The 42,688-nt window shown below is 66.3% G+C and carries 44 protein-coding genes and 1 tRNA gene; 14 read left to right on the top strand and 31 right to left on the bottom strand.

Going from position 1 to position 42,688, the window contains the following annotated elements; genetic code table 11:
- Window positions 1-131: 131 nt before the first annotated feature.
- The 12 genes from DA1_RS27030 to DA1_RS30735 all read right to left on the bottom strand — a co-directional run bounded on the left by DA1_RS27030 (window position 132) and on the right by DA1_RS30735 (window position 9,947).
- A complete protein-coding gene (locus DA1_RS27030; protein WP_034391700.1) occupies window positions 132-1,061 on the bottom strand; it encodes a hypothetical protein in 930 nt (309 codons plus the stop codon).
- A gap of 25 nt (window positions 1,062-1,086) precedes the next feature.
- Window positions 1,087-1,608, bottom strand: coding sequence for a hypothetical protein (locus DA1_RS27025; RefSeq protein ID WP_080736826.1), 522 nt, complete (start codon window positions 1,606-1,608; stop codon window positions 1,087-1,089).
- Window positions 1,605-2,249, bottom strand: coding sequence for a lysozyme (locus DA1_RS27020; protein WP_230590743.1), 645 nt, complete (start codon window positions 2,247-2,249; stop codon window positions 1,605-1,607). The genes DA1_RS27025 and DA1_RS27020 overlap by 4 nt, the downstream gene beginning before the upstream one ends.
- Window positions 2,250-2,322: 73 nt before the next feature.
- Entirely contained in the window at window positions 2,323-2,646 is a 324-nt protein-coding gene (locus DA1_RS27015) for a holin (protein ID WP_051940599.1), read from the bottom strand.
- Window positions 2,636-4,975 carry a portal protein gene (locus DA1_RS27010; protein WP_034391696.1) on the bottom strand — a complete coding sequence of 780 codons (2,340 nt, stop codon included), beginning with the start codon at window positions 4,973-4,975 and terminating at the stop codon, window positions 2,636-2,638. The genes DA1_RS27015 and DA1_RS27010 overlap by 11 nt, the downstream gene beginning before the upstream one ends.
- On the bottom strand, window positions 4,962-5,384 hold the full coding sequence (locus DA1_RS27005) for a hypothetical protein (RefSeq protein ID WP_034391694.1): 423 nt from the start codon (window positions 5,382-5,384) through the stop codon (window positions 4,962-4,964). Before DA1_RS27005 ends, DA1_RS27010 begins: the two co-directional genes overlap by 14 nt.
- Before the next feature lie 29 nt (window positions 5,385-5,413).
- Window positions 5,414-6,769 carry a PBSX family phage terminase large subunit gene (locus DA1_RS27000; RefSeq protein WP_080736825.1) on the bottom strand — a complete coding sequence of 452 codons (1,356 nt, stop codon included), beginning with the start codon at window positions 6,767-6,769 and terminating at the stop codon, window positions 5,414-5,416.
- A complete protein-coding gene (locus tag DA1_RS26995) occupies window positions 6,766-7,542 on the bottom strand; it encodes a terminase small subunit (RefSeq protein WP_034398306.1) in 777 nt (258 codons plus the stop codon). The genes DA1_RS27000 and DA1_RS26995 overlap by 4 nt, the downstream gene beginning before the upstream one ends.
- A 13-nt stretch (window positions 7,543-7,555) precedes the next feature.
- Entirely contained in the window at window positions 7,556-7,921 is a 366-nt protein-coding gene (locus tag DA1_RS26990; RefSeq protein WP_034391692.1) for a hypothetical protein, read from the bottom strand.
- Window positions 7,922-8,200: 279 nt separating this feature from the next.
- A complete protein-coding gene (locus tag DA1_RS26985; protein WP_034391690.1) occupies window positions 8,201-8,728 on the bottom strand; it encodes a hypothetical protein in 528 nt (175 codons plus the stop codon).
- 2 nt (window positions 8,729-8,730) lie between these two features.
- The gene (locus DA1_RS26980; protein WP_034391688.1) at window positions 8,731-9,702 is read right to left on the bottom strand and encodes a DUF1376 domain-containing protein; all 972 of its coding nucleotides are present in this window, start codon (window positions 9,700-9,702) and stop codon (window positions 8,731-8,733) included.
- On the bottom strand, window positions 9,699-9,947 hold the full coding sequence (locus DA1_RS30735; RefSeq protein WP_141441628.1) for a hypothetical protein: 249 nt from the start codon (window positions 9,945-9,947) through the stop codon (window positions 9,699-9,701). Before DA1_RS30735 ends, DA1_RS26980 begins: the two co-directional genes overlap by 4 nt.
- Before the next feature lie 83 nt (window positions 9,948-10,030).
- Between DA1_RS30735 and DA1_RS26975 the strand changes: the two genes are divergently transcribed.
- The 3 genes from DA1_RS26975 to DA1_RS30085 all read left to right on the top strand — a co-directional run bounded on the left by DA1_RS26975 (window position 10,031) and on the right by DA1_RS30085 (window position 11,623).
- Complete coding sequence (locus DA1_RS26975; RefSeq protein WP_013803304.1) at window positions 10,031-10,750, top strand: S24 family peptidase; 720 nt, start codon at window positions 10,031-10,033, stop codon at window positions 10,748-10,750.
- 181 nt (window positions 10,751-10,931) lie between these two features.
- Window positions 10,932-11,273 carry a hypothetical protein gene (locus DA1_RS26970; protein ID WP_051940597.1) on the top strand — a complete coding sequence of 114 codons (342 nt, stop codon included), beginning with the start codon at window positions 10,932-10,934 and terminating at the stop codon, window positions 11,271-11,273.
- Between the two features lie 44 nt (window positions 11,274-11,317).
- The gene (locus DA1_RS30085) at window positions 11,318-11,623 is read left to right on the top strand and encodes an Ogr/Delta-like zinc finger protein (RefSeq protein ID WP_080736824.1); all 306 of its coding nucleotides are present in this window, start codon (window positions 11,318-11,320) and stop codon (window positions 11,621-11,623) included.
- Here DA1_RS30085 and DA1_RS26965 read toward each other — a convergent pair.
- The 5 genes from DA1_RS26965 to DA1_RS26945 all read right to left on the bottom strand — a co-directional run bounded on the left by DA1_RS26965 (window position 11,617) and on the right by DA1_RS26945 (window position 18,252).
- Window positions 11,617-12,924: a type II toxin-antitoxin system HipA family toxin gene (locus DA1_RS26965; RefSeq protein WP_034391684.1), complete on the bottom strand. Its 1,308-nt coding sequence runs from the start codon at window positions 12,922-12,924 to the stop codon at window positions 11,617-11,619. The two genes, DA1_RS30085 and DA1_RS26965, sit on opposite strands and share 7 nt — an antisense overlap.
- Complete coding sequence (locus DA1_RS26960; protein WP_034391682.1) at window positions 12,924-13,325, bottom strand: helix-turn-helix domain-containing protein; 402 nt, start codon at window positions 13,323-13,325, stop codon at window positions 12,924-12,926. Before DA1_RS26960 ends, DA1_RS26965 begins: the two co-directional genes overlap by 1 nt.
- A gap of 272 nt (window positions 13,326-13,597) precedes the next feature.
- A tRNA-Leu gene (locus DA1_RS26955) sits at window positions 13,598-13,684 on the bottom strand.
- A 120-nt stretch (window positions 13,685-13,804) separates the two neighbouring features.
- The gene (locus DA1_RS26950) at window positions 13,805-17,020 is read right to left on the bottom strand and encodes an efflux RND transporter permease subunit (RefSeq protein WP_034391680.1); all 3,216 of its coding nucleotides are present in this window, start codon (window positions 17,018-17,020) and stop codon (window positions 13,805-13,807) included.
- Entirely contained in the window at window positions 17,017-18,252 is a 1,236-nt protein-coding gene (locus DA1_RS26945) for an efflux RND transporter periplasmic adaptor subunit (protein ID WP_034391677.1), read from the bottom strand. Before DA1_RS26945 ends, DA1_RS26950 begins: the two co-directional genes overlap by 4 nt.
- A gap of 174 nt (window positions 18,253-18,426) precedes the next feature.
- Between DA1_RS26945 and hpnC the strand changes: the two genes are divergently transcribed.
- The 4 genes from hpnC (at window position 18,427) to DA1_RS26925 (ending at window position 22,737) form a co-directional block, all read left to right on the top strand.
- Window positions 18,427-19,311, top strand: a complete 885-nt coding sequence (gene hpnC, locus DA1_RS26940) for a squalene synthase HpnC (RefSeq protein WP_034391674.1) — start codon at window positions 18,427-18,429, stop codon at window positions 19,309-19,311.
- A 67-nt stretch (window positions 19,312-19,378) separates the two neighbouring features.
- Complete coding sequence (hpnD, locus tag DA1_RS26935) at window positions 19,379-20,224, top strand: presqualene diphosphate synthase HpnD (protein ID WP_013803312.1); 846 nt, start codon at window positions 19,379-19,381, stop codon at window positions 20,222-20,224.
- Window positions 20,221-21,594, top strand: coding sequence for a hydroxysqualene dehydroxylase HpnE (gene hpnE, locus DA1_RS26930; RefSeq protein WP_034398303.1), 1,374 nt, complete (start codon window positions 20,221-20,223; stop codon window positions 21,592-21,594). Before hpnD ends, hpnE begins: the two co-directional genes overlap by 4 nt.
- Before the next feature lie 123 nt (window positions 21,595-21,717).
- The gene (locus DA1_RS26925) at window positions 21,718-22,737 is read left to right on the top strand and encodes a Bug family tripartite tricarboxylate transporter substrate binding protein (RefSeq protein ID WP_034391671.1); all 1,020 of its coding nucleotides are present in this window, start codon (window positions 21,718-21,720) and stop codon (window positions 22,735-22,737) included.
- A 39-nt stretch (window positions 22,738-22,776) separates the two neighbouring features.
- Here DA1_RS26925 and DA1_RS26920 read toward each other — a convergent pair whose 3' ends face one another.
- A complete protein-coding gene (locus DA1_RS26920) occupies window positions 22,777-23,460 on the bottom strand; it encodes a GntR family transcriptional regulator (protein ID WP_034391668.1) in 684 nt (227 codons plus the stop codon).
- Between the two features lie 167 nt (window positions 23,461-23,627).
- On the opposite strand from DA1_RS26920, the gene DA1_RS26915 reads away from it, so the two are divergent.
- From DA1_RS26915 to DA1_RS26905, 3 genes are all read left to right on the top strand, one after another.
- Complete coding sequence (locus tag DA1_RS26915) at window positions 23,628-24,026, top strand: carboxymuconolactone decarboxylase family protein (RefSeq protein WP_012204485.1); 399 nt, start codon at window positions 23,628-23,630, stop codon at window positions 24,024-24,026.
- Window positions 24,027-24,036: 10 nt separating this feature from the next.
- Complete coding sequence (locus tag DA1_RS26910; protein WP_026062100.1) at window positions 24,037-24,900, top strand: NAD(P)-dependent oxidoreductase; 864 nt, start codon at window positions 24,037-24,039, stop codon at window positions 24,898-24,900.
- Between the two features lie 138 nt (window positions 24,901-25,038).
- Complete coding sequence (locus tag DA1_RS26905; protein WP_034391666.1) at window positions 25,039-26,022, top strand: tripartite tricarboxylate transporter substrate binding protein BugD; 984 nt, start codon at window positions 25,039-25,041, stop codon at window positions 26,020-26,022.
- Window positions 26,023-26,196: 174 nt separating this feature from the next.
- On the opposite strand, the gene DA1_RS26900 is transcribed toward DA1_RS26905, so the two are convergent.
- The 3 genes from DA1_RS26900 to DA1_RS26890 are packed head-to-tail and all read right to left on the bottom strand — an operon-like array spanning window position 26,197 to window position 28,100.
- On the bottom strand, window positions 26,197-26,409 hold the full coding sequence (locus tag DA1_RS26900) for a DUF2788 domain-containing protein (protein WP_012204482.1): 213 nt from the start codon (window positions 26,407-26,409) through the stop codon (window positions 26,197-26,199).
- Window positions 26,410-26,465: 56 nt separating this feature from the next.
- The gene (locus tag DA1_RS26895) at window positions 26,466-27,299 is read right to left on the bottom strand and encodes a DUF2189 domain-containing protein (RefSeq protein ID WP_034391664.1); all 834 of its coding nucleotides are present in this window, start codon (window positions 27,297-27,299) and stop codon (window positions 26,466-26,468) included.
- A gap of 30 nt (window positions 27,300-27,329) precedes the next feature.
- Window positions 27,330-28,100, bottom strand: a complete 771-nt coding sequence (locus tag DA1_RS26890) for an HAD family hydrolase (protein ID WP_034391662.1) — start codon at window positions 28,098-28,100, stop codon at window positions 27,330-27,332.
- Between the two features lie 91 nt (window positions 28,101-28,191).
- On the opposite strand from DA1_RS26890, the gene hemH reads away from it, so the two are divergent.
- From hemH to DA1_RS31085, 4 genes are all read left to right on the top strand, one after another.
- Window positions 28,192-29,289, top strand: a complete 1,098-nt coding sequence (gene hemH / locus DA1_RS26885) for a ferrochelatase (protein WP_034391660.1) — start codon at window positions 28,192-28,194, stop codon at window positions 29,287-29,289.
- A 146-nt stretch (window positions 29,290-29,435) separates the two neighbouring features.
- Window positions 29,436-30,410 carry a sulfurtransferase gene (locus tag DA1_RS26880; RefSeq protein ID WP_034391658.1) on the top strand — a complete coding sequence of 325 codons (975 nt, stop codon included), beginning with the start codon at window positions 29,436-29,438 and terminating at the stop codon, window positions 30,408-30,410.
- A 91-nt stretch (window positions 30,411-30,501) separates the two neighbouring features.
- Window positions 30,502-31,599, top strand: coding sequence for a YeeE/YedE thiosulfate transporter family protein (locus DA1_RS26875; RefSeq protein ID WP_034391656.1), 1,098 nt, complete (start codon window positions 30,502-30,504; stop codon window positions 31,597-31,599).
- A gap of 11 nt (window positions 31,600-31,610) precedes the next feature.
- Window positions 31,611-31,784, top strand: a complete 174-nt coding sequence (locus DA1_RS31085) for a hypothetical protein (RefSeq protein ID WP_012204476.1) — start codon at window positions 31,611-31,613, stop codon at window positions 31,782-31,784.
- A gap of 25 nt (window positions 31,785-31,809) precedes the next feature.
- Here DA1_RS31085 and DA1_RS26870 read toward each other — a convergent pair whose 3' ends face one another.
- The 10 genes from DA1_RS26870 to DA1_RS26825 all read right to left on the bottom strand — a co-directional run.
- Complete coding sequence (locus DA1_RS26870) at window positions 31,810-32,805, bottom strand: rhodanese-like domain-containing protein (RefSeq protein ID WP_034391653.1); 996 nt, start codon at window positions 32,803-32,805, stop codon at window positions 31,810-31,812.
- 109 nt (window positions 32,806-32,914) lie between these two features.
- Window positions 32,915-33,823 carry an alpha/beta fold hydrolase gene (locus tag DA1_RS26865; protein ID WP_034398301.1) on the bottom strand — a complete coding sequence of 303 codons (909 nt, stop codon included), beginning with the start codon at window positions 33,821-33,823 and terminating at the stop codon, window positions 32,915-32,917.
- Between the two features lie 65 nt (window positions 33,824-33,888).
- Window positions 33,889-36,093 carry a 3-hydroxybutyrate oligomer hydrolase family protein gene (locus tag DA1_RS26860; protein ID WP_034398300.1) on the bottom strand — a complete coding sequence of 735 codons (2,205 nt, stop codon included), beginning with the start codon at window positions 36,091-36,093 and terminating at the stop codon, window positions 33,889-33,891.
- A 52-nt stretch (window positions 36,094-36,145) separates the two neighbouring features.
- The gene (locus DA1_RS26855; protein ID WP_034398299.1) at window positions 36,146-37,213 is read right to left on the bottom strand and encodes a branched-chain amino acid ABC transporter permease; all 1,068 of its coding nucleotides are present in this window, start codon (window positions 37,211-37,213) and stop codon (window positions 36,146-36,148) included.
- Between the two features lie 13 nt (window positions 37,214-37,226).
- Window positions 37,227-38,219, bottom strand: coding sequence for a branched-chain amino acid ABC transporter permease (locus DA1_RS26850; protein ID WP_034391650.1), 993 nt, complete (start codon window positions 38,217-38,219; stop codon window positions 37,227-37,229).
- Entirely contained in the window at window positions 38,216-38,965 is a 750-nt protein-coding gene (locus tag DA1_RS26845; protein ID WP_016454051.1) for a branched-chain amino acid ABC transporter ATP-binding protein, read from the bottom strand. The genes DA1_RS26850 and DA1_RS26845 overlap by 4 nt, the downstream gene beginning before the upstream one ends.
- The gene (locus DA1_RS26840) at window positions 38,962-39,744 is read right to left on the bottom strand and encodes an ABC transporter ATP-binding protein (RefSeq protein ID WP_034391648.1); all 783 of its coding nucleotides are present in this window, start codon (window positions 39,742-39,744) and stop codon (window positions 38,962-38,964) included. The genes DA1_RS26845 and DA1_RS26840 overlap by 4 nt, the downstream gene beginning before the upstream one ends.
- 3 nt (window positions 39,745-39,747) lie before the next feature.
- Window positions 39,748-40,950: a substrate-binding domain-containing protein gene (locus DA1_RS26835; RefSeq protein WP_034391645.1), complete on the bottom strand. Its 1,203-nt coding sequence runs from the start codon at window positions 40,948-40,950 to the stop codon at window positions 39,748-39,750.
- Window positions 40,951-41,217: 267 nt separating this feature from the next.
- Window positions 41,218-42,243, bottom strand: coding sequence for a methionine synthase (locus tag DA1_RS26830; protein ID WP_034391642.1), 1,026 nt, complete (start codon window positions 42,241-42,243; stop codon window positions 41,218-41,220).
- Between the two features lie 104 nt (window positions 42,244-42,347).
- Window positions 42,348-42,688 (bottom strand): putative oxygenase MesX (locus tag DA1_RS26825; protein WP_155737671.1); only part of this gene is annotated, 341 nt, incomplete at its 5' end.

The following is a 42,688-nucleotide window of genomic DNA, read 5'->3' as shown; positions in this document are numbered from 1 at the left end:
CGCGGCCTGCCCCTTCTTGTACTCCAGCTGGATGCGAACGCCGCCCACCTCCAGCACATCCCCCGTGCGCAACTCGATGAAGATGCGGCGCACGCCGGGCGTCGATGCTGCAGCCTGTGCCATGGGGCCCTTCACACCGAGCGCAGGAACTGCGCACGCTTTTCTTCGGACAGGCGGCCCAGCGCGCGCTCGTAGTCCAGGCCGGTGAGCTTGTCCAGCTCGGCGAACTCGTCGCCCGCGGGGTCGGCATCGCCTGCGCCGCCGGGCACGTCGGCCAGGTTGGTGACTATGTCGGACGGATCTGCCCGGCGTCGCATGTCCACGGACTTTTTGGTGGTGGGGATCCCATGCAGGGCCAGAACACGCCTGTGCGCTTCCTCCAGAAACCAGCGAAAAGGCCTGTGCTGGTTGGCGGGAGCTGCCCCAAGTGCCTTGACGAAAGCGTCCAGGTCAGCCTGTTTTTCCAAGTCCGCGTGGTAATTCACGCGACCCAGTTCAGGCATTTTTGCAGCGTCATCCAGGAACGTGTGGATGGAGTGGGTCCATGCATCCATTTCAGACTGCTGGCGCATTTCCGCAGAGACAGTGGCACGCGTTTTCACATCGCGTAGCTGGTCACGCTCATCTTGCAGCCTGTCCAGTTCAGCCTCCATTTCCGAGTGGTCCAGATCACCGTCGTTGAACCTGCGGCGGACTTCGGCCATGGCAGATTTGTTGGCCCAGACCTGGTCCTGGTAATCCAAGGGCAGATCCACCCTGTAGCCAGATGGCAACGGCTTAGAGGATCCCCCGGCGCCGTGGCGTTCGGCATTGTGGTCTGTTTCGGGCGAATGGCTCGTTGACGCTTCCGCCCCGGCTTTCAGCGTGGATGCTGGCGCGTCATCACTGTCACGGCCATCGGCTTGCCCCATTGGCTCATCTTCGGGGCTCCCATCGAGACTGCCACGGCCCAACGCAGCAAGTGCTGCCGCATTGTCCTCGCTGGGGTCATAGTCGTCTTCCTGCAACGTGGCGCGCTCGGCTTCGGACAGAAGGCGCAGTTGGTCGTCTTGATTGGTCATGGTTGGCAGTTCCTGATGTGCGTGCTCAAGGGAGATTGGCAGGCTTGGCACGGGGCCAGGCATCACCCATCAATCGGACGTCAGCGGCATGGCCATCAGCCGCTCGCGCGATGTCTGCACCGCGCTGTGCCATTCTTGTACCTCGCTCTGCCAGACTTTCGAGTAAGGCTGTGCAGGTGCTGGCGTACTGGGCAAGAGAGGGCCGGGTAGCTGCGCTGATACGTTCTGGCAAACCGGCGAAGTCACCGCGCAAGCCTGCAGCAGCAATGTGCATGTCGCGCAGGCTGCGCTCAAGATCCTGCTGGACCAGCGCATTGCGCTGCTGGGTACGTTGGAATGTGGCAAGTGCATCGTCAAGTCCCTTGGAAAAAGCAGCCATGTCCTGCGCGGCCTGGCGCACACGGGACAGTTCGTCGCTGACAGCCTGTTGCCTCAGTTGCTCCAGGCGCACTCCGTAGCGTTGATCCTGAGTCCACCACGCGCAACCTGCACCGAGGATGAAGGCCAGTCCTGCAGCCATGGACTGGACGAAGAAGCGGGAGCTCAAGGCATGACCCTCCACTCTCGGCAGATTTCGCCATTCGCATCGCCTCGCAGTTGCAGCCCCGGCAGCACGGTGGAAACGCCCTTGACCGTGCCCCTGTTCCAGCGAGGGTTCTCGTTGCAGGCCCCTGCCAGATCACCGGCGTTGGCTTTGCGCAGTAGCGTGCTGGAAGCCAGGCTACCCACCCCCTTGTTGTGCACGAAGTCGATGAATTGCCCTTGCACGAATGGGTCATACGCCGCCCAGTCCACAAGCATTTGCCGTGCATGGCGCTCTGCAATCAGGTAGCGGCCAAGTTCCAGTGCATAGCAGTCTGAGGAGCTGTACCAGCGGCCCGCCGTGACCCCCTCTCCAGTGACGCCATTGCAGACAGTCAGTGGCTGGCCCTTGCCCAGCTTGTCGACATAGGGCATTCCCACATGGTGCCCGCTGCTCTCGTAGAACGAGCCCAGTACCATCGCAACCTTCACGCCGGGCGAGGTTTGGGTATCTGCCGCAACGGCCTGCACATAGGGATCGTTGAGTGCCGGGCCGTCAATGTGCCGGGCCACGATTGCCCCTCCACTGCCCAACCCGGCCAGCAACACCAGCGCGGCCAGCCGGCCTGCCAGCCATGCCGGCACCTTGGAAGTCTGCTCAGCCATCATGCATTCCCCTGGGCATGCACCCATGGCCCGGCAGTTCGCCCAGGCAAGGCGGCGGTCCATCGATCTTGCTTCATTGCCCACCCTCCTCGTCTGGGGCATTGCGCGTACCGCTGCGGCGCATGAGGCTCATGCGCAATTCGTGCTCGGCCTGATCACGAGCCTCTTCCGCCAACTTCAGTTGAAATTCCTTGCGGCGGTAGTACCAGCTGACCGAAAAGCCTGCGACACCCACCACTATGCCGATAGCGACACCGGCTTCGGAGGTCAAGAGCCAGCCAAAGCCACCCAGTCCGAGTCCGCTCCAGCCGACCTTGCTGCTCATGGCCGCCGCCGCCCCAGCGTTTGTTGCGTTGGCCGCAGCTTCGAGCGCGGCCTGCGTGACGTCATTGCCCATCCATCACTCCTTGTTGTTCAAACTGGGCGAGGCGACCCGACATCGAATCGAGATGCTGGCGGCTCAAGGCCTGGATTTGCGCCACGCGCTCGCGCGAATCGGCCTCGATGCACGCCACCTGCAGGCGCACGTCCTCGTCTGCCCGGATCTGCAGCGTCTTGTTGGCGAGGTCTGCATTGGCCTTGGCAAGTTGCTGGCGCATGTTGTCCAGCTCGACATCCGCATCGCGCCGCACTGAGGCGGCCGCACCCGCCATGCGCAAGGCCAGAGCCTGGTCCCCGCCGCTGGCACGCATGTGCTCGGCCTCGGCCTCCAGCTTCTCGGCACGGGCATTGACTTCACGGACCTTGGCCACCTGCTCGGCAAGCGCCTGGCGCGCGCCCTCCTGCTGCATTTGCAGGGCCTCGGCCTGGGCCTGCATCTGCTGCTGCATCTGTTGCTGCTCTTCGGGTGTAAGAGGTTTGGCGGGGTCGCGCTCACCGGTCAGCTTGCGCATCTCATCTGCGATCTGCTCTCTATTGGGCAGGTCGGAGTAGTCCATGGCGATGGTCAACAGGCGCAACGCAGCCTCGGGCGGCATGCGGCCGGCCATCTGTGAAAGCGACTCGAACATGACCTGGCGCAACGTGCCCGCATAGTCCTGCTCGGACACAATGAAATCAGCCAGGCTTGCTGTGATGTCGTTGAGGTAGCGCACGCTGCCATCCGGCTGCAGCTCGGGCAGGTTGATGCGTACCCAGTCGAGACGCCCTTTGTGGCCTGACAGACGAATGACCTTTTCCTCCGTGTACCACTGCTCGATCAGGCTCAGTTGCTTCTCGCCCTGGATCTGCACAGCCAGCCGGTGATTGTCGAATGGCTGTGTGGTCACGACCGATCCTTGCATCTGGCGCGCCTTGATCGCAATGCCGGAGCTGGCATTCGTCTGCCGGCCCAGGTTCTCGCTGCCGATGCCGGCGGACTTCTGTATCGCCTGGGTATCCAGGTTCATCATCTGCATCTGGCCGGAGGCCATCTCGCTGTCGCGGTGCACCTCGAATTTCCGTCCGGCGCGATAGATCACGACCCCATCGGGCTGATTGATTTCCTCGCGCGCCTCGTTGATATCGTCGAAGGCGCCCTTCTCGGCGAATATCTGGTTGGTGGACAACAGGAACAATGCTTTGCTGGCCCGCTTGTTCAGGTCCATTTGCAGATCGCGTACACGCCGCACCACGCCATAGGGCATGCGATCGCGGCCGCGGCGATAGCACCAGATGGGCGTGAGGCTGAAGCTGTTGTGCCGCATGGGCATGGGCCCCAGCGCAAGCAGATGGCCTTCGGTGAATACGGCCACGTGCATGCGCATGACCACCCGGTCCACGATGGCCCCGCCAGCCTGACCGATGGCTTGCATCAAAGCCTGGTCCCAGGGTTCAACGAACGCGCCCTTGAACGGCCCTTCGGTCACGACGCGAACCGAGGCCGGCATGCGGAACTGGCACTCGATCAACCGCACGCGGCGGCGCTGCTCGTCATCGGCATCGCCATAACCACTGGCCAGGCCACCCCGCGAATGCTGACTGGAGGAATGGCCCTGGTAATGGAATGCGTCCTCAGCCCACTGCTGCGCGCTGTGCTCCTGTCCCTGCTCCACTGCACGCTGCAGCACGTCGCGGCGAGCTGGATACATGGTGATGGCCACATCCTCGTCCACCCAACGGGTGCGGAAGATATAGCGCGCGTCGCTCAGATCGTTTTCCATTGCCATGGAGTCCCAGAGCACGTTGCGCCAGTCTTCGTACTTGGAGTAGATGATGTCCTTGGTTGGGTCGTTCCGTACCCCGTCGTCCAGCCAGCCGACCCCCACCTTGATGGTGTCTTCAAAAGCCCGGCTGCGGTTGAAGCCCGTGCGATTCACATCGGACACGTACTTGAGCACCTTGGTCTTGATGTCAGCCATCTGCACGCCTTCCTCGGTGCGTGGCAGCACGCTCCAGTCCACGCGCGCGCGCCGCTCCGTACCAATCAGCCAGTCGCACATCACGGCCACCTCGTTGAATACCAGGGGCACCTGGCCGCGCCCCTCCAGCGTGGCTGCGTCGGCAGGTTCCCATTGGTCGCCGTCGTAGTAGTCGGCGTCGATGGACATCTGCAGGCGGTTCTCGGCCTGGATCTCGCGTTCGCGGTAGTACCAGCTCAGGAGCTTTCGCAGCGTCTTGCGGGCCTCGGCCTGGTCCAGCGGATGCTGGGGCGCTGTGTCCACCACATCGAAAGCCGGCGGCTCATCGTTCAGGACGTGCTCGCCCACGCCTGCTCGGCGGTTGAAGCGGGGTTCAAGCAGGGACATATTCGGCCCCCACATCAGGAACGGTCAAAGCCTGCGCTGCAATTTCCTTGCCTTCCATCTTGATCACCAGGTGACCGAACTCGCGGCCCCGGCGCTCCCATGTCGGCTCGCTGGGCATGGCCACCAGATCAGGCAACCCTTCATTGATGATGGAGGCCACCCGCACCCAGTTGGCCCGGCTGGGTTCAATACCCAAAACCTCGCAAGCCTTCACGCACATGCGTGCAAGGTAAGACGGATGGTCATAGAGATAGGCGGCGCTCTCCATCACCACATACCAGGGCGCTTTGGGACGCAGACTGGGGATCAGGACCAGGGCCCTCTCTCCATTGATCCAGGTGTAGATGGCCAGCAGGTCGCCGTGCCGGCGGTGGAGGTGGGACTTGCGAAGATCGATGCATGCAGGCATGCCATGACAATGGCAGGCTTGGCACGGTCTCAACGCGCCATGCCGCCTCCGCGCCGCCGATTCCTCATCGCGCACTGGGTCGCGTTATCCATGCGCGGCAGGGCCATGGCCAGATAGCGCCACACATCTGCGCCGTGGCTGGCGTCGTCATGCAGCGGCGCGCCAGGCTCCTGGGTTCGGGGGTCTACCTGGCGTCGATACCGGCTCAGGCAATCCAGCAATTGGGCGCACCTGCCGGCATCGACATAGGCCTGGGCAAAGATGCCACGCGCCATCCGTATGCCGGCCTCCAGCCCGAATCGCTCGAGCACCTCGACCTCTCGGCCCATATCCTGCAGGATCTGCTGCGAAGTCTGCCCGGTCTTGAAATCTCCATGCGCGCCATCGTGCGGGAGGAAGTCTGTGCCCCATAGATAGGGGAGTTTTTCCATCTCCTGCACGTACCACTCCAAGGTCTTCTGGTGGCCTTGCATGAAATGAATGATCCGAAAGTCCACGGCCGTGCGCTGCACGAAAGCGATCGCCATGTCGTCGGCCCATCCCAGGTCCCAGACAGTATGCACGGGCAACCTGGGATTGCAGGGGACGGGGCAAACGCGGCCGTCGTTGTGCAGGCGCTCTACCTCCTTGGCGTAGATGGCACCAGCCAGACTGCGTCTGGGACGGCCCTCCCAGATGTTCCAATAGCTGTCTGGATCACGCTTGAAATGGCGTCCCCGTTCCTTGTCCAGCACATCGGGAAACCATGGGTTGTCGCGCCAGTTGATTTCGCAGAGCCAAGTATCACCATCCGCATGGGTGATGAAGCGGTCATAGGTTGGGTCACTGGCCAGGCCAGGATTGAGCGTCAGCCAGATCTCGGATCCTGGACGCCGAATGGTGGGCACCAGCACCTCCCAACTGCCCGCGCTGACGCCCTGCGCCTCCTCCACCCAGACGATATCGATGGCCTCGAACGACTTGATGGAGTTCACCGTATGGGCCTGCAGGCCTGCGAACAGGATCAGTGTTCCGTTGGCTCCGCGGATTTCCGTACCCAGCACCTCGTAGAACGCCCCCAACCCCAGGGCCTCGATCTGGTCCTGCAACAGGCGATGCACGGACTCGCGCATGGACTTCTGCACCTCGCGCGCACAAAGGATGCGCAAGGGGCGGTTGCTGCCCAGCACCAGCAAGGCCATGGCCACGGACCACGACTTCGCGCCTCCGCGGCCACCGTACATGACCTTGAACCGCCGCGGCTCGAAGAGCGGCCTGAGCTTGAGCGGGAACTCGACAGTGACGCGCGAGCGCTCGATCTCATAGTCGGCTGCAAAATCAGGAGGCTCGCCCGAAGGCAGGCTGTCGAGCGCGAGCATCGGCAATTCATCAGACATGGTGCTCATGCACGCTCCTCGCGAGGATCGTCACTGCGCCGGGGTGGCTCAATGAAATGCACTTCGAAGTGCCCCATGCCCATGCTTTTCTGAGCGGTGTCCCGCTGGTACAGGCCGTGATAGCGCATCAGTTTCTCTATCACATCCAACTGGCTGCGGAGGCTGATCTCCGTGCCGTACTTGCCTTCCTTTGCGCCACCGAACAGCGCCAGCGCACCCCGCCCAAGGCCGCGCGTGTCCTTGACGACCGTGCGTGGCAGACCGGCGCCAAAACACTCAGGGCACTCCGCCAGGGGGGGACGGTGGGCCTCGTAGCCCACCCCGCCGAGCTCGGGAAAGTCCTGAAATTGCTTGCCGGCATCAATCCACTTTTCACGCTTGGCGTTGTACTCGGACAGCGTGTACTGGTAGTCATGGGCAGCTCCGTAGCAATGCCGGCAGCACGATACGTGAACCTCGACCAGATCGCGCGGATCGGCCATCAGCATTTCATGGAGCCGGCGCACCACTTCCTCGGCCCGAACCTCGGCGTGCTCCGCGACGCGTTGGCTGCACTCCCTGACATAGTCCTGCACCCGTGGATCCTTCAGCAGCCTGGCGCCCTGAGATGCCGCAGAGGATGGACTGTAGCCTGCGGCGACTGCCGCCCGCGTGGCATTGAAACCCGATGCAACGTACTCCCGTGCAAAGCAACGATGCCGCTCCTGCGTGCTGCTGTGCTGACGGGAGGAGGAGACTTGCTCCCCCCCGGAAAGGACGGTGTTGGAGATTAGCGTTTTCATGCCTGCGAACCTGTCAGGCTTGGGACGCGCCATCAGGCAGGCCCGAAGAATTCGCCGGCACCTCGCGACGGTCGCAGATCAGTCGGTAGCGCAGAACAGGCTTGCGCCCGGGCAATTCGGTGAGCCTGGCTTGGACCAGGCCCCGCCCCGTCAGGTACTGCAGCGCCCAATCGATCTCTCCTTTTGAACGCCCTAGCGCCAGCACCAGTTCGCAATGGAAGAACCAGCGGTCCGGCATTTGCTGCAGATGGCGCAACAATGCGTCCGTACCACTGCCTGGGCGCACGACTCCGGCAGGGCGAGGGTTGTGATTCCTGGGCCTGCCATCCTTTCGGCCTTGCAGTTGCCCCGCCAGCCAGTTGATCGCTTCGTCTCCCATACGTTCAGACCTTTCCTGCACGGGCTTCAGCCAGGCTCAGATGTGGCAACCAACGAGCCGATCTGGCATGGATGGCGCACACCGGGCCGCGCCGTTCAGGCCACTGGAATACGTTGTTGCGAAAAAGCGTGGAATTCAAGGTTCTACCCTTTCAATGGAAGGCTGGGAAACGGGGCGGCTCTGGGCACGGCAGGGGGCGATTGGTGCCACAGCGCAGCAGGCAGTGACGTCAGGACGACGGAGATAGGCTGTGGAGGGCATTCGGACAAGTCTGGACAGTCATCGCGGCCACCCATCCATGCTCAGGGCCTGCATGGCATTGCGAAGCACTGCGCGGGTGATGGTCTGGTCACCGGCCCGGGTTCGGGCCAGGATGCGGCGCGCCCAGTCCTTGCCATCGCCTACAGGCACCAGTTGCACACGGACAGGCGAAGCACCAGGTGCTGGCAGACGAGTCCACCCCTGCAACTCGGCATGTGTGCTGCGGGGGGTGGCGGCACGGCACAGCGCTTCAAACTGAGGCAGGTGCGGCGGGAAATCCGGATGGGCCGCAGGCAGTCGGGCCACGGCAGTTTCAATCACACTGGAGTCGTATTTCGCCAGCGCTGCGCTCCAGACACGCATGGCCGCGCGGACACCGAGATCTCGCCCGCCATCATCCAGAACGCCTGTGGCGAATTTGCTCAGAAACAGCGAACCGTAGGACCCCTGCATGACCAGGAACAGGTTTTTCACGGCGGAACTCGCGGCCTGCTGCCGGAGCTCTCCCGTTATCGCAACGGACGACAGGGCAGAAATGCTCTGCATGCCTACGCCTCCATGATGGCCGCGTAAGCTGCGCCGTGCCTGCCCACGGGGACGGAGCGACGAATAGCGGCCCTCGTCGGTGGCGGAAGTGCGGCAGCCAGCCATTCCAGCGGTTGCAGCGGCCTGGCCTGGGCGCAGGCACGCAGCCTGTCGATCAACGCATCGTCACCATGGACCTTGCGCAACCCACCAAGGAAGGACCGTGCCTGTCTTTCCGGCGTACCCGAGTTGACCAGCAGAGACAGCCCATAGCCGAAAATGATCTCGCTGCAGTCGCTGGCAGGAACGGGCTGGCGGATCGAACCGCCAGGATTGGAGCGAACATCAGGGTGTCCCTGTCTCTTTCCCTTTCCCTGTCCCTTGGAGGCGCTTTCCGCAGAGACCGCAACACAGCCTCCACGGGACACCGGAGCACTGTCCCCAGGGACACTGTCATCTTGTTCCCCCGGACAGGCGTAACCGTCCCCGGACATGGACAGCACCTGTCCGGTGGGACGGCCGCAATCTATCCATTCCTCATACGATGGACGGCGCACATCTGTCCCGTGCCTGTCGTTGTGCTTTTTGATGCGGCTGCATTCGGTGCGCCAACGCTGCAGCAACTTGGCACTCCAGGCGTCGCGAACCTTCTCCGCTACCACCGCGTGGTGGTAGCGTCCGTCGCTGCATAGCACCCAGCCTCGCATGGCTCCCTCACGCACGCGTTTCCACTTGGGGTCAATACGTCCCCGCAGGGCATAGCCCGCCTGTTTCGCGATCCAGGCATCGTTGTCCGGCATGGAGCCAGCGGGAACTTGGTGCCAGGCGGCAGACCACAGCAGCACGGCGGCCCAGCATGCATCGGGGGTCTCGTTGGCCGCCAGGTCCGAATCCCTCAGCCGGGCTACATCCAGTGGCATGAACGGAAAGTCGGAAAGATCACAGTCGCAGGGCACCATGGGATCAGGCAGAACGGCATTGCATTGGCTTGTCATGCGCACCTCCCATGGCCTATCGAGCGAGCTTCGTTCTGGAAACGAGCCCTTTCGGTCAATGGCAGCGCATCCAGGGAAAACCTGCCGCCCCCCAAAGCCACCATCACGTCAGCCAGCCCCAACTCCACTTTCCCGCCGCCATAGACCAGCTTGCTGAGCAGCCCTGGCGTGGTGCCACACCGCTCGGCGAACTCGGCACGCCCGCGACGATCCAGTTCACAAAAAAACAATTTGAATGGGTTCATGCAGCACATGATACCCAAGGAACCCACAAAAAGATACCCAAAGGTATCTTGTACCCACAGGTACTCAACGCGAAAATCAGCCCATGGATCAGCACACACGCCTGCAACAACTTCTTACAATCGTCTGCTCGGAATTCACCCAAGGCAATCGGGCCGCGATGGCACGCGCCATAGGAAAGGACGCAAGCTACGTCAACCGACTTTTCTACCCTCAAGACAAGAAGGGCGCCAAAGGAATTGGGCAAGAGTTGATGGAAGCCACGCGGACGGCATTCGATCTGCCGCGCGGATTTTGGGAAATGACACCCAATGAGGCAGCCGCAGCTCTAAAGCACACCCCCGACCTGGTGGAAAATACCAACAAGAAACTCACACGAGACGAAATAGTGATTCGACAGTACTCCACAGGTGGCGCCATGGGCGGCGGACTGGTCTTGCGAGACCAACCCGGCGTCATCAACAGCTGGAGCGTGAACAGTGAGTGGGCCCAGAAAAACCTCCCCTACGTGACGTCCTACGACAACCTGGCCATCGTGACGGGCTTTGGAGACTCCATGCTGGGGATGTTCAATCCAGGCGATCCACTCCTGGTGGACACTGGCGTCAGGGAGTGCGAGTTCGATGGCGTCTACTTCTTCTCGGTCGACGGAGAAGGCTTTATCAAGCGCCTTCAGCGAATTCCCGGCGAGGGCATTCTGGTGATCAGCGAGAACAAGAAATACCGGGAGTGGTACATCAAACCCGGCATGAACCTTCAGATCCTGGCCAAGGTGCTGCGCGCCTGGGAAAGCAAAGTCTACTAACCCGCACAGAAGACTACCAAGCCACCCTCAGGGGTGGCTTTTTTTGTCAACAATACCCATAAATACCCAAAGGACAATACCTAAAGAACCATCAAAAACAGAACCTTAAGGTATATTCAAGACATCGGTTCCAGCAACCACGCACACCCACCTCGCCTTGCCACATCGATTGCAGACAGCCATGAAAGCAAACGCGTCTACAGCCTGCTGGGCCCACACGGCGGCATCCAGCCATGCCAGCAGCGAAGGCCACGAGCAGTATCTCGCCGAGTACCTGGATGCCTACGTGCTGGAAAACTACGGACCGCCTTGGGTCGCCGAGTTCATCCAGGAGGCCTTGCATGACATGCCCTACCGCGTTGCCCAACAGATTGCCATCGATGGTGAAAAGCAATGTCCAAAGGGCCTCGAAAGCATGGGCATCACGCTGGACGCCTGGATAGGCGGCTACGCCCGCATGCGTGCAACGCAAGTGCTCACCCCAAGACCAGGAAGCCTGGCATCCCATAAGCCCTGCTGTTGAACAGCCGCTCATACCGTCAACTGGCCTCGAAAGGAACATGACCCATGCGAATGATGTGCCCACACTGCAATGAACACGCGTACACACGCACCAGCTTGCAATTGACCAACACCAGCCGGGAAACCATATTCCAGTGCCGCAACTTCGAATGTGGCCACGTATTTTCAGCAGTGACGGAGATCAACCGCACTATCTCTCCCAGCGCCATCCCCAATCCGTCTGTGATACTTCCGATAAGCACACACATCAAGCGCCGGGAAGTCGCACGACAGATGGCAGCCATGCCATTGTCAGAATTCGATGCACAGCAACATCGCGACACTGAGCCAGCCGCCCATATGGCTCAGTGATCACCCCTAAGCAGAAAGCGCCGTGCCTGGTCGCGCGCCCCGTCGAAGATCTGCCGGGCCATAGGCTGCGGCACGCTGGCCGGCAGGCGCGGCTGCAGCCGGTCGATGGCGCCGTCCAGCGCCTCGACCATCTCCACCATGCTCTCCCACAGGCCTGCGATGCGCGTGGTCTCGGCCAGGGCCTTCCAGTGGCGGCGCTGGATCTCGGCCAGGCGGTAGTGGCGGCTGCGCCCCGGCAGGGCCATGGCCATCCTGGCGCGCTGGCGGGCAATCTTGCCTTGGCCATGGCCGATGATGGGCCAGGCCGACAGCACGTCGTACAGCGGTGTCATCTCATAGCGGCCGCCCGGCTGCAGGAACACCGAGAAATTCTTGGCATGCCCGTCCGTGGCCGCCAGCAGCCAGAACGCCAGCTGGGCCATCACGAAGCGGGCGCAATCCTGGGCAGGCTCGCTGCCATGCTGCAGCACCTGCAGGCACTGCAGCATGCCGGGCCCGCCGTGGGTCTCGTACTTGTTGGCGCTGGCAACGCCGCGCACCTGGCAGAAATCTTCCTGGGGCAGGCGCGCAATCCAGCCCTGCGCCATCCAGGCGCGGTCAAAGCGCTCCACGCACAGCACCTGCTGCCCGCCGAAGGTCTCGATGCTGCTGTCGGCCACGGCAAAGCCCAGCTCGGCCAGCAGCCGGGCACACAGCCACTCATTGGCCACTGACTCGCTCAGGTCGTAGTGCCAGTGCGGCACCACGCCGATGGCCGGCTTCAAGATATGCGTGGTCGGCGTCGCGCCCAGCGGGCGGCACCACTGGCCGCCATGGCGCAGCACCGCCGTCTTCTCCTGCGCACCGGCAATGGACAGCCGGAACTCCTGCTCCACCTCCAGCGCACCAAACCCGGCGCCCAGGCTGGCCAGGTGCTCGGCAATCTGCGCCTCGCTCAGCGGCTCGAAGCGCACCTGGTCAAAACCGTCGGGCACGGCACCCTCGGGCAGCAGCTGCACGGCCCCCACGCAATCGCGGCCAATGGCTTCCAGCAGCGAAAACGCATCGATCCCGCGCAGCCCGAAGCGCTGGTGAATGCGCCGGCGAATGCCCTCGCCGTCCGGCAGCAGGTTGTCGAAATAGTGGGCCACCACCTCGCCCGCCACCGTCAGGTCGCGCGTGAAGGGCATGGACAGCGACAGCGGCCGCGCATGCGCGCTCTGCGGCCAGGCCGGGTCATAGGCGAACACATGGCGGCCCGTGCGCGTGACCTCCCAGGTGCCCACCCGCTCCCCATTCATCCAGACGCCCAACGCCGCCATCACCAGGACCCTTTCGGCTTGCGGTCCTGCCAGTGCGGCGGCAGCGCCTGCGGCTTGAAGGCCACGGGGCGCTCGGCGGGCTTGCGGGGCACGTTGTCACCCGCGTACGGTTGTGGAGCGGGCTCGGCCACCTTCAACGCAGCAGGCACAGGCACAGGTGCAGGCGCAGGAGAAGCCACCGCATCCGCCCTGGGCCGCATGAGCAGATCGGCATCCAGCAGCTGCAGGATCTCCATCAGCTGGCGCACGCTGATGGCGGCCGGGTCACGCTCTATCGCCGCCACACGCGACTGGGACACGCCCAGCCGCTGCGCCAGTTGGGCCTGGCTCACGCCAGCGGCCTTGCGCAGCGACTTCAGGTGCAGCGCAAGCTGATCGGGCAGTTGCAACAGGTGGTCCATGGTGTTCTCCTGGCCAGGGCATTCAAAATATCATCTCAAGATGATTAATTCAAATTATTACCTCAAGATAATATTGCAAATATATCATGCTCAGGTGATATTTTCATTTATCTCGCTACAAGCCTTCCAAGAACGTTGCTGTGGCATAGCGGCATCACATCCACACACCTGTTACCCCCACGTCCGTGACATGCAGAGGCGAAAAAAAACCCGTTTTCGTCGAAGAAAACGGGTTTAAGTGAGATTAGGCGTACTTTGCCTTTTCTCTATTGTGGTGCGCGGGGGGGGACTCGAACCCCCACACCATTGCTGGCGTCAGGACCTAAACCTGGTGCGTCTACCAATTTCGCCACCCGCGCTGGTTCTTGGGGGAGCCGCCTGCGCGGCGGCTCCTAGGTCAGGGCGCAGATTCTAGCCGCAATTGCGGGGTGCATTGCCATACCCCGGATTTGAGCGGCGGCCTCTGCGTTTTCGCCGCATCAATGCGTGGGCTCGCGGCGCACGCGGAACACGGCGGCGTACATGGCCGGCAGCGCCAGCAGTGTCAGCACCGTGGCCACGATCAGCCCGCCCATGATGGCCACGGCCATGGGGCCCCAGAACACGCTGCGCGACAGCGGGATCATGGCCAGCACGGCGGCGGCAGCCGTCAGCACGATGGGGCGCAGGCGGCGCACGGCGGCTTCGATGATGGCGTCCCAGGCCGGCACGCCGCGCGCGCGATCGGTCTCGATCTGGTCGATCAGGATCACCGAATTGCGCTGGATCATGCCCATCAGCGCCACCACGCCCAGCAGCGCCACGAAGCCGAAGGGCCGGCCCAACAGCAGCAGCGCCGCCGCCACGCCGGGAATGCCCAGCGGCCCGGTGATGAACACCAGCAGTGAGCGGCTGACACTGCGCAACTGCAGCATGAGCAGCGTGAAGGTGAGGAACAGCATCACGGGCACACCAGCGACGATGGCGTCAGAGCCCTTGGAGCTTTCCTCCACGGCGCCCGCCACATCGATGCGGTAGGCCGTGTCGCCTGCGGCATGCCAGCGCGCCTCGATCTCGCGCAGGCCCGGCAGCAGCGCATGGGTCAGCGTTGCGCCCTGCAGGCCCTCGCGCACATCGCCCTGCACCGTGATGGCGAACATGCGCTTTTCTCGCCACATCACGCCGGGCTCCCAGACCATCACAGGCTTGGCGATCTGCGTGAGCGGGATCGACTTGCCCGACGCCGTGGGCAGGTAGGCGTTGGCGATGTCGGTGATGGCATCGCGCTCCGAATACGGCGTGCGCAGCACGATGTCGATGAGCTTGTCACCCTCGCGGAACTGGCCCACGGTGGAGCCGCTGAGCATGACGCGGGCCGCCTGGGCGATGGCCTGGCTGCTCACGCCCAGGGCGCGCGCCTTGTCCTGGTCCACCTCCAGGCGCACGGCCTTGACGGACTCATTCCAGTTGTCGTTGACGCCGCGCATGTCGGCGTTGGCGATCATGACCTGCTTGACCTCGTCGGCATAGGCACGCAGCTTTTGCGGATCGGTGCCGGACACGCGGAACTGCACCGGATAGGGCACGGGAGGCCCGTTGGGCAGCAGCTTGACGCGGCCGCGCACCTCGGGGAACTCCTGGGCCAACAGCGCCGGCAGCGATTTGCGCAGACGCTCGCGCGTGGGCAGGTCCTGGGCGACCAGGATGAACTGCGAGACGTTGTTCTGCGGGAACACCTGGTCCAGCGGCAGGTAGAAACGCGGCACGCCCGAGCCCACCCACTCGCTGACCGTGCGCACGCCGTCCAGCTGCATGAAGCGCTCTTCCACGCGGCGCGTGACGGCTTCGTTGGCGGCCAGCGACGTGCCCTCGGGGAACCAGATGTCCACCAGCACTTCGGGCCGGCTGGAATCCGGGAAGAACTGCTGCTGCACGCGCGACATGCCCACCAGGCCCAGCGCGAAGACCAGCACCGTGATGGCGATGGTCAGCCAGCGGTGCGTCACGCACCAGTTCACGGCGCGCCGGAAGCGGTTGTAGAACGGGCTGTCGAAGACTTCATGCTCGGCCGACGAGGCATTGAGGTTGGTCTCCTCGATGGGCACCTCGCCCGAGGCCACCTCGGGCGGCAGCGTGGCCGCGTGCGGCGGGCGCTTGAGCAGCAGCATGCCCAGGTAGGGCACGAAGTACACCGAGGCGAACCAGCTGAGCACCAGCGCAATCACCGTCACCGCGAAGATGGCGAAGGTGTACTCGCCCGTCATGGACTTGGCCATGCCGATGGGCAGGAAGCCCGCCGCCGTGATCAGCGTGCCGGTCAGCATGGGCTTGGCCGTGATCTCGTAGGCGAAGGTGGCGGCGCGGTACTTCTCGTAGCCCTCCTCCATCTTGCGCACCATCATCTCGACGGCAATGATGGCGTCGTCCACCAGCAGGCCCAGCGCGATGATCAGCGAGCCCAGCGACACCTTGTGCAGGCCGATGTTCCAGTACCACATGGCCAGGAAGGTCGCGGCCAGCACCAGCGGAATGGTGATGGCCACCACCAGGCCCGGGCGCGGATCGATGTACCAGCGCTTCCACAGCGGCTGGTGGCCCTCGCGCTTGTGCAGGCCCAGGCTGATGAAGCTCACGGCCAGCACCACCACCACGGCCTCGATCAGCACCTGCAGGAACTCGTTGACCGAATCGGCCACGGCCTTGGGCTGGTCCTGCATGTTGGCCAGCTCCACGCCGGCCGGCAGCGTGCGTGCGATGTCGCCCACGGCGCCGCGCAGGGATTTGCCCAGGCGGATGATGTCGCCGCCCTTGGTCATGGACACGCCCAGGGCAATCGTCTCGCGGCCCTGGTGGCGCACCTTCACATTGGCCGGATCGGCATAGCCGCGGCGGATCTCGGCGATATCGCCCAGGCGCAGCTGCGCGCCCGATGCGCCGCGGATGGGCATGGCGCGCAGCTCATCCACCGCCAGGAACTGGCCGGCCACGCGCACCTGCACGTCCTCGCGCGGAGTCTGCAGCACGCCTGCGCCTTCGATGGCGTTTTGCTGGCCCAGCTGGCCGAGCACCTGGTTCATGTCCAGGCCCAGCTGCGACAGGCGGCGCTGCGACAGCTCGATGTAGACCTTCTCGTCCTGCACGCCGAACAGCTCGACCTTCGCCACGTCGGGCACGCGCAGCAGGCGCTGGCGCACGTCGTCGGCCATGGTCTTGAGCTCGGCGTAGCTGAAGCCGTCGGCCTGCAGGGCGTAGATCACGCCATAGACATCGCCGAACTCGTCATTGAAGAACGGCCCCTGCACGCCCTGCGGCAGGGTGTAGCGCATGTCGCCAATCTTCTTGCGCACCGTGTACCACAGCTGCTGGACATCGCCGGGGCGCGAGTTGTCCTTGAGCTGGAAGATGATCATCGACTCGCCGGGCTTGGAGTAGCTGCTGATCTTGTCGGCGTAGGGCACCTCCTGCAGCGTGCGCTCGATCTTGTCGGTGACCTGCTCGGCCATCTGCTGCGCCGTGGCGCCGGGCCAGTTGGTGCGCACGACCATGGCGCGGAAGGTGAAGGGCGGGTCCTCGTCCTGCCCCAGCTGGAAGTACGAGGCAAAGCCCAGCAGGAGCAGCACGACGATGAAATAGCGCGTCAGCGCCACATGGTCCAGCGCCCAGCGCGAAAGATTGAAGTGCCCGCCCTGCGGCGCCTTGTGTTTGGGCCCGCTCATTGGGCCGCTCCGCTGGGCGCAGCGCCTGCGGCGGCAGGCGCCTGTGCAGGCTGTGTCTGTTGCGGCCGCTGCTGTGCCGGCTGCGGGGCCTTGTCATAACGGTCCTGATAGACCGTGACCTTCTGGCCTGGCGTGAGCACATGCACGCCGGCGGCCACCACCTGCATGCCGGGCGTCAGGCCTGCGGCAATCACGGCCTCGTTGCCATCGGCCGTGGCCAGTTGCACGGGCTGCAGCTTCACCGTGCTGCTGGCGGCGTCGAACACCCACACGGCCGTGCCCTGGCCGCCGCCGCCTTCCTGGCGCAGCGCTGTGGTCGGCAGCTTGATCACGGGCTGGCCCGTGGGGCCCATGCCCTCGGGCAGCGCATGGACCGTCGCGCCCAGCGGCGGCACGGCAGCCGCATCCGACGCAGGCAGTGCCACCTTCACCTGGTAGGTTCGCGTGACGGGATCGGCACTGGCCGCCACCTCGCGCACCTGGCCCTGCAGCGGCTGCATGCCGGCCGACCATGGGCGCACATTCACCTTCTGGCCCACGCGGATGGCACCGCGCTTGTCTTCGGGCACCACGAAGACCACGTCGCGCGGGCCATCCTGGGCAATGCGCACCACGGGCGATCCGGCCGACACCACCTGGCCGGGTTCGGCGTCTATGCCGGTCACCACGCCGGGCACATCGGCCAGCAACTGCGCGTAGGACTCCTGATTGCTCTGCGATGCCAGCTGCGCCTTGGCCTGGTCCAGCGTGGCTTGGGCGGACTTGAGCGTGGCCTCTCGCCGCTCCAGCTCCGCACCACTGATGAAGTTCTGCGCCTTCAGCTGCGAGTAACGCCTCACATCGGCAGCGGCAAGATCGCGCTGCGTGGTCGCGGCCGCCACCTGGGCGCGCGCGGCGTCAGCTCCCAACCGGTAGTCGCTGGCATCGAGCCGCGCCAGCAACTGGCCTGCCTGCACGTGCTGGCCCAGTTCCACCTCGCGGCGAACGAGCTTGCCGGCCACGCGAAAGCCCAGGCGCGACTCTATGCGCGCGCGCACCTCGCCCGCGTACTCCAGTTGCGTGTCCAGCGCGCCCACGCCTACGGTAAGCAGCTTGACGGCGCGCACCGGCTCGGGCGGCGGCTCGGCCTTGGAGCAGGCGCCCAGCGCCAGCGCGGCGGCCAGGCACAGAGGGGCAAGAAGAAGATGGCGCGGCAAAGCAGGCGCGGCAGGGTTCGATGGCAAGTCGGGCATGTGGATCCGGGAGGGCTGGTGCGAAAAGCGGCTGCGGGCTGCAAGATCCGGGCAACATGCCGCGGCAGCTGGCTGGCGCCGTTTACTGACTGACGGGTTAGTAATTTAGGAGAAGCCCTTGAGCCCGTCAAGTGAAATGCATGGCCTTGCGCGCAGCATCGACAATCGGCCACCGTGAAGTCCACCGCTCCCACCCTGCCCGCCTCCCCCGCCCCGGTCACGCACTACGAGAACTTTCCCGTGGCGTCCTGGCTGTGCCCGCCCCGCTTGCGCCCGCCGATTGCCGCGCTCTACCACTTCGCACGCACTGCAGACGATCTGGCCGACGAGGGCGACGCCACGCCGTCCGAGCGCCTGGCCGCGCTGGCCGCCTACCGTGCCGACCTGATGGCGCTGGGCACCGAAAGCGAGGCCTCCATGCTCGCCCGCACGGCCTGGCCCCTCGTCTTTGCGGGGCTGGCACCGCAAGTACGCGCCCACCAGCTGCCGCTGGCGCTGATGGACGACCTGCTCAGCGCCTTCGCGCAGGACGTGCACAAGACCGAGTCCGGCACCACCTACGCCGACCGCGCCGAGCTGCTCGACTACTGCCGCCGCTCGGCCAACCCCGTGGGCCGGTTGCTGCTGCATCTGTACGGGGTGGATGATGCCGAATCGCTGGCCCGCAGCGACGCCATCTGCACCGCCCTGCAACTGATCAATTTCTGGCAGGACTTCAGCGTGGACCTGCCGCGCGGGCGCCACTACCTGACCGATGCAGACTGCACCGCCCACGGCGTGCGGCGTGAAGACCTGCGCGCCGAGCCCGCTGCACTGACCCCTGCCGTGCGCGCGCTGCTGGCCGACCAATCGGCCTGGGCGCGCGCCCTGATGCAGTCCGGCGCACCGCTGGTGCACCGCCTGCCGGGCCGCATCGGCTGGGAGCTGCGTCTGGTCGTGCAGGGCGGGCTGCGCATCCTGGACAAGGTCGATGCGCTGCAGGGCGCCAGCCTCTACCGCCGCCCCACCGTCGGCAAGGCCGATGCCCCGCTGCTGCTGTGGCGCGCCCTGCGCATGTGATGGCGGGCCGGCCGTTGCGACACCCAGGCTTTGGCTCCCAGCCGTCCATGGGACAATCCGGCCCCATATGAATCCGGATCAGTACGTCCAAGACAAGGCTGCCGCCTCGGGCAGCAGCTTTTATTACGCCTTCCTCTTCCTGCCGCGCGAGCGCCGTGCCGCCATCACCGCCTTTTATGCGTTCTGCCGCGAAGTGGACGACGTGGTGGACGAAGTCTCCGACCCCGGCGTGGCCGCCACCAAGCTCGGCTGGTGGCAAAACGAAGTGCACCAGGCCTTTGCAGGCAAGCCCTCCCATCCCGTGATGCGGGCGCTCATGCCGCACGCCCCGGTCTACGCCATCGAGGAGCGCCACCTGCAGGCGGTCATCGACGGCTGCCGCATGGACCTGGAGCAGACCCGCTACCTGGACTTCCAGGGCCTGACGCGCTACTGCCACCTGGTCGCAGGCGTGGTCGGTGAAGTGGCCGCGCGCATCTTTGGCCAGACACAGGAAGAAACCACCGCCTACGCCCACAAGATGGGCCTGGCCTTCCAGCTGACCAACATCATCCGCGACGTGGGCGAGGACGCCATGCGCGGACGCATCTACCTGCCCATCAGCGAGCTGCAGCAGTTCGACGTCAAGGCGCATGAGATCACCAAGCGCGAATACTCGGACCGCTTCACCGCGCTGATGCGCTTTCAGGCCGAGCGCGCCCACCGCCTCTACGACGAGGCCCTGGCCCTGCTGCCCGCCGCCGACCGCCGCACGCAAAAGCCCGGCCTGATGATGGCCAGCATCTACCGCACCCTGCTGCGCGAGATCGAGGCCGACGACTTCCGCGTGCTGCACCAGCGCATCAGCCTGCCGCCGCTGCGCAAGCTGTGGCTGGCCTGGAAGATGCAGGCGCTGGGACGCATGGCGCGGTGAGCAGAGACAGCGCCAAGGGCACGCCGCGCGCCGCCATCCTCGGCGGAGGCTGGGCCGGCTTCGCGGCCGCCCTCACGCTGGCGCGCAGCGGATGGCACATCACATTGCACGAGGCCGCACGCGAGCCCGGCGGCCGTGCGCGCGGCATGGACCTCGACACGCCACAGGGCCCGCTGCGCGTAGACAACGGCCAGCACATCCTCATCGGTGCGTACACCGAAAGCCTGCGCCTCATGCGCGAGATGGGCGTGGACCCTGAACAGGCCCTGCACCGCCAGCCCATGGCCCTGCCCTATATCGATGGCAGCGGCCTGCGCTTTCCCGACTGGCCTGCGCCGCTGGATGCGCTGGCCGGCATTGCCACCGCACGCGGCTGGAGTCTGGGCGAGCGTGCAGCCCTGCTGGCGCGCGCCGTGCGCTGGCGGCTGGCGGGCTTTCGCTGCGCGCCGCAAGCCACCGTGGCCGACCTGTGCGCCGGCCTGCCGCAGCGCCTGGTCAGCGAGTTCATCGACCCGCTGTGCATCTCGGCGCTCAACACGCCCATTCACCTGGCCAGCGGCACGGTGTTCCTTCGCGTGCTGCGCGATGCGCTGTTCAGCGGCCGTGGCGGCTCGCATTTCCTGGTGCCGCGCCGTGACCTGGGCGGCCTGTTCCCGGCGCCCGCCGCGCAGTGGCTACAAGAGCGCGGCCACGCCGTGCGCCTTGGCAGCCGCGTGGCCGAACTGCAGCCCCAGGGACCGCACTGGACGCTGGGCGCAGCCCAGGGCGAAGACGCGCCCTTTGACGCCGTGCTGCTGGCCTGCCCCGCGCCCGAAGCGGCGCGCCTTGCACTCACCGCCGCCGAGCACGACAGCCTGCCTGCACGCGACGGCATAGCCCTGCAGCGCTGGGCGCAACTGGCCCAGGACCTGCAGCACCGCCCCATTGCCACCGTCTATGCGCAGACCGGCGATTCCTCCCACACCTTGCCCCCGGGCGCGCCCTGGCTGGCGCTGCGCTCCACGCCCGATGCGCCTGCGCAATTCGTCTTCGACCGTGGGCAACTCGGCGGCCCGCAGGGCCTGATGGCCTTCGTCATCAGCGACAGCGCATCGGACCGCGAAACCCTGCAGGCCCAGGTGCTGGCCCAGGCCCAGGCGCAGTTGGGCTGGCATGGACTGGTAGCGCTACGCACCGTGATCGACAAGCGCGCCACCTTCGCCTGCCTGCCGCAGCTGCAGCGCCCCGGCATGGAGTTGGGCCACGGCCTGTGGGCCTGCGGCGACCATGTGGATGGACCGTATCCGGCCACCATCGAAGGCGCCGTGCGCAGCGGCCTGCAGGCGGCCGAGGCCATCGGCCAGGCCCTGGGAGCCGAGGGAAAAGCCTGATCCCCCGGGTATCTCCGTAGCCTGCAGACCCTGGTTTGACAGCAGATTGACAGCCGCCGGCGCCACCATCGCTGGCGCCGCATCCGCTGCCCATTCACTACAACGATAGCCAGGAGACCAGACATGCCTTCGCGCGACTTTCTTCACCACGCAGACCTGCCCCTGCTCGGCCGCCGCCAACTGCTGGCCGGCACGGGCGCCATGGCCCTGTCGGGCCTGCTGCCTGCGGCCGCGCTGGCGCAGGACGCCTGGCCCACGCGCCCCATCCGCTTTGTCGTGCCCTTTGCGCCGGGCGGCAGCTCGGAAATCGTGGCGCGCTCCACGGCCGCCGAGCTGTCCAAGACCCTGGGCCAGAACGTCTTCGTGGACAACAAGCCCGGCGCGGCCGGCAACATCGCCATGCAGGAAGTGGCGCGCGCCGATGACCAGAGCACCGTCATCCTGGGCCACATCGGCACGCTGGCCGTCAATCCCTACATCTTCGACAAGCTGCCCTACGACGCGAACAAGGACTTCCAGCCCGTCAGCCTGCTGGCCAAGGTGCCCAGCCTCTACGTGGTCCACCCCGATGTGCCGGTCAAGAACCTGCGCGAACTCATCGCCTACGCCAAGAAGAAGCCCGGCCAGCTCAGCTACGGCTCGGCCGGCAATGGCAGCGCCGGGCACCTGGCCTTCGAGTACCTGAAGATGACGGCCGAGATCTTCATGCTGCACGTGCCCTATCGCGGCACGGGGCCGATGATGACGGACCTGATGTCGGGCCGCCTGGACGCCGCCTCGGTCGGCGCTGCCGCCCTGCTGCCCTTCATCAAGGCAGGCAAGGTGCGCTGCATCGCCACGGGATCGACCCAGCGCCTGCCCCAGTTGCCCGACGTGCCCACCGTGGCCGAGCAGGGCTTCCCTGGCTTCGAGATGACGCAGTGGTACGGCATGCTCGCCCCCTCCAGCATGACCCGAGCCCACGTGGACAAGCTGGCCGCCGAATGCGCCAAGGCCGTCAAGGCGCCGGACGCGCTCAAGCGCCTGCAGGGCGATGCGGCCGAGCCCATCGGCAGCACGCCCCAGCAGTTCGCGCAGTTCATTGCCACCGAGCAGGCACGCTGGCAAAAGGTGCTCAAGCGCGCCCAGGTCAAGCCGGACTGAGCGCACACGGACTGACACCCCCAGGCACAGGCCCCGGCATCAGCTGGCCGGGCCTGCCTTCTCGGCCATGGCGCGCAACACGCCCTGGCCGGCCTTTTGCACATGCTCGGCGCTCAGGCGCGCAGCCTGGTCCGCGTCGCCCTGCTCTATCGCCGCCACGATGGCATCCAGCTCGGCCAGCGTCTGCGGCAGGCGCCCGGGCTGGGACATGGAGATGCGCCGCAGCACCGTCACGCGGTTGTTCAGCTGCCGCAGCATCTGGCCGGCCACCAGATTGCCGCAGCCCTCGATCAGGATGTCGTAGAACTGGTTCTTGATCGCCAGCAGGGCCACCTTGTCGCTGGCCACGGCGGGCACGGCCAGCTCGCCCAGCTTGGCACGCAGCGCGGCGCGCTGGCCTGCCGAGGCATGCAGCGCAAAGCCCCGGCTGGCCAGCCCCTCCAGGCTGGCCCGCACCTCGTAGATATCGCGCACCTCCTGCACCGAGATGTCCGTGACCTCGGGGCCCCGGTGCGGAACGATGGTGATCAGCCCCTCGGCCTGCAGGTGCTGCAGCGACTCGCGCAGGCACGAACGGCTCACATCAAGGCTCTCGCACAGTTCGCGCTCGGACAGCTTCTGGCCCGGCGCAAACACGCCATCGAGGATGGCCGTGCGCAGGGTCTGCGTCGTGCGCAGGCGCAGCGACGTTTCTTCGCGGGGGACACGCAGCATCTGGTTCATGGGACGAATCCTACCCGCCAATCCAGGGGCCGGACGGACTGACGGATTGTCATACACACACCTGGCCCGGCAGGCAATCCCGATTTTCATCAAGTAGGATTGTCTGACAATCTGATTAAATCCACTCCACCGAAAGACATCTTCACCGCCTTCCATCAGGAGTTTTCATGACCCGAGCCTATGCACCCAAGAACCCTGCCCTCTTCGACCAGGGCCTGTCCACCCGCCGTGAGGTGCTGGGCGCCGAGTATGTCGATGCGTCCATCCAGAACGCCACGGACTTCAACATCGACATGCAGGAGCTGGTCACCCAGTACTGCTGGGGCGATGTCTGGAACCGCCCCGGCCTGGACCGCAGGACGCGCTCCTTCCTGAACCTGGCCATGATCACGGCGCTGAACCGCCCGCATGAACTCAAGCTGCATGTGCGCGGCGCCATCAACAACGGCCTGACCAAGGAAGAGGTCAAGGAAGTCTTCCTGCAGACCGCCATCTACTGCGGCGTGCCGGCCGCCATCGACTCCTTCCGCGTGGCTTCGGAAGTCTTCAAAGAGATGGACATCTGAGGCACGCAGCATGACCACCATAGGATTCATCGGCCTCGGAATGATGGGCCAGCCCATGGCCCACCTGCTGCATGCCGCAGGGCACGCCCTGGTCATCCGGGACGCCGTTCCCGCCGCCACCGCACGATTCGCGCAGGAGCATGCGGGCGTGGCCGTGGCATCCGGCGCGGCCGACTTTGCCGGCTGCAGCGTGGTCTTCACCATGCTGCCCGACTCCCGCATCGTCGATGCCGTGGTCGGCGAACTGGCACCGCACCTGCCGCCCGGCGCCTGCATCATCGACATGAGCTCAGCCGACCCCAACCGCACGCGCGCGCTGGCCGGCCTGCTGGGCGAGCGCGGCATCGGGCTGCTGGATGCGCCGGTCTCCGGCGGCGTCAAGCGCGCCATTGCGGGCACGCTGTCCATCATGGTCGGGGGCGATGCGGACCTGCTCGCCCAGCACCTGCCGCTGCTGCAACGCATGGGCCAGGCCATCACCCATGTCGGACCCGTGGGCGCAGGCCATGCGCTCAAGGCGCTGAACAACTATGTCTCGGCAGCGGCCCTCATCGCCACGGCCGAGGCCATCCATGCAGGCGCGGCCTTCGGCATTGCGCCGGCCACCATCGTGGACGTGATCAATGCCTCCACCGGCAAGAACAACACCACCGAAAACAAGGCCCACCAGTTCATGCTGAACGGCGCCTTCAACTCGGGCTTCTCGCTGGCGCTGCAGGCCAAGGACGTGGGCATTGCCCTGTCGCTGGGCCAGGCCATGCACACGCCCATGGCACTGGCCGAACAGGTCAGCGCCATGGCGGCCGAGGCCTCCAGGTCCCTGGGACCCGCCGCCGACCACACCGAGCTGTACAGGTACGTGGCCCCGGCCTGAGCCTGAGCCTGCGCCGTCTCGCCGTCGTCAAGGGCCGCATGCGGCCCTTGCCTTCCTGCCTCACGCCACCAAACACGCCACCGACAACCGGCCGCACAGAGCCGGCGGCCCCTGCACGCGCCTCCAGGAGACAAACCCATGCGCCCCCTCATCCGCAATCCCCTCGCCCAGACCCTTCTCGCCGCCGCGCTGGCAGCGGCCAGCCTTGCCGCCCAGGCCTTCCCCAACAAGCCCGTCACCATCGTCGTTCCCTACGCGGCCGGAGGCTCCACCGACGTGCTGGCCCGCGTGCTGGCCGAGGCCATGACGCGCGACCTGGGCCAGCAGGTCATCGTCGAGAACCTGGGCGGCGCCGGTGGCACCATCGGCACCAGCCGCGTCACACGTGCCCAGGCCGACGGCCACACCCTGCTGCTGCACAACATGGGCATTGCCACGGCACCCGCGCTCTACAGCAAGCTCGCTTTCGATGTGAGGCGCGACCTGGAACCCATCGCGCTGGCCGGCGACGTACCCATGATCCTGGTGCGCAGCAAAGGCTTTGCGCCCGCCACGCTGGCGGACTTCATCGCCCACATGAAGGCCAAACCGGGCGAAGTGCGCTTCTCGCATGCCGGCGTAGGCGCCACCTCCCACCTGTGCGCCATGCTGCTGCTGCAGACCACCTCCACCGAAGCCACCCTGGTGCCCTACCGTGGCACGGGCCCGGCCCTGCAGGACCTGGTGGCAGGCAATGTCGATGTCATCTGCGACCAGCCCGTGGCCACCGGCCCGCACATACAGGCGGGCATGCTCAAGGGCTACGCCGTCGCCACGCGCGAACGCCTGCCCTCCCTGCCAGATGTGCCCACCTTCGCGCAGGCCGGCCAGCCCGGCTTCGAGCTTGCCGTATGGCACGGCCTGTACGCCCCGCGAGGCACGCCCCAGGCCGTCATCGAGCGCCTCAACAAATCCCTGCGCACCGCCCTGTCCGAACCCGCCCTGGTCAAGCGCTTCACGGACATGAGCGTCATCATCCCGCCCGCAGACCGCCTCACCCCCGACGCCCTGCGCCAGCACACCGCCGCAGAAATCAAGCGCTGGGACCCGGTGATCAAGGCTGCGGGGGCCAAGGCGGAATAGAGGCGCAGCAAGGAGCAGGCAGGCCAGGAAGATAGGCGCGCTGAGCAGGGCACAAAAACCCGACGCAGCCCAAAGCCTGGGACACCGAGCAAGGGCCGCCCCGCCGCGAGGGTGTCGTCCCCCTCCCGCGAAGCGAGAGAGGGGGAAGCCGCGCAGCGGCTCAGGGGGTGACGATCATTTTTCCATCCACCACTGGATGACGATCTTGGCGATGTAGCCGACAAAGCCCACGCCCAGGCCCAGGAAGATCACGAAGGTGCCGAACTTTCCTGCCTTGGACTGGCGCGCCAGCTGCAGGATGATGAACACCATGAAGAGGATGAAGGCCCCCACGCCATAGGTGAGGAAGAAATGGGCGATCTGTTCTTCTGTATACCCGAATATCACGACAACACCGTCCTACATCCTCTCCTGCAGGCCCGGCCGGTCCGGGCCCGCCCGGCTCAACGCGCCGGAAAGGCCGACGCATCGACCAGATCGCGGTACGCGTGCCAGCTCGCGTGCCCCAGCAGGGGCATCACGGCCACCAGTCCCAGCAGCCAGCTGCCCAGGCCCAGCAGGGTCAACAACACAATGAGGGCGGCCCACAGTGCCAGAGGCACAGGGTTGGCCAGCACGGCCAACCAACTGGTCAGCACGGCCTGGCGCACCGTCACCCGCCTGTCCAGCATCAGCGGCATGGCCACCACGCTGGACGCAAAAATAGGCGCTGCCAGAAAACTGCCCAGCGCCAGCCATATCGCAAACAACTGCCCGTCGCGGGCCAGCACCACGTGCTGCACGAAATCCGCCGGAGTGGCGATGCGCACGGGCGAGAGCACGGTGATCAGCGAGGCCGACACCAGCACCCAGCCCGTGGCCGCCAGCGACAGCAGCAGCCCGAACTGCACCAGGCACCAGTAGCCGCCCTGCCCCTCAGCCTTGGACGCGTGGCCGCTTTGCCAGCGCATCCAGGTGCTGCGCACCAGGGACAGGTCGGCGCGCTCGCCACGCTCCAGCGCACGGCTGATGGCGTAGAGGCTGGTTGCCACGACAGGGCCGACGATCAGGAACCCCGACAGGGCCCCGGCCATCAGCCAAAAGCGATTGTGCCCCAGCGTCAAGATCAAAAACCCGATCAAGGTCAAGACCAGGCCATGAGCCAGGCTCAGCCAGGGTGCCCTGGCCATGTCGCGCGCGCCACGCGCCAGCCAGCTCAGGGGGTGTTTCCAGCCGATGCTGCGCACGGCGGGGAGGACGGGGGGGTGGAAGAAAGCGGTGCTGTGGCTGGTGGGCATGGCATGGCGCGGCTTCGCGGGCAGGCAGGGTCAGCTGTCAGCCAGCCCCTGGCACAACTGCGCAAGGCTGGCCACCGTGACGTGGGGCGTGGACCCCTCGTGAGGCCATGCTACGCCCGTGCGGTTGAGCCAGACTGCGTGCATACCCGCATCCATGGCGCCCAGCGCATCGAGTCGCGCGTCGTCGCCAATGTGCAGTACCTCGTCAGGCGCCACGCCTGCCGCTGCCGCTGCCGCGTGGAAAAAGCGCACATCGGGCTTTGCCATGCCGGCCTTGCTGGCGCTCAGCGCGGCATGGAAATGCTCGCCGATGCCCACCACATGCACGCTGGCGTTGCCATTGCTCAAGGCCACCACGGGCCAGCGCGCGGCCAGGAACTGCAGGGCGGGCAGCGCGTCCTCGTACAGGTCCACGCGCTGGCGCTCGGCAAAGAAGATATCGAAGGCCGTTTCCGCCAGGCCGCCATCGTCGCCATTGCGCTGCAGCGCCAGGCGGATGGACTCGCGGCGCAGGCCGCTCAGGTCATGGGCCAGGTCGGGACGATCGCGCTCGATCTGCACGCGGATGGCGCGCACGGCGGCCACGTCGCGCAGCGCCGCGGCAGTGGCCGGCGCATGGGTGTGCAGCCAGTCCAGCAGCACCTGTTCGGCACGCGAGATGGCCGGCCACACAGGCCACAGCGTGTCATCCAGATCGATGGATATGGCGCGGATGCGGCCGCTGCGGCGCAACTGCTGCAAGGCGGTCAGTGCAGGGGCAAATGAGGATTCGGCGAGGGGGGCGATGGTGGCTTGGGACATGGTTCGAGCATAGCGAAGGCAGCCGTTGCCGGCAGCAGCCGGGTCATCCGACTCGCGCGGCAGGCGGCTCCGTCCTGCCACAATCGGCCCCATGCCTTCCCGCTTCGCGCCAGAACCTCCATTCCGCCACGACCAACCCCAGCGCACCGCCGTGCTGCTGTGCAACCTTGGAACGCCCGACGCGCCCACGGCCCCGGCCGTGCGCCGCTACCTGGCGCAATTCCTGGGCGACGACCGCGTGGTCGAGATCCCCAGGATTGCCTGGCTGCCCATCCTGCACGGCATCATCCTGCGCACGCGGCCGGCCAAGTCGGCGGCCAAATACGCCACCGTCTGGCATGAGAAGGACGGCTCCCCCCTTCAGCACTGGAGCGCGCGCCAGGCCCTGCTGCTGCGCGGCTGGCTGGGCGAGGCCGGGCACAACGTGCTGGTGCGCCATGCCATGCGCTACGGCAACCCGTCCATCCCCAGCGTGCTCGATGCCCTCAAGGCCGAGGGCGCCACGCGCATCCTCATCCTGCCGCTGTACCCGCAGTACTCCGGCACGACCACGGCCAGCGTGTTCGATGCGGTCTATGACTGGGCCCGCACCCAGCGCCATATTCCCGAGCTGCGCTTCGTCAACCGCTACCACGACGATGCCGCCTACATCGACGCGCTGGCCCAGCGCATCGAGGCCCACTGGCGCGGCAACGGCCGTGGCGAGAAACTGGTCATGAGCTTTCATGGCGTGCCCGAGCGCACGCTGCACCTGGGCGACCCCTACCACTGCGAATCGCGCAAGACCGCACGCCTGCTGGCCGAGCGCCTGGGCCTGTCGCCCTCGCAATACCTGGTGACCTTCCAGTCGCGCTTTGGCAAGGCCAAATGGCTGGAGCCCTATACCGAGCCCTCGCTGATCGAGCTGGCACGCAGCGGCACCAAACGGGTGGACGTGGTCTGCCCCGGCTTCACCAGCGACTGCCTGGAAACGCTGGAGGAAATCAGCCAGGAAGCGCGCGAGGCCTTCATGCATGCGGGCGGCGAGCAGTTCGAGTACATCGCCTGCCTCAACGACAGCGCACCCTGGATCACGGCGCTGAGCCGCATCGCCCAGCAGCATATGCAGGGCTGGCCCACGCAGAAGGCGCCGCAGGCCGAACTGGACGCCAGCCTGGAGCGCGCCAAGGCCGTGGGCGCACAGCGCTGAGGCCGTTCTGCATCTTCTGCGCCGCGCCATATAACCCTGCCTCATGAGCAGAATGCATAAGCGTCTTTGTATATAGATGCTGCAAGCGGGACAATTGCACTCCAGTTGCTTGTTCCGCCGGTCTTCCATGACCGGCCCCAGCCATCATGACCAAGACCTTTTCCCCCGCTCTGCGCCTGGCGGCCCCGCTGCTGGCGCTCGGCCTCGCCTGCACCGCCTTCGGCACGGCCCACGCCGCCGAACCCCTGCTCACCCCTGCCGGCATGCAGGCCGCCGCCGGCCAGGACGCCGTGCGCATCATCGACATCCGCGATCCCAAGTCCTATGGCGAGCGCCACATTCCCGGTGCGCTCAACGCCCCCTACGGCAAATGGCGCGGCCCCGCCACCAACCCTGGTGAACTGCCCGAGCTGCCCAAGCTCACCGAACTCGTGCAGTCCCTGGGGCTGACGCCGGCCACCCACGCCATCGTGGTCTCCACGGGCGCGGACGCCACCGACTTCGGCGCCGCAGCGCGCGTGTACTGGACGCTCAAGCTCCTGGGCCTCAAGGAGCTGTCCGTGCTCAACGGCGGCATGAAGGCCTGGAACGAGCAAAAGCTCCCGCAGGACAACGAGGCCGTCAAAGTGGCCCGCAGCAGCTACCAGCCCCAGCTCGACACCAGCCTGATCGCCACGCGCGAGGACGTGGGCCAGCACGTCAGGCTCAGCAACGCCGCCCTGGTGGACTCGCGCCCCGACGCCTTCTACCAGGGCAAGACCCGCGCCCCGGCCGCCAAGCTCTCGGGCACCTTGCCCGGCGCGCAGCAGCTGGACTTCAACCAGTGGTTCGTGCCCGGCACTTCCACCTTTGTCGATACCGCCACGGCCAAGCAGATCGCGGCCAAGGTCAAGCGCGAGCACGGCCAGGACATGGTGGCCTTCTGCAACACCGGCCACTGGGCAGCCACCGACTGGTTCGGCCTGTCCGAAGTCGCGGGCCTGCCGGGCGTCAAGCTGTATGCGGGCTCCATGGTGGACTGGACGCAGCAGGCCGATGCGCCGCCCATGGCCAACCAGCCCGGCCGCGCCGAATCCCTGGCCTACGACGCCAAGCAGTGGTGGGAAAAAAAGTTCAAATAAACACCCCCTGAGGCGCTTCGCGCCTTCCCCCGTGGCACGGCGCCTCTCTACCCGCTTCGCGGGGGAGGGCGACTGCATGGAGAAAAATGATATGAAACGACTTCCTCTTGCGGCCATCCTGGCCGTTTTCTTTGGCTGGCTGCTGTGGAGCGTCTCGGTGCGCCAGGCCGCGCTGTTCGCCGTGGGCCTGGGCCTGGGCGCGGTGCTGGCCGGCAAGCGCTTCGGCTTCACCACGGGCTGGCGCATGCTGATCGAGGACAAGGACGCCAGCGGCGTCTTCGGCCAGTTGCTGCTGCTGGCGCTGGCCGCCGCGCTGGCCATGCCGCTGCTGGGCCACTATCCCGAACTCACGGCCGCCCTGGGCCCGCCCAGCATCAGCCTGCTGATAGGCGCCTTCGTCTTCGGCCTGTGCATGCAGATCGCGGACGGCTGCGGCAGCGGCACGCTGTACAAGGCCGGCATGGGCATTCCCATGAACGCGGCCATCCTGCCCGTGTTCGCCATCGGCAGCTTCCTGGGAAGCCTGCACCTGGGCTGGTGGCTGGACCTGGGCAACACCCAGCCCGTGGGCCTGGTCACGGCCTGGGGCTGGGCCCCTGCCCTGCTGGCCACGCTGGCGGCGCTGGCCGTGGTCGCGCTGGGCGTGGCCTGGTATGTGCGTGGCGCCAACATGGCACTCAAGCGCCCGGCCAAGCCGCTGTTCGTGCGCAAGTGGGTGGTGGGTGCCGTGCTGCTGGCCGTGCTGGCCACGCTCAACCTCGTCATTGCGGGCCAGCCCTGGGGCGTGGTCTACGGCTTCGGCCTGTGGGCCGCCAAGATCGCCAACGCCACAGGCGCCGTGGACCTGGCTGGCAACTGGTTCTGGAGCCAGCCCGGCAACGCCGCGCGCCTGCACGAGACCGTGCTGCTGGACGTGACCAGCATCACCAACATCGGCATCCTGGGCGGCGCCCTGTGGGTGGCTGCCGCCAAGCCCGTCAATGCCAAGCCGCTCACGGGCACGCAATGGATGGTGGCCCTGGTGGCCGGCCTGGTGCTGGGCTACAGCTCGCGCCTGGCCTTCGGCTGCAATGTGGGCGCCATGCTCTCGGGCATCTCCACGGGCAGCATCCACGGCTGGATCTGGGTGCCGCTGGCGTTTGCCGGCACCATCTTCGGCCTGCGCATCCGCCGCCACTTCAATTTCTGAGAGGACCTGCCATGACACAGCAAAACACCCTGCGCGCGGTCTTCTGGGCCGTGCTCGTCCTCTTCCTGGCCTGGGACCACCTGCACTCGCCCCCCGTGGACCTGCGCTTCGAGGCGCCGCTGATTGCGGCCGGCTCGGGCAAGGCCACGCAAGGCGGGCACTGCTCGATGCCGGCGGGCAAATAGGCCAAGGCCAAGGTCAAGGTCAAGGTCAGGGCACGCTGGGCGCCGGCCCCTCGTCCGCGCTGGCCGTCACGGGCAGCGGCGCGGTTTCCACGTCGAAGCCAGCCGCCTGCCAGGCCTTGAGGCCGCCCACCAGCGGGCGCACGTTGGCAAAGCCGGCGCGCTGCAGCTGGCGCGCCAGGCGGGCGGCGGATATCTCGTTGGGGCAGTCGCAGTAGATCACCAGCCCGTGGGGATGGTCGTGCTGGGGCAGCAGGTGCGCATGCGACTCGCCGCCATCGCGCGGGCGCAGCTCCCAGGACTGGGCGCCGGGGATATGGCCCTGGCGGTACTGCGGCAGAGCGCGCACATCGATCACCGTGGGCTCCATGCCCTGGGCGTGCAGGCCCGCCAGTTCGCGCACCGACATGCGCGGCATGCGCAATGAACGCACCATGCGATGGCGCTGCCACCACTTGCGCACGATGAACAGCCCCAGCGCCACGCCCAGCAGCAACAGGCCCCACTGGCCCAGCGCCGTGAGCACGCCCAGCAGGTCTTCCACCGTGGAGCTGAACAGCGAGCCCAGGTACACGGCCGAGCCTACCCAGATCAGCGCACCCAGCCCGTCATACAGCACAAAGCTGCGCAGCGGCGTGCCCATCACCCCGGCCAGCGCGCTGGCGATGGAGGCAAACCCCGGCACGAACTTGGCCACCAGCAGCGACCTTGCGCCCCAGCGGCCATAGACGGTCTCGGTCTGGCGGATGCAGGCATCGGGCGACAGCGAGATGCGGCAGATGCGCCCCAGCACCCGGTGGCCGTAGACCTTGCCGGCCTGGTACCAGAACAGGTCGGCAATCAGCGCCGCGCTCACGGCCACGGCCACCAGCCACAGCAGGCGCACCCAGTCGGCGCCTTCCAGCGCGCCGGTCACGACCAGCACCGGGTAGGCCGGAATCGGCGCACCCAGTTGTTCGACGAACACATTGAGAAAGACGATGCCGAAGCCGTACTCGCGGATCAGCTCCACCAGAAAACCCATGTCAGGCCTCTCTTGCCCAGACGGTGCCCGCGCCCGAAAAGAAGGCGAGGCTGCACCCGTCGCAAATGCTAGCGCGGCAGCAACATCCGCGCCCGGCCCGGGTTGATGCTCAGCCGCGCTGCAGATGCTCCAGCACCCATTGCCAGTGCGCGGGCACGTTCAGCGCCGGCGCATGGCCGCAGCCGGGCACCTCCTGCCAGTGCAGCAGGCCGCGCGCGCCGGGGCCGCGCGTGGTCATTTCCCGGGCCACCTCGGGCAGCACCAGGTCCGAGTCCACGCCGCGCAGCAGCAGCACGGGGATCTCCAGCGCGTCGTAGTGCGGCCAGATGCCGTAGTCGTCGTCATGGGCCGTGAACTGCTCGATCATGGCCGGGTCGTAGTGCGGCGTGACGCGCCCATCGGGCAGGCGGCGCACGCTGGTCTCGGTGAGCTTGCGCCACTCGGAGTCGCTGAGCCAGCCATAGGGCCGGTAGGCCTGGCGAAAGAACGCCTCCAGCTCGCCCACGGTGTCGAAGGCCGGCGGCTCGCCCGCATAGGCCTTGATGCGTGCCAGCGCCGACTCGGCCAGCTGCGGCGCGTTGTCATTGAGCACCAGCGTCGCAATGCGTGCGCGCAGCGACGGCTCGAACAGGCCCGATGCGCAGACCGTGCCGATCGCCCCGCCCATGGACGTGCCCACCCAGTGCGCGCGCTCCAGCCCCAGCGCATCGAACAGCCCGCGCGCAATGCGGGCGTAGAAGCCCAGCCGGTATTCCTCGCGCGGCGTGCGGCTCCACTGGCTCAGGCCCCGGCCCGGCGTGTCGGGGCAGATCACGCGCCAGCCCTGGCCTGCCAGGAACTGCGCCAGTGCATCCATATCACGCCCCGTGCGTGCCAGCCCGTGCCAGGCGACGACGGTGCCCGCTGGCGCCACATCGGGCGCGGGCTGCCAGTCCATGTAGTGGATCTCGTAGCCCGCGCATTGCATGTAGCAGGAAGCGGGTACGGGCGCGGATGAGGAAGATGCTTTGGAAGCCATGGGAGAAATCTCTGCTGTGCAGGAGCGGCCGGCCGCCTTGGCCGCCGGCCGCTCCAGGGCCTGGCTCACTCAGGAATGCGGATCAGCCCGTCGCTGACCTCGATGGTGTTGGCCGTGCTGGGCCGCGCCACGAAGGGCGGCACCTGGGCCGCCGTGATGGCGGGCGCCGCGCCCGGCTGGCCGCCGCGCGGCGTGGTGCGCACCACCTGGCTGGCCGGCAGTGCCGTGCTGCTGCGCAGGTTGGCCCACACGGCATCCATGGCCTGGTTGAAGTACGGATGCAGCGGCACAAAGCGCGTGTCGAAGCCGGAGAACGGCAGGAAGGCATCGAAGTGCTGGGCATTCACCACCTCGATATAGCGCAGCCGCGTGTTGCTGCCGTCCAGCCCCCGGTTGAGCACCGTGTAGGCGCGCGCATTGTGGTTGACCGGCACCAGCGCATCGCTGCGGCCCGCCACGATGATGGTGGGCTTGCCGCGCAGCTTGGCGGTGTGCAGCACCTCGGCAATGCCGGCGCGCACGGCGTCGCTCTGGGCACGCGTGGGCACGCTGCTTTCGGAGAGATTGAAGCCGGTCACCGGATCGAAGCCCGTCACCAGCGCGTGCTGGCACAGCGCGTTGTCCAGGCCCAGGTCGGCCACGCGCGTGGAGGGCGACACGGCAAACTGCCAGGCCTTGGCCCCGCCCACCGAGTCGTTGTAGACCACCGTGGCGGGCGTGCCGTTGGCCGTGCCATTGGCCGTGGCAAAGCTCTGGGCCAGCGCAGCCCCCGTGGCGGGCACCACGTCGCCCGTGGCATTGGCGGCCGCAAAGCTGGTGCGGCACAGGTTGGCATCCACGCCAAACCGGCCATAGGCCATGGTGTACATGGCCGACAGGATGGGGCCGTTGCCCAGCGCGTAGTGGGCGTTGTGCATGCGGTCGTGGTCACGCGTCCAGCCGTACAGGCGCAGCTTGCTCAGTGCATTGGCGGCGCGGTCGGCCGTGGTGGCGCCGATGACCAGGCCCTTGGCGGCCAGGCTGGTGCAGCGTGCCTCGGCCCGCGCCGTCATGGCGGTGAGGCCTATGTAGTTGAAGATGGATGTCTCGGTCAGCGCCGCATCGGGGGCCAGCGCCGCGCAGGGCTGGTAGATGTTGCCGTAGGTGGTGTACTCGGCCAGCGTGCGGCCCGGGTTGGGCATGGTCGCATTGCCCACGGCAATGGTGTAGCCCTGGCGCGTGGGCATCTCGGTCACGGGTTCGGAGGCCACCACGCCGTCGATCAGGCCGTCCGCATCCAGCTCGGCCGCGCGCAGCACGGCCGCGCCGCCGTTGGAGGCCGAGCCCGCCAGCACCAGCGTGTTGTCCTTGCCGAAGGGCACGGGGTCCTGCGTGGTGCCATAGCGGGCATTGAGCACGTACAGCGCATAGCGGGCCGCGGCCAGGGTGTCGTTGCCCCAGTCCTTTTCAGGGTTCTGCTGGGAGTGCGCGTGCTTGATGGCAATGCGGTTGGGAAACGCAGCGTTGTAGGCGGCGCGCGCCGCATCGGTCAGCCGTGCGGCAAAGAAGGACAGGCTGCCCGCATCCGTGCGCGTGGCGCGCGTGCCGTCCAGCTTGTTGACGGTGTCGTCGCTCAGGTTGTGCAGGCCCACGCCCTTGCCCGCATCGGTCAGCGCCACGGCGCAGCCCTTCTTCAGGCCCCACTCGCCCGCCGTGCCGATGGCGCCATACACGCCGCGCGAGCCCGAGGACGGGCCCAGCACGATGCAGGGCCGATTGCGGTCAAAACTGTCCGGCACCTGCACGGCCACCATGGTCTGCTTGCGGCCCGTGCCGTCGTCCAGCACGGCCAGGTACTCGCGCCCGGGGATCAGCCCTTCGCCCGCAGTCACTTGCCCATTGGCCGTGATGTTGGGGCCGTACAGCGTGCCGTAGCCGCCGCCCGCCGTGGGGTCCAGGATGCCCCGGTAGTTGGAGTACAGCGCATTGCGCCGCAGCTCCGCCGCCGTGGGATTGGCAGGGTCCGCGTACAGGGGCGCGGCCGCGGCGCCCAGGCCCGTCTTGCCCAGGCCGCCCGTCAGCAAGTCCTGCGTGGCCGCCGTAGCACCCGTGCCGGTGGCCGTGGCCGGATACACCGTGGCGCCCAGTTCGGTAAAGCCCTTGGGCAGGTCGTTGCTGGGTTCATGCTCGCCGCTGCCGCAGGCTGCCAGCGCGGCCGCCGCCAGCGCCGTGAAGGCCCAGCGCCAGGGGGTTGCAGGAATCGACGACACCATCTCTTCACGCTTCAACATGCCCATCTCCTTGTGGTAGTTCTCTGATGCACGAATGCGCCAGGGGCCCTGGTCAGGCTCCGGCGCGGGAAGAACGCAGACGCCCCACGACGCCCGTGGGGAAATAGTAGACCGACAACACAAACAGCACGCCCAGCCACAGCAGCCAGCGGTCGGGCGACAGCAGCGCGGCCAGCCAGGGCAGGCTGTGCGCGGCCTCGCTGGCCACGCGCAGCAGGTCCTGCAGATAGCTCTGGGCGATGAGGAACAGCACCGAGCCGATCGCCGCGCCATAGATGGTGCCCATGCCGCCGATCACCACGATCAGCAGGCAGTCCATCATGATCTCGAACGACAGCGAGGTATCTGGCCCGTTATAACGCAGCCACAGCGCCAGCATGGCCCCGGCCACACAGGCGAACAGGGCCGACAGCACGCTGGACAGCGTGCGGTACACCACCACCCGGTAGCCGATGGCCTCGGCACGGAACTCGTTCTCGCGGATGGCCTGCAGCACGCGGCCGAACGGGGAATTGACGATGCGCAGCAGCGCCAGCACCAGCGCCACGGCCAGCACGAACAGCAGGTAGTAAGTGATGATGCGCCCGTCGATCAGCACGCCCAGCACCTCGTTCTCGAACGGCTCGAAGCTGGGCGACAGCCACTCGGGCAGCTTGAAGCTCAGCCCGTCCTCCCCGCCCGTCCATTCCGACAGCTGAGAAGCCAGCGTCTGGAACGCCGCCGCCACGGCCAGCGTGATCATGGCAAAGAAGATGGCCCGCACCCGCAGCGAGAACAGGCCGATGGCCAGCGACAGCAGCAGCGACACCAGCAGCGCCGCGGCCAGGCCCAGCGCCAGCGCACCCCAGCCCGCGCCCATGCGCGACGATGCAATCGCCACGCCATAGGCGCCAATGCCGAAGAACATGGTGTGCGCAAAGCTCACGATGCCGGTGTAGCCCAGCAGCAGATCGAAGCTGGCCACCAGCACAACGAAGATCAGCACCTTGGCCGCCACGTTCAGCGCCTTCACGCCAGGGAACACGAAGGGCGCTGCCGCCAGCCCCACGAAGATCAACAGCAGCAGCACCGCCAGCACGCGGCTGCGCGGCAGGTCGCCGGAAAGCAATCGGTTGAGCATGTCGATCACTCCTTCAGCGGTTGGCCACCGGGTACACGCCCTGCGGGCGCCACAGCAGGATGGCCACCATCAACGCAATGTTGGAAAACAGCGCCACCTTGGGCACCAGGAACCCCGTGTAGTTGGCCATCAGCCCCACCAGCAGCGCGCCGATCAGCGCCCCGCCCGTGCTGCCCAGCCCGCCGATGATGATCACGATGAAGATCAGCACATTCACCTGCGCCCCCATCTGCGGCACCACGCTCTGCTGGTACATGCCCCACATCACCCCGCCCAGCCCGGCCAGGGCCGAGCCCGCCACGAACACGCCCACGAACAGGCGGCGCACGCGGTAGCCCAGGGCCTCCACCATCTCGCGGTCCTGCACGCCGGCGCGGATCAGCAGGCCGATCTTGGTGCGCGACAGCGTCCACGCCAGCAGGGCAAACACCGCCAGCCCCACCAGCACGGCCACCACGCGGTACTTTTCCACGGCGGCATCGCCCAGCAGCCAGGCGCCCTTCATGCCCTGGGGCAGCGGCAGCGGAATCTGCTGCGGGCCCCAGATGAGCTTGATCAGTTCCTCGCCGATGATCATGCCGCCCATGGTGATCAGGATCTGCTTGAGATGCTGGCCGTACACGGGCCGCACGATGAAGCGCTCGAACGCCAGCCCGATGGCGCCCGCCACCAGCATGGCCACCACCATCGCCGGCAGCACGGCCAGCAGGTTGCGCCACAGCTGCTCGGACCCTGTCCAGTCGCCCATGGCACCCAGCACGCTGGTGGCCACGAAGGCACCCAGCGCGATGAACACGCCGTGGCCGAAGTTCAGCACGTCCATCAGCCCGAACACCAGCGTCAGCCCCGAGGCGATGATGAACACGATCATCCCCATGGCCAGCCCCGCCACCGTCAGCGTCAGCCAGGTCGAGGCCGAGCCCACCAGCGGCAGCGCCACCAGGGCCAGCACGGGCACCAGCAGCAGCGGCTTGAAATCCACATCCAGCCTGTTCAGCTTGTTCATAGCGAAAGCCCCAGCAGCGACTGCTGCAACGCCGCGTCTGCCGAGAACTCGGCCATGCCGCCCGCGTGCACCACGCGGCCGTTGTCCATCACCGCCACGCGGTCGCCCAGGCGGCGCGCAAAGCCCAGGTTCTGCTCCACCAGCACAATCGTCGTGCCGCCCGCCTTGAGCTGGGCGAAGGCCGCGATCATGTTCTCGATGATGGCCGGTGCCAGGCCCTTGCTGGGCTCGTCCACGATCAGCAGGTCGCGCGGCTCCACGATGGCGCGCGCCACCGCCACCATCTGCTTTTGCCCGCCCGACAGCTTGCCGGCCGGGTGGTTCCAGAACTTCTCCACGGCCGGGAACATGCCGAAGATCCACTGCAGCCGCTGCGCGTCCATGCGGTCGGCGCGCGAGGCGCCGCGCGCGGCCAGCAGCAGGTTTTCCTGCACCGTCAGGTCCGCGAAGATGCCCATGTTCTCGGGCACATAGGCAATGTTCAGCCGCGCGATCGCGGGCGTGGGCAGGGCCGTGATGTCGGCCCCGCCAAAGGCGATGCGCCCCTGGCTGGCCCGCCACAGGCCCATGATGGTGCGCAGCGTCGTCGTCTTGCCCGCACCATTGCGCCCCAGCAGCATGGTCAGCTGCCCGCGCGGCACGGCCAGGTCCACGCCATGCAGGATGTGATAGGCCCCGATATGCGTGTGCACGCCCGACAGTTCGAGCAGGTTGGGGTTTGGGTTGAGGTTGGCGGCAGCGCTCATGCGGCCTCCTTCACGGCGCCCTGCTCCGGCATCACACCCAGGTAGGCCTGCTGCACCACAGGCGAGGCAATGACCTCGGCCGGCGGCCCATCGGCCACCAGCGTGCCATTGGTCAGCACGATGATGCGGTCGGCCAGCTCGCGCACCACATCCATCTTGTGCTCCACCAGCAGGATGATCTTGCTGCGGTCCTGCTTGAGCTTGCGTATCAGGTCCAGGATCACCGGCGCCTCGTCATGGCTCATGCCCGCCGTGGGCTCGTCGAACATATAGACCTGGGGTTCCAGCGCCATCAGCAAGGCCACCTCCAGCTTGCGCTGGTCGCCATGCGGCAGCGCGGCCACGGCCTCGTCGCGCCGGGCGGACAGGGCCACCTGGTCGAGGATGTGCAGCGCCCGCTGCGTCAATGCCCGGTGGTCGCTCCAGATGCTCCACAGGTTCAGGCCGCGCCGGTGCGGGCCCTCGTCACGCGCCTGCACGGCCAGGCGCACGTTCTCCAGCACGCTCAGGTGCGGGAACAGATTGGTGAGCTGGAACGCCCGCCCCAGCCCGGCCCGCGTGCGCGCCGAAGGGGCCAGCCCCGTCAGCTCGCACCCGCCCAGCAGCACGCGCCCGGCAGTGGCCTTGAGCTGCCCCGAGATCAGGTTGAAATACGTGGTCTTGCCCGCCCCGTTAGGCCCCACGATGGCCGTCAGCGTGCCCGGCTCGAAAGCGCAGCTCACGCCGTTGACGGCCACATGGCCCCCGAAGCGGATGGTGAGATCCTCTGTGCGCAACATTGCTCAGCGGCCGTTGCGGATGGGAACCTGCATCTCCTCGGGCTTGATCTCGCGCACCAGCTCGGGCACGCCCCAGGCCAGCGCCGGGTCCACGCGGATCTTGAAGTGGTACATGCTCTGCAGGGCCTGGTGGTCTTCCTTGCGGAAGGTCATCTGGCCTTTGGGCGTGTCGAAGCTCATGCCCTCCATGGCCTTGATCAGACCGTTGGTCTTGGTGTCTCCACCTGTCTTCTTGAGCGCCGTCACGATGGCCATGGCCGCTGAGAAACCGCCCGCCGTGAAGAAATCCGGCGGCGTCTTGTACTGCTTGTAGTGCATGGACACCAGCGCCTCGTTCACCGAGTTCTTGGGAATGCCGTAGTAGTAGTACGTGGCACCCTCCATGCCCGGCAGATTCTTGTAGGCCGCCATGGCGGGCAGGATGTTGCCGCCCGTGGCGATCTCGATCCCGTAGCGCTTGAGATCCATGTCCGCGATCTTGAACGGATTGCCCGCCCCGGCCCACACGATCCAGATGATCTTCCTGCCCGGCTGGTCCTTGAGCTTGTCGATCAGCCGCTGCGCTCCTGCCGTGAAATCCGTGGTGGCGGCAGGCAGGTACTCCTCATGCGCCAGCTTGCCCTTCTTGATGGCGTCCTTGAAGGCCTTCACCCCGTCGCGGCCGAAGGCGTTGTCCTGGGCCAGCGTGGCAATCGTCACGCCCGCCTTGTCGATGGCCACCGCATTGCTGATGGCGTCCTGGCTGGAATTGCGGCCCGTGCGGAAGATGTACTTGTTCCACTTGTCGCCCGTGATCGAATCGGCCACGGCCGGCTCCACCAGCAAAATCTTCTTGTACTCCTCGGCCACCGGCAGCATAGCCAGCGCCACGCCGGACGACGTGGGCCCCACGGCCAGATCGGCCTTGTCATCGGAATACGCCGTGGCCAGCAGGCTCTTGCCCAGGTCGGGCTTGCCCTGGTCGTCCTTCTCGATCACCACCAGCTTTTTGCCATTCACCGCCATGCTGCCGCCCGTGGCGTACTCCAGCCCCATCAGCAGCCCCGCCTGGGTCTGCTTGCCATAGGCCTCCAGCGCGCCGGTCTTGCTGTAGACGTGGGCAATGCGGATCTCGCCCTGCTGGGCCATGGCGGCAGGAGCCGCAGCGGCCATGGTGGCCATGGCGGAGAGTGCGAGGGCGGAATGCAGGAAGGGGCGGCGTTGCATGGTTTGTCTCCTTGGGTTGGCGGCTGGGCTGGCGCCCGCTGCTTTTGTGGGGAGGGACCATGCATGCTTTGTGCCAGGCAGGCCCAGGCGGGCCAAGCAGGCGCAATGGCAGGCTCGGGCAGAGCACGGGCAGCGAATGCCCAACTATTGAACAGATTCAGTGTCTTTGTTTCAGACAGTTGCCTGAATCTGATACAGGGCAAACCATGAACCCCTGGCATCCCTGGCATCCCTGGCATCTTCCCCTGCGCTTGGCCACGCAGGGCATCAGGCCTTGGCGAGCCGCTCCTTTGCCAGCTTCGTGCCTTCTGCCAGCGCCTTCAGCTTGCGCCACGCCACGTCCCGGCCCATGGGCGCCAGGCCGCAGTTCGTGCAGGGGAACAGCCGCTCCTTCGGCACGAACTCCAGTGCCCGGCCGATGGTGTCCGCCACCTCCTCGGGTGTCTCCACCACGTCGCTGGCCACGTCGATCACGCCGACCATCACGTCCTTGCCGGCCAGCAGCCTCATCAGGTCGGGCGGCACATGGGAGTGGATACATTCCAGGCTCACCTGGTCGATGCGGCTCCTGGCCAGCGCGGGAAACACCGTCTCGTACTGGCGCCATTCCTCGCCCAGCGTGCTCTTCCAGTCCGTATTGGCCTTGATCCCGTAGCCGTAGCAGATATGCACGGCCGTCGTGCAGGTCAGGCCCTGCGCTGCGCGCTCCAGCGCCTGCACGCCCCAGTCGGCGGCATCCTTCATGTAGACATTGAAGGCGGGCTCGTCGAACTGGATGATGTCCACGCCGTCGGCCTGCAGCGCCAGGGCCTCCTGGTTGAGCAGCTCGGCAAAGGCGAAGGCCATCTTGACCTTGTCGCCATAGAAGCGGTCCGCCACGGTATCGACGATGGTCATCGGGCCGGGCAGCGTGAACTTCAGCTTCTTCCTGGTGTGCGCACGCGCCAGCTGCGCCTCGAAGGCATGCACGCGGCCCTTCAGGCGCAGGGCGGCAACCACCTGCGGCACCATCGCGTCGTAGCGGTTGTCGCGGATGCCCATCTTCACCTTGTTGTCGAAGTCGATGCCCTCCACCTGCTCCAGAAAGCCATGCACGAAATGCTGGCGCGACTGCTCGCCGTCGCACACGATGTCCAGGCCTGCATCTTCCTGGGCCTTGATCCACAGCAGGGTTGCATCGGCCTTGGCCTGGCGAAGCGCATCGCCCTCGGCCTGCCACTGGGGCCAGAGCTTGTTGGTTTCGGCCAGCCAGGCTGGCTTGGGCAGGCTGCCGGCGATAGAGGTTTCAAACATCGGAGAATTCCTTCAAGGCAAAGAGGGGTGGTGCCAGCGTACTTCAGGAGCGTTGTCCCAAGCCGCTGTGCAATCAATGAAAAATGGTCTGTCTGTCTGGCCGGTCAGAGCGCGCAATCGGCAGCCCATTGCTCAAGAACATTCCTGTACGGCTTGATGAAATGCTCCTGCGCAAACCTGCCCTGCTTGACGGCCAGCTGGCTGCGCTCTTCACGGTCATAGACAATCTGCGTCAACGAGTAATCATGGTTCTTCAGGCTCGGCTGATAGATTTTTCCTGCCGCGCAATTGGCGTTGTAGATCTCGGGGCGATAAATCTTCTGGAAGGTTTCCATGGTACTGATGGTGCCGATCAACTCGAGATTCGTGTAGTCGGCCAGCAGGTCACCCTGAAAATAGAAAGCCAGGGGTGCAACGCTATTGGGCGGCATGAAAAATCGAACCT

The organism is Delftia acidovorans NBRC 14950, assembly GCF_001598795.1.
GTDB lineage: Bacteria > Pseudomonadota > Gammaproteobacteria > Burkholderiales > Burkholderiaceae_C > Comamonas > Comamonas acidovorans.
The sequence above is the reverse complement of the archived record's forward strand: the minus strand, read 5'-3'. Positions and strand labels throughout refer to the sequence as shown.

Excerpts from the sequence above, each read along its gene's own strand:
- DA1_RS26905 (WP_034391666.1), top strand. The coding sequence starts at position 25,039 with ATGCGCCCCCTCATCCGCAATCCCCTCGCCCAGACCCTTCTCGCCGCC.
- hemH (WP_034391660.1), top strand. The coding sequence starts at position 28,192 with ATGCCTTCCCGCTTCGCGCCAGAACCTCCATTCCGCCACGACCAACCC.
- DA1_RS26895 (WP_034391664.1), bottom strand. The coding sequence starts at position 27,299 with ATGCCCACCAGCCACAGCACCGCTTTCTTCCACCCCCCCGTCCTCCCC.
- DA1_RS26985 (WP_034391690.1), bottom strand. The coding sequence starts at position 8,728 with ATGCAGAGCATTTCTGCCCTGTCGTCCGTTGCGATAACGGGAGAGCTC.
- DA1_RS26860 (WP_034398300.1), bottom strand. The coding sequence starts at position 36,093 with ATGTTGAAGCGTGAAGAGATGGTGTCGTCGATTCCTGCAACCCCCTGG.
- DA1_RS26835 (WP_034391645.1), bottom strand. The coding sequence starts at position 40,950 with ATGCAACGCCGCCCCTTCCTGCATTCCGCCCTCGCACTCTCCGCCATG.
- DA1_RS26840 (WP_034391648.1), bottom strand. The coding sequence starts at position 39,744 with ATGTTGCGCACAGAGGATCTCACCATCCGCTTCGGGGGCCATGTGGCC.
- DA1_RS26980 (WP_034391688.1), bottom strand. The coding sequence starts at position 9,702 with ATGACAAGCCAATGCAATGCCGTTCTGCCTGATCCCATGGTGCCCTGC.
- DA1_RS26830 (WP_034391642.1), bottom strand. The coding sequence starts at position 42,243 with ATGTTTGAAACCTCTATCGCCGGCAGCCTGCCCAAGCCAGCCTGGCTG.
- DA1_RS27020 (WP_230590743.1), bottom strand. The coding sequence starts at position 2,249 with ATGGCTGAGCAGACTTCCAAGGTGCCGGCATGGCTGGCAGGCCGGCTG.
- DA1_RS26870 (WP_034391653.1), bottom strand. The coding sequence starts at position 32,805 with ATGGGTTTTCTGGTGGAGCTGATCCGCGAGTACGGCTTCGGCATCGTC.
- DA1_RS26950 (WP_034391680.1), bottom strand. The coding sequence starts at position 17,020 with ATGAGCGGGCCCAAACACAAGGCGCCGCAGGGCGGGCACTTCAATCTT.
- DA1_RS26855 (WP_034398299.1), bottom strand. The coding sequence starts at position 37,213 with ATGCTCAACCGATTGCTTTCCGGCGACCTGCCGCGCAGCCGCGTGCTG.
- DA1_RS27010 (WP_034391696.1), bottom strand. The coding sequence starts at position 4,975 with ATGTCCCTGCTTGAACCCCGCTTCAACCGCCGAGCAGGCGTGGGCGAG.
- DA1_RS26920 (WP_034391668.1), bottom strand. The coding sequence starts at position 23,460 with ATGAACCAGATGCTGCGTGTCCCCCGCGAAGAAACGTCGCTGCGCCTG.
- DA1_RS26915 (WP_012204485.1), top strand. The coding sequence starts at position 23,628 with ATGACCCGAGCCTATGCACCCAAGAACCCTGCCCTCTTCGACCAGGGC.
- DA1_RS26970 (WP_051940597.1), top strand. The coding sequence starts at position 10,932 with ATGAAAGCAAACGCGTCTACAGCCTGCTGGGCCCACACGGCGGCATCC.
- DA1_RS26880 (WP_034391658.1), top strand. The coding sequence starts at position 29,436 with ATGACCAAGACCTTTTCCCCCGCTCTGCGCCTGGCGGCCCCGCTGCTG.
- DA1_RS26965 (WP_034391684.1), bottom strand. The coding sequence starts at position 12,924 with ATGGCGGCGTTGGGCGTCTGGATGAATGGGGAGCGGGTGGGCACCTGG.
- DA1_RS27030 (WP_034391700.1), bottom strand. The coding sequence starts at position 1,061 with ATGACCAATCAAGACGACCAACTGCGCCTTCTGTCCGAAGCCGAGCGC.
- DA1_RS26925 (WP_034391671.1), top strand. The coding sequence starts at position 21,718 with ATGCCTTCGCGCGACTTTCTTCACCACGCAGACCTGCCCCTGCTCGGC.
- DA1_RS26865 (WP_034398301.1), bottom strand. The coding sequence starts at position 33,823 with ATGGCTTCCAAAGCATCTTCCTCATCCGCGCCCGTACCCGCTTCCTGC.
- DA1_RS26945 (WP_034391677.1), bottom strand. The coding sequence starts at position 18,252 with ATGCCCGACTTGCCATCGAACCCTGCCGCGCCTGCTTTGCCGCGCCAT.
- DA1_RS26975 (WP_013803304.1), top strand. The coding sequence starts at position 10,031 with ATGGATCAGCACACACGCCTGCAACAACTTCTTACAATCGTCTGCTCG.
- DA1_RS31085 (WP_012204476.1), top strand. The coding sequence starts at position 31,611 with ATGACACAGCAAAACACCCTGCGCGCGGTCTTCTGGGCCGTGCTCGTC.
- DA1_RS26960 (WP_034391682.1), bottom strand. The coding sequence starts at position 13,325 with ATGGACCACCTGTTGCAACTGCCCGATCAGCTTGCGCTGCACCTGAAG.
- DA1_RS26995 (WP_034398306.1), bottom strand. The coding sequence starts at position 7,542 with ATGAAAACGCTAATCTCCAACACCGTCCTTTCCGGGGGGGAGCAAGTC.
- hpnD (WP_013803312.1), top strand. The coding sequence starts at position 19,379 with ATGAATCCGGATCAGTACGTCCAAGACAAGGCTGCCGCCTCGGGCAGC.
- DA1_RS26910 (WP_026062100.1), top strand. The coding sequence starts at position 24,037 with ATGACCACCATAGGATTCATCGGCCTCGGAATGATGGGCCAGCCCATG.
- DA1_RS26890 (WP_034391662.1), bottom strand. The coding sequence starts at position 28,100 with ATGTCCCAAGCCACCATCGCCCCCCTCGCCGAATCCTCATTTGCCCCT.
- DA1_RS27005 (WP_034391694.1), bottom strand. The coding sequence starts at position 5,384 with ATGCCTGCATGCATCGATCTTCGCAAGTCCCACCTCCACCGCCGGCAC.
- DA1_RS26850 (WP_034391650.1), bottom strand. The coding sequence starts at position 38,219 with ATGAACAAGCTGAACAGGCTGGATGTGGATTTCAAGCCGCTGCTGCTG.
- DA1_RS26875 (WP_034391656.1), top strand. The coding sequence starts at position 30,502 with ATGAAACGACTTCCTCTTGCGGCCATCCTGGCCGTTTTCTTTGGCTGG.
- DA1_RS30085 (WP_080736824.1), top strand. The coding sequence starts at position 11,318 with ATGCGAATGATGTGCCCACACTGCAATGAACACGCGTACACACGCACC.
- DA1_RS26990 (WP_034391692.1), bottom strand. The coding sequence starts at position 7,921 with ATGGGAGACGAAGCGATCAACTGGCTGGCGGGGCAACTGCAAGGCCGA.
- DA1_RS26845 (WP_016454051.1), bottom strand. The coding sequence starts at position 38,965 with ATGAGCGCTGCCGCCAACCTCAACCCAAACCCCAACCTGCTCGAACTG.
- DA1_RS27000 (WP_080736825.1), bottom strand. The coding sequence starts at position 6,769 with ATGAGCACCATGTCTGATGAATTGCCGATGCTCGCGCTCGACAGCCTG.
- DA1_RS27015 (WP_051940599.1), bottom strand. The coding sequence starts at position 2,646 with ATGGGCAATGACGTCACGCAGGCCGCGCTCGAAGCTGCGGCCAACGCA.
- DA1_RS30735 (WP_141441628.1), bottom strand. The coding sequence starts at position 9,947 with ATGAACCCATTCAAATTGTTTTTTTGTGAACTGGATCGTCGCGGGCGT.